Raw genomic sequence first — 57671 nt, forward strand, 5'->3', positions numbered from 1 at the left:
TGGCCGCGTGGGCCGACGACCAGGACCGCTCCGGCAAGCCGCGCCTTGATGGCGTCCATGATCGCCCGCGTCTCGGCCTCGCCATGCGCCTTCGACCAGACATGCAGCGTGATCAGCTGGTCGTCATTGTTCTCGGCGCCGGTGTCCCAGTCGAAGGCGGAGGTCTGGCCTGAAGTCACATAGGGAAAGGCGACGTTGCCAGTTGCCCGCTCGAGCAGCCCCGCGCCACCCAGCAGCGCCGACAGCGACGCATCGCCTTTCAACCTGAGGAACAGGGCCTGCTGCAAATCATCGGGCGCGGTCATCGTCCATTTCCTCAAGCCGTTGCGCCACCGACAGTGCTTTCCAAAGCTTGTCCATGTCCGCATCCCTCCCCAGATATAGCGGTTCGCCACGCGAAGGCGATGGCGATTCGTCATCGGAATGATGAATGCCGATGATCTCGAAAATACGACTTGCCGACAATCTCGTCGGCAGGCGCGGTAGAGCCTGGCAAATGGACCATGGGCGCGGCCTCCGATTGCCTGGTCACGTGATCCTGCCCCATATAGGCAGGTCCATACGATGGAATGTTCCTTGCCGGCTTGGCCGGACAGCGGCATGTTGCCGATTTTCGGAGCTGATCATGCTCGATCCAGAAAAGGCCCAAGCCGCGTCGCGTCTGCTGGTAGGTCATTGGGATGATGGCACCCATCTCGACGCCATACCCGAGGCGTTGCGGCCGAAGACACGGACCGAAGGCTATGCCATCCAGGCCCATGTCATGGATCGTTCGGCGGCGCCACTCTTCGGCTGGAAGATCGCGGCAACCAGCGTGGCTGGACAAAGACATATCAATGTCGACGGCCCGATGGCCGGGCGTCTGCTCGCCGAGAAGGCAGTCGGGGTCGGCGGGACCGTTTCACTCGCCACGAGCAAGATGCGTGTCGCCGAGATCGAATTCGCTTTCCGGTTCGGCAGCCAGCTCCCGCCTCGCCCGGCACCTTATGAAATCGCCGAGGTGAGGGACGCCGTGGCGACCTTGCACCCGGCGATCGAAATACCGGACTCTCGCTATGATGATTTCTGTGCTGTCGGGGCGCCGCAGCTCATCGCCGACAATGCCTGCGCCAATCTGTTTGTCATCGGCGAGCCCGTGGCGGAAGACTGGCGCGGCGTGAACCTCGCCGAACACAAGGTAACCGGTTTCGTTTCCGGCAAGTCGCGACACGAGGGCACCGGCGCGGCTGTATTGGGTGATCCTCGGATCGCGCTGACTTGGCTCGTCAATGAGCTGTCGGGCCTAGGCATAGCCGCCCAGCCAGGACAGGTGGTGATCACAGGTACTTGCGTGACGCCGATACGCGTCGAGGCTGGTGATGAAGTGATCGGCGATTTGGGCAAGTTTGGCCGCGTCTCGGTGCGGTTTGTTTAGAGCGGCTCACTCCCCCGGCGTAGCCGGACCACGAAGCTCCTCACCGCCAGAACCAGCACGGTGATGATGATCAGGATAACCGACAGGGCCGCGATGGCCGGGTCGATGTTGTCGCGCAGGCCCATCCACATCAGGCGCGGCAAAGTGATGGCGTTGACCGAGGTGATGAACAGGGTGACGCCGATCTCTTCCCAGGAGAGCACGAACGACAGCAGTGCCGCGGTGACGATGCCGAACTTGATGTTGGGCATGATGACGCGCGTGGCCCGCTCCCACACGCTTGCGCCGAGCCCGCGCGCGGCAAGGTCGATGCGCCGGTCGAGCTGGCTGAGCGAGACCAGGATCAGCACGGTCGCGAATGGCACCGTCATCACCGAATGCGCCATGGCGACGCCGAGCCAAGTGTCGTAGCCAAAGAAGGAACTGACGCGCGAGATCGAGGTGAGCAGGAAGTAGAGCGTCACCGCCGAGACCACGGGAGGCACCACCATCGGCAACAGCACGAAGCCGACAAGGGCTGCCGTGAAGCGTGGCTGAAACATCCAGACGCCGAGGCTGAAGCAGAGCGCCAGCACGGTGGAAATGGCGCTGCTGACGAGGCCGATCCGGACCGAAAGCAGGATCGACTGGAGCCAGCGCGGATCCTCGATCAGCGAACGATAGTGGCGCAGCGACAATTCACCCGTCGGCATTGCCAGCATGCGGCTGGGCGTCAGCGAGACCGGAATGACGGCCAGCAGCGGCAGCAGCAAGAACAGCGCCACCAGCACGGCGAGGATCAGCGAGACGGGACCGGGGCGATAGGTCGGCATCGCGCTACACCAGTTGCTTCGGTTTGACGTATCGGAAGAGCAGCGCCATCAGGGCGCCGACGAAGACCACCAGCACGACGCTGATCGCGGCCCCCAGCCCCCAGTCCGGGCTCTGGAATATCCGGAGATAGATCAATTCGGCGATCATCACGCTGCGGCCGCCGCCGAGAATCGCCGGCGTGACGAAGAAGCCGAGCGAGAAGACGAAGACGATCATCGCCGAACCGATGATGCCGGAGCGCGTCATCGGCACGAACACCGTCCAGAATGTGCGCATGCGGCTGGAGCCCAGGCCGCGCGCGGCGAGCAGCACGCGCTCGTCCAGGCTGCGCATGGCCGACGCCAGCGGAAAGACGGCGAAAGGAATGAGGAAATGCGTCATGCCGACGATGACGCCGAATTCGTTGCGCACCAAAGTCAGCGGTTCGGAGATGAAACCGATGGACTGCAGCCAGGTGTTGATCAGGCCGCGGTTGGACAAAAGCGCCACCCAGCCGAAGGCGCGCGTCAGCACCGAGATCCAGAACGGCACCAGGATGCAGAATTCGGCGATGAGGCGCTGTGCGGGGCTGCCGCGCACCCAGACGACGGTGATGGCATAGGCGGCGGCGACCGACACGACAGTGACGATGGCCGCTATGCGCAGGGTACGGATGAACACCGACTGCACCAGATCGTCGGTGAGCAGCGCCTGGTATTGGCCAAGCCCGGGCGTCGGCAAGGTGAAGCTCCACTTCACCACGCCGAGAAACGGCCAGGCATAGGCCAGGACGAGGAACAGGAGCAGCGGCGCCATCAACAGCGCCGCGCCCATCCTGTCGGAGAGGGTGCCTCTCATATCGGTCCGACTGTCCCGACCTGATCAGGCCGAGATGATCTTGGTGTATTCGTCGAGCGCCGGCCCGTAGTTCTTGGCGTACCAGTCCATGTCGAGCGCGATCTGCTTCTTCATGTTCTCGGGATCGACGGGGTTGATGCGCTTCTTGTCGGCGGGGATCAGCGCATCGGCCGCCGGATTGGCCGGACCCTGGCCGAGCTTGTCGAACATCACGAGCTGCTTTTCCGGATCTTGGGCGCTGGCGATGAACTTCATCGCCGCATCCTTGCCGCCCGGGTTGTTCTTGAGCACGGCCAGCGCGCCGGGCGAGATCAGGCCCTGATCCCAAATGAACTTGATCTTGCCGCCGGAATCCTGCTCGATCAGCGAGGCCCGCGTCGACCAGACGATCGCCATCGAGGCTTCGCCGTTGAGCAACACGCTCTGGCTCTCGGCACCGCCGCCCCAATAGGCAACGACGTTTTCCTTGAACGCGGCGATCTTGTCATGCGCGCGCTTGAGATCCAGCGGGTAGAGCGAGGCCGGCGCGATGCCGTCGGCCAGAAGGGCCGCCTCCCAGCTCGACACGCCCCATTTGTAGAGCGAGCGCTTGCCGGGGAACTTCTTCACGTCGAAGAAATCGGCCATGCCGGTCGGCGCGTCCTTGCCGTATTTCTCGGAATCATAGGCGATGACATAGGAGAAGAAATAGGTCGAGGCGGCATAATCCCAGCCAAAACCCGGCCGCATCTTCTTCTTGTCGACTATTGTGTAGTCGATCGGCTCGAGCATGCCTTGCGCGCCGAGCGTGATGGCCGAGAACGGGTCGACGTCGACCAGGTCCCAGGTCGGAGCGCCGCTCTTGGACTGCGCGGCGATGGCGCCTTCGGTCGGACCCGAGCCATCCATCTTGACGGTGATGCCGGTGTCCTTGGTGAAAGCCTGTCCATAGGCTGCGTCGTAAGCCGTGATGGCATCGCCGCCCCAGTTGACCAGCACCAGTTCCTTGGCTTGCGCGAAGGCGCCGGTCGAGCGCAGCAGCATCGGCGCGCCGGCGAGCACGAGTGCCGCGAGTTGCGTGAACTGGCGGCGCGAGATCTCGCCGCGCCTCGTCCTTTCGGACAGCGTTTCGATGGCCTGTTTCTTGGTGTCGTTCATGTCAGTTCCCCTTTGTTTTCGTTGATTTCAATCCGGAAGCCGGTGCGGCGGCTCAGGCCGCACCGGTGCTCATTGTCCTCCTTCCGGAAGGAGGAAACCCTTTTCAGCCGGCCATGTCAGCCAGACGGAATTGCCCTTGCTCAGCGCCGCGGCCGCGACCTCGTTGGGCACCGAGACGGTCACCTTGGCACCCTGGCGGGTGGTGAGGTCGAGCTTGGTCGCGGGACCCAGATAGGTCGAGGCGATTGCCGTCGCGGCAATGCCGTTCTCTCCGGCGGCGGCCTCGCGCGCGATCGACATGTGTTCGGGCCGGATCGCCAGGATGGCGTCACCACGGACTTTCTCGGCCTTGCAGTGCATGCTGACCGCACGGTCCTCACACAGGCCGGTCGAGCCGTGACCGGCGGGCTTGACCCCCTTCAGCGGCAGCATGTTGATTTCACCGAGGAATTCGGCGACGAAGCGATTGTCCGGCCGGTCGTAGACGTCGTCCGGCGCCCCGACTTGCAGCAATTTGCCATGATTGAAGATGGCGACGCGCGACGACAGCGCCAGCGCCTCGCTCTGGTCGTGGGTCACGAAGACGAAGGTGGTGCCGGTCTCCTGGTGCAGGCGCTTCATCTCGGCCTGCATCTGGCCACGCAGGCTCTTGTCCAGCGCTGAAAACGGCTCGTCGAGCAAAAGCACGCCCGGCTCGAACACCAGCGCGCGGGCAAGCGCGACGCGCTGCTGCTGGCCGCCGGAAAGCTGCGAGGGCGATTTCTTCTCGTGGCCGACCAGGCCGACGCGCTCGATCATCTCGCCGACGCGCTTCCTGATCTCGGTGGCCGATTTCTTGCGGACCTTGAGCGGGAAAGCGATGTTGGCCTCGACGCTCATATGCGGGAACAGCGCATAGCCCTGGAACACCATGCCGGCGGCGCGCTGTTCGGCCGGGCGGTCGGTGATATCGGTGCCGTCGCTGAAAAGCCTGCCCTCGGTCGGCTGCACGAAGCCGGCCAGGATCATCAGGAAGGTGGTCTTGCCCGAGCCGGAGGGGCCGAGCAGCGTCAGGAACTCGCCGCGACCTATGTCGAGCGTCAGATTGTCTAGCGCACGGAACGAGCCGAAGCTCTTGCCGATCCCGATTGCCTTGATCTCTGCGGCCCGGCCGGGTTGCTGCATCCTGCCTCTATCCTTACCGTTGAGCCAAATCGTAGGCAGGGCCGAAGCTCACCGCAACCGAATAGTTTTCGCCTGATCGGCAAATTTGATTCATCTATGGCGGGCTGACGCCACCCTGCCTCTCAATAAGGCTGAATGCGGTTCTCGGAGAGAGTCGACCTCAGCCATCCCGCGAACGCTTCCAGGACCGGGTGCGAGGCCTTGGCGTGTTCGGAGACCAGAAAATAGGAGCGCGGCGATTTGATCGCGATGTCGAACGGCCTGACTAGACGGCCTTCGCTCAGCGCACGGCGGCTGGTCAGTTCATCACCCATGGCGATTCCCTGCCCGGCAATCGCCGCCGAGAAGACGAGGTTCATGTCGGAAAAGAAGATGCCACCTTCGGTGTCCGGGTTTTCGACCTTGGACAGCGCCAGCCAGCGTGCCCAATCCTCGGTGTCGTCGAGATGGAGCAGATTGGCGCGCAACACGTCCGCCGGCCGGGAAAAGCCGCCGACCTTGTTGAGCAGTGTCGGGCTGCAGAGCGGGGTGAACGAGATTTCGCACAACAACTCGGCCATGCGGTTCGGCCAATTGCCGACGCCGAAGGCGATGAAGGCGTCGGCATCGGCATTGCTGACATCGTCGAGCCGTCGGGGCGTCAGGATGCGCAGCGCCACATCGGGATACATCTGCCGGAACTCGCCTATATGGGTGCACAGGAACAGCGAGGCGAAGCCCGGTGTACAAGAGACGGCGAACGAGCCGCCGACGCCGGTGCCGGCATCACGCGTCACCGCGTCACCCAGCACGGTCAGCGCCTTGCGCACGTCGCTGGCATAGCGCTGGCCACGCGGGGTGAGCGCCACCCCCTTGCCGATGCGCTCCAGCAGATCGAAGCCGAGATCGCGCTCAAGCAGCCGCAATTGGTGGCTCACCGCGCTGCGGGTCAGGTGCAGTTCGTCGGCCGCGCGCCAGACGCTGCCATGCCTGGCGAAACTGTCGAGAGCGCGCAGCGCCTGTGTCGAAGGAATTCTCAAGGGGTGAACCGAATTTGCACGAACCGGGAAAACATATCACTTTTTGGCGAGCCGCTTCACTGCTTTCTTCTAGAGCATGGACAAACCGGTGACGACATCGGCGCAAGAGACGGCGCTCGCCTGCCTCGACGGCATCCAGCCACTGCTGTCGGCCTGGACACGCACCATCTTCGATTTCGGCGAGACCGCGTGGCGCGAATACCAATCGGCCGCCTGGTATGTCGATCGGCTCAAGCGCGAGGGATTTTCGGTCGAGGAAGGCTCGGGCGGCATGCCGACCGCCTTCTGCGCCCACTGGACGAATGGTGCCGGACCAACCGTCGGCATGTATGCCGAATATGATGCCGTGCCCGGCAATTGCCAGGACGCCGTGACGGTAAAGCAGCCTCGGCCTGGCCTTGGCGCAGAGGCCGGCGGCCATACCGACCCGCATTCGGGGCTTGGCATGGCAAGCCTCGGTGGCCTGCTCGCGACCAAGGCCGCCATGCAGCGCCACGACATTCAAGGCACGCTGCGCTTTACCGGCGAGCCGGCCGAAAAGGTGCGCGGCTCGAAGCCTATCCACGCCGCCAAGGGCTATTATGACGGCCTTGCCGGCATGATCTCCTTCCATCCGTTCTACATGCTGCCGCTCTGCAATACGGCGCGCTGGGATACGCATTGCGGCGCGGCCTATGCGATGATCTATCGCTTCGTCTGCGACGAGCCTGAAAACTGGGTTCGCGCAGGCGACGGCGCACCGATCCCGCAGGCGCATTCGGCGGTCAGGGCACCGGGTGCCAACGATGCGCTGATGACCATGTACATGGCCTCCAAGGCACTGCGCGATTCCATGCTGCCGCATCAGGGAGGCTGGTCGATCAGCGAGGCGATCCTGACGGCCGGCCAGGCCACGGCCGACAATCTGCCGGCCGGCCTCGCCGAGATCCAGTACATGATCCGCGTGCCGACCATTGGGATGGCCGAACAGGTGACGGCGGTGCTCGACCGCAACGCCGCGGCCGCCGCCGCGATCAGCGGCTGCCGCCATGAGCGGCACTGGGTGTCGAAGTCGCGGCCGGGGCTGGCCAACCACGCCATGGCCGGGATTACCTACGAAGCCCTGTCGACGGTCGGGCCGCCACGCTGGGACGAGGCCGCCAGGACGATCGCGCGCGAGATTCAGGTCAATGCCGGAGGCACCGCGACCGAAAACCCGTTCATCGATGAACTGGAGCGGCTGATTGCCCCGCAAGAGGCCGAGGCGATCCTGCGCCGCGACCTGCCGCCTTCGCAGGTGAATTCGACCTCCGACGACTACACCGACATGAGTTGGCACGCGCCGACCGCGCGCTTCTATGTTGCCCGCCCAGCGCTGCGCTCGGCAAACGCCCACGCTTTTCCGGCATGGGTGATGAATGCACTGGGCGGCATTCCCGCGACGATCGATCCGATGGTTGTCTGCGCGGCCAAGACGGTCGCGCTGGCGGCGCTGCGCCTGCTCGAGGACAAGACCGCCCGCGACGAGGCGATGAGCGAGTTCACCACCCGGACCGGCGGCGGCGTCGGCGGCTCTGAGTGGATCGCGCCGCTCTGCGACTACGAGCCGCCAATCAACTTCCGCTGGCCGGAATATGTTACCACGCCACGCGGGCGTGACTGGTGGATACCAAGCAATGCGCGACCGACCAACTCTTGAGAACAAGCCACGAGGAGAACCGCATGACCGTTCATGACCGCATCATCGCCGAGCCGTTTTCGCTGCAACGCCGCAACCCGGCCGGCGGCACCAAGCCGCTGACATCATGGGGCTTCGCCAACGAGACCGACGTCTTGACCGACGTGCTGCTCGGATCGCCGAATTTCCTGCGTCACCTCTCGACCAGCTCGCTGTCGCGAAAACATCTGCGCGAAGCGCCCTGCAACGTCCAGATCGCGCAGGCGCAGCACAAGGACCTGGTCGCCGCCTACGAGCATTTCGGCGTCAACATCCATTGGCACGAGCCGACGCCGGAACTGCCGATGCAGGTCTATTCCCGTGATTCCAGCGTCATGACGCCTTATGGCGCCATCATCACCGCCATGGCCAACTGGTGGCGACGCGGCGAGAATTACGCCGCCATCCGCACCTATGAAAAGCTCGGCATCCCGATCTACGACATGGTGACGGCAGGCACTTTCGAGGGCGGCGACTTCAACGTCATCGAGGATGGCGTGGTGTTGATCGGCTGCGGCGGCGCCCGCACGCAGGAGGAAGGCGCACGCCAGGTGCAGGCCTGGTTCGAGAAGGAGGGTTGGGAGACGCGCATCGCCTTCATCGACGAATATTATGTCCATATCGACCTGATGGTGGTGCCGATCGCCGAAAAGCTCACCGCCGTCTGCCTCGCCTGCACCGAACCCGGCATCGTCGACTGGCTGAAGGGCAAGGGCCACGAGATCATCGACGTGCCCTTCCAGGATACGATGGCGCTCGGCTGCAACTTCATGTCGCTCGGCAAGGACCGGGTGATCGCGCCGACCTCCAGCCAAGCGTTGATCGGCCAGCTCAAGGCGCGCGGTTTCGAGGTCGCGGCCGTCGACATGAGCGAGATCTCCAAGACCGGCGGCGGCATCCACTGCATGGCGCAGGCGCTGAAGCGCGAAGCGGCCTGATAGCCCGGGAGACTGCAAAACCACCCTCGTCCGGCGGATCGACAATCCGGCGGACGGGGAGACCGGCCCCCGCTCGCTCTCCCCTTCCATCGAGAAACCGTGCGGCTGTGTCCTCGCCCCCTTGTGAGCGTCCACAAAATGGATGAATAGTCGGAACAGGGCGCCGCCCTGAAATTGCCGGCTTGCGGTTTTCAGGTCACGCCACAGCCGAGCCGGGTTTTTCGAATGGTCAGCCCTGAACCGCGCAAGAGAAGAGGTCCGATCGCGTCGCGCCTTCTGGCGCTGGACGCGTGGCTCGATTCCTCGCTCTACGAGATCGGTTTCAAGGCGCGCGAGTTCTGGGAAGCCGCGACGATCTTTTCGCGGCGCTTCCGCCTCAAGGGCTGGCGCCGTGGCCTCATTGAACTTTTGAGCGAAGGTTTCACGCTTGGCGCCGGCGGCATGGTGGTGATGCTGGCGCTGGCCATTCCGGCCTTCCAGGATACGGCCGGCGACTGGCGCGCCCAGGGCGACTTCGCCGTCACCTTCCTCGACCGCTACGGCAACGAGATCGGCCAGCGCGGCATCATCCAGCGCGATTCCGTGCCGGTCGACGAGATGCCGGACCACGTCATCAAGGCGGTGCTCGCCACCGAGGACCGTCGCTTCTTCGACCATTACGGCATCGACGTACTCGGCCTTTCCAGGGCGATCTTCGAGAATGTGCGCGCCAACTCCGTCGTCCAGGGCGGCTCCAGCATCACGCAGCAGCTGGCCAAGAACCTGTTCCTGACCAATGAGCGCACCTTCGAGCGCAAGATCAAGGAAGCCTTCCTGTCACTATGGCTGGAGGCCAATCTTTCAAAGAAGGAAATCCTGCAGCTCTATCTCGACCGCGCCTATATGGGGGGCGGCACGTTCGGCATCGAGGCGGCGGCGGACTTCTATTTCGGCAAGAGCGTCAAAGACCTGAACCTTGCCGAGGCGGCGATGCTGGCCGGCCTGTTCAAGGCCCCGACCAAATACGCCCCCCACATCAACCTGCCGGCGGCGCGCGCACGCGCCAATGTGGTTTTGTCCAATCTCGTGGATTCCGGATTCATGACCGAAGGCCAGGTGCTGCAGGCCAGGCTGCACCCGGCCGACGTCGTCGACCGCGGCGAACAGAAGAGCCCCGACTACTACCTCGACTGGGCCTTCGACGAGGTCAAGAAGATCGCCAAGCCCGGCCAGCACTCGCTGGTTGCCCACACCACCTTCGACGCCAACATCCAGAAGGCGGCGGAGGAGTCCGTCGAGTTCCACCTGCGCCAGTTCGGCAAGGAGTACAACGTCACCGAGGGCGCGGTGGTGGTCATCGAGACCAACGGCGCGGTCAGGGCGATCGTCGGTGGCCGCGACTACGGCGCCAGCCAGTTCAACCGCGCCACCAAGGCGTTGCGCCAGACCGGCTCGTCGTTCAAGCCCTATGTCTACGCCACGGCGATGGAGCACGGCTTCACGCCGAACTCGATCATCTCGGGCGGGCCGATCAGCTGGGGCAACTGGTCGCCGCATAATTACGGCGGCGAGTCGGCGGGCAACATCACCCTGCTCATGGCGATGGCCAAATCGATCAACACCGTGCCGGTGCGGTTGGCCAAGGACCATCTCGGCATCGGCCCGATCAAGGCGATGGCGGAATCATTCGGGGTGGAATCGCCGCTCGAGGGACACAAGACGATGGTGCTCGGCACCTCTGGCATGACCGTGATGGACCAGGCGACCGGCTTCAGCGTGTTCGCGCAGAACGGCTTCGTCGGGTCCCGGCATGGCATCACCCAGCTCGTCACCCGCACCGGCGACGTGGTGTATGACTGGACCAAGGATGCGCCGCCGCCGCACCGCGTGCTGTCCGAGCAGGCCCTGAAATCCATGAACACCATGCTGACGGCCGTGCCGGTGGTGGGCACGGCACGGCGGGCGCAAATTCCCAACATCGTCGTCGCCGGCAAGACCGGCACGACGCAATCCTACCGGGATGCCTGGTTCGTCGGCTTCACCGGCAACTACACGGCGGCCGTTTGGCTGGGCAATGATGATTTCACGCCGACCAAGAACATGACCGGCGGCTCGCTGCCGGCGATGGTGTGGCAGCGGCTGATGGTCTACGCGCACCAGAACATCGACCTGAAGCCGATCCCCGGCATCGACAAGCCGTTTGTCGACGAGGAGATCGCGGCCAAGGCGGCCGAGGCGCAGAAGAAGAGCGATGAGCAGGCAGCGGCCGATGCCGCCGCAGAGCGGCCGCCGGTGTTATCCAGCCGAACCACGCAGACGCTGCGGGACATGAGCCAGTTGTTCCAGACAGCCCCCAAACTCGACGCGCCCGCTTCGCCCGAAACGCTTTCGGCCCTGTAACACCGCCCGGCAAAGACAAGACCGACAGGCAAATCCATCACGCCGGCTTGCCACGGGACCCCGCGCCGCGATATCCCCGAACGGCAATCCTTCGTGCACCCGGCCATTCATGCTTAAGAACGCCTTCCTGATGCTGCTTTCGCTTGCCATAGCCGTTGGCGGCGGCGGCGCCAGCGTCTGGTATGCGCTAAAGATCCAGGACGGCGTCGGCGCGATCCGGATCGGTCAGTGGACCGCCTTTCCCGACATCGGCACACCGGCCGCGGACCCCTATTCCAAGGCGCGCGTGGCACGCGAGGGCGTTCTGGCGCTCGGCCGCGCCGAAGGCCTGTCATTCGTCGCCGAAAATGATGCCGCCGGCGACCAGCTCAAACGGGAATGCACCTACAGGATCGAGGGTAGTTTTCCGACGGCCCGCTTCTGGACGCTCTACGCCGCCGATCAATCGCTCGGTGTCGTCGAAACCGGCAAATCGCGGCTTGCGGCACTCCAGTCCTACCAGGTGCTGCGCCAGTCCGACAATTCAGTGATCATTTCCGTCGGGCATCAGCCGATGCCGGGCAACTGGCTCCTGACCGACGGCTCCGGAAGGATGTATTTCGTCCTGACCTTCTACGACACGCCCATCGCCAGCAGCACCGGCCTGTCGGACGTTTCGCTGCCCAGGATCGTCAAGGCGGGCTGCGATGCGTAGTTTGCGTGCCGCACTGCGCAGGCTTCTGCATGCCGTCCTGCTCGGCCTCGTCGGCGCCGGCATCGTCCACATCATCGTCCTGCTTCTGGTGCCGGAGTTTTCGGAACGCGACGCCTGGTCGCGATTGTCCATGGCCTCGGATCTCTACAGGATGAACCGGCTCGATGCCGAAGCGGGCGGCGCGCCGGTGGTGAAATCGGTCGACCCGCTGTTTTACGCCACGGCCTGCCGCTTCGACCTCGAGGAAGGAATGGTCCGCATCAAGGCGCCGGGAAACGTGCCGTTCTGGTCGGTCTCGGTCTATGACCGCAGCGGCCACAATATCTATTCCTTCAACGACCATACGGCGACGGGCGGCAAGCTTGATGCCGTCGTGCTGACACCGGCGCAGATGATCGACGTGCGCAAGGACCTGCCCGAGGATCTTCAGGGTGCGATCTTCGTCGAGGCGCCCATCGGCGAGGGCATCTTCGTCATCCGCAGCTTCGTGCCGGACGAGAGCTGGAAGCCGATCGTGTCGCGCTTCCTCGATCAGAGTTCCTGCGAGCTGCAGGATTTCTAGATCGCCGATCTAGTGGTGCGGCACCGGCGTTCGTGGCGATCCCGGCTTGTCCGGGCCCGCTGGCCGCGCTTCGCCGGTATTGGACCGCTCATAGCGGATGCCGGGAAATATGATCACGGCCGCCGGTATTTCGGTGGTTTGTTTGGCTCGATTGGTCGGTGCCGCACGCGGCACGAAAGACAGTACCATGCCCATGGTTCGCGCATTCCTCTCGGTTTCCCCGGAGCACAACGCAACGCCTCCAAATATCATTAAGGCAGGCAGAGGGTTAACGGAGCGCTAACGGATCGCCGCTAACTTGATCTTTGTCTGGAGGTCGGGACGTTCTGACCCGAGACAATCGCAAACCGGCACGGTCCCGGTGGAACGTGTTCAAGTTCGTGTATCTGGTGTCAGGCGTATCCTTCGTGTCATCTTCGGATTTCAGGCAAATCGCGATAAGGACGGAATCGGGAAAAGCCGAAAGGTTGTTCCGCGCCGCGGTGTCGGCGTTCTGCTCGCTGACCCGCCCGTCGCGCCGCGAGATCGGCCAGCTCGAGGACCTGACGCTGCCGCTGTTCGACAATGTGTCCGTCGAATCGCGACGCTACGTGGCAGCCGCCCTTTCCGAATGCGAATATGCACCCGCGGCCCTGGTGCGTCGCCTCTGCGAGGAACCGGTCGACATCGCCGCGCCGCTGCTCATCCGCTCGCGCGCCGTCAGCGATATCGACCTGATCGCGCTGATCGGCCGGCATGGGCTGCCGCATGCGCGCGCCATAGCGCGGCGCAAGGACCTGAACCCGACCATCGCCGATCTGATCAGGGTGCTCGAAAGACCAACGCTGGTGCGAGTGCGGAAACCGGAGACGGAATCCTACCCGGCGCGAAGCCTTGCCGCGAAAACCCCGCAGGCGCCCGGCCAGCAGACGCCCGGCGTCGCCGCGGAAAACGCGCGGCGCAGGCTGCGCTCCATGATGCGCACCGGCGACGAGGCCTCGGCGGCGAAGGTCGATGCGTTCCCGGGTGCGGATACCTACGTCAAACTGCGCGAGACGGCTCTGACGGGAAACGCCGCGTTCTTCCAGACCGCGTTGGCGGACGCCCTCGACATTGATTTCTCGATCGCGCAATCACTGACCGCCAACCAGAACTATGCGCCGCTGCTTGCGGCGCTGCGTTCACTCGACTTCAGCGAGGACCGGGCATTCCTGATCACGGTCGCCGTCTATCCCGGCCTGTTCCCTCATCCGCAAGCCATCCGCGCCTATCTCGACCGCTACCGGCTCCTGCATCGCGACGTGGCCCTGGACAGGGTGCGGGGATGGAAGGCCGAAACCCTGTCGAAGGCGGTTCGCAACGCGACGCCGGCAAACGGCGACAGCCGCCAGGCTTCGAACAGCGACGAAGCCGAGGCGCCTGGCCTCAGGGCGTCTTCACGGAAATAAGCTCTTCGAGCGGAACGGTCCCGGCCTCGATCTCGACCACCCAGATATCGGGATCGAATTTCTTCTCCCGCTCGAGTCTGGCGTCTAGCACGGCTGCATCATCCTCGGTGGCAAGAAGGCTGAAGAACCGGTCTTCCGGCTTGTCCGAATCGTAGCTCGTCTGCGGCGCCGGCCCGTAGAGAGCGGTTTCGCCCAGCCTGCCTCGTGCCAGGATGAACACAGCCCCGGCCTCGGTCGCACCGCGCTTGACCACGGCGGCAAATCCGCCAGCGCCGAAAACCCGGCGCAACAGGGCCGACACCCACAGATCAGCGGTTACGCGCATGGCAGACTCCCGACGGCACTCGGGCTCTCTATCGAAATTTTACATCCGGGGCGAGCCGTCGTTTTGGCCGTCAGTTGGTCAGGCCGATCTCGCGCATCTTGACGTAGACGATCTCGTCGGGCTCGCCGGTCTGTGGCAAGCCGAACAGCGACTGGAATTCCTTGATCGCGGCCTTTGTGCGCGCACCGACGACGCCATCCAGTTGCATGTCGTCATTGCCGAAGGCCTTGAGCCCGGCCTGGATCTTGATGATGCGGGGATCTGGTCCTTCGGTCGAGGTCGAGGCGGTACTCGCCTGCCCGGAACTCGCTTGCCCGGAATTCGTCTGCCCGGAATTCGTCTGCAACGACACGGGAACGGCGGCCGGCGCGACGTCGGGACGAGGCTGCGGCCTGGGCACGGCGGCGGTCTTCGGCGTTGCACCCAGTTGGTCCAGCAGCAGCGCGTCGATCTCGCCCGAGGCGTTCAGCCCGACCTTCTGCTGATAGGCCTGTATGGCCTTGCGCGTGTTGGGCCCGGAGATGCCGTCGACCGTGCCGGAATAGAAATCGAGGTCCTTCAATATGCCTTGCACCTGCTCGACCACCGGATCGCCCTTGATCGGGGCGGGCGCGGCGTTGGACCGCACGATGTTGATTGTCGTCTCCGGCTCGTCGGCGGCGTGCGGAACACCCTGGAAATTGCGTGTGGCGAAAAACGCCCCGGCATGCGGGAAAGGCTGATACCACAGCGCATTCGCCGAGACGTAGAACAGCGTCACCAGGAATGCGGTCGAGCCTCCCACCAGGACGGGATTGCGCGAAATCATGCCGCCGACGGCGATGGCGCCATCCTGAAAGGCATTGCCGCGGCGTTTGACCGCCTTAAGCTGTTTTGCGGAGCGAGCCATTTCCGTCCCCTTTCGCCCTCGGCACCGGCATCGTCAGCACTCCGCTCGGGTTGGCGGGGCGGCCCTTCGGCCCGCTGACCGGCAGGCTGATGGTCACAGTGGTGCCCTCGCCCGGCATGCTTTCGATCGACATGGTCCCTTGGTGCAAGGCCACCAGCCCCTTCACCAGCGAAAGGCCAAGACCCGTCCCCTCGAAACGGCGTGTATAGTCGTTCTGGATCTGCATGAAGGGTTTGCCGAGATTGGCGAAATCCTCCTCGGCAATACCGATGCCGGTGTCCCTGACCCAGAAATGCAGGCGCGACCCGATCCGCTTGGCGCCGACGACGACATCGCCGCCGTCGGGCGTGAACTTGATGGCGTTGGAAACGAGGTTGATGAGCATCTGCTGCACGGCGCGGCGATCGGCATTGATGTCGCCTGTGTCCGGGGCGATCTGCGTCTGCAGGTCGATGTTCTTGGCCTGCGCCTGCAACCGCATCATCGACTGGCACATGTCCACGGCTTCCATGAACCGGAACGGCTCCGGCTCGGTGGCGTAGACGCCCGATTCGATCCTCGACACGTCGAGTATGGATGTCACGACCGCCAGCAAATGCTGGCCCGAATCCCGCACGAGGCCGACATATTCCTTCTGGCGCGGATCCTTGAAGGCGCCGAACATCTCATGCAGCAGCATGTCGGAGAAGCCGATAATGGCGTTCAACGGCGTGCGCAGTTCATGGCTCACCACCGCCAGGAAGCGGCCCTTGGCCACTTCGGCGGCGGCAGCGGTCTCATTGGCTTGCGCCAGTTCGTCGCGCAGCCGCGCGGTCTCGTCGTTCTGGCGCAGGACGAGCGTGAAGACGTCGCTCTGTTGCTCGCCGCGCACCAGTTCGAGCGCGAATGGCTGGTAATTGTCGGCCACCAAACCATTGCCGTTGTGGGCGCCACCGCCATTCTGCGGCAGCCTGATGCGCAATTCGAGGCGGCGCGACAGGGCGCCATCGCGCATGTCGGCCAGGGCGCTGAGATAGGAGACGCGGTCCGACAGATGGACGCGGTCGAAGAGGCCCGTTCCGGACAAAAGCTCGGGCGGCAATTTCAGCAGCGTGCGCGCCCTGGCGGACGCATCCACGACTTCTCCGTGGCGCGCGACCCGCAAGACCACCGCGTCGATAATCTCTTCCAACCGGTCGCCCGCATCGACCGTGTCGGCAGCGCCGGCGGTGCCGCGAAAGGCCGATATGCGTGGGACGAGGGTCAGCGCCCAGGCCAATGGCACCAGCCAATGCCAGGCGGCGACGTGCGCGCCCACGAATGGAAGGAAGGCGGCGGACAAGGACTGAAGGGCGATGGCGATGACGGCCGAAGCGGCGCCCCACAATGCCGCACGCCGCGAAGCGCCGATCCACCAGGCTTCGAATGGCAGCGCCAGGGCAAGCATGGCGACAGGAGAACTCAATCCGCCGGCGGCACCGATGAGACCGCCAAGCGCAAGCGCCGCCATCGCCAGGGCGATCGGCCCCGCACCGGCCATCTTGCCGGTAGCGGCCACCAGCAGGGCGACGAACCAGCACAGGCCGAAGGCCGCGAAAATGGCGGCCATGGTCACGGCGGCGCCCATCCCCGACGTCACAAGCGTGACCGCCGCGCCCGCGGCAAAGAACGGCGCGGCCAGCATGACGCCAATGAAACGGCGTTGGCGCTCGCGGTCGCTCCGTTCGTGAACGCTGGGGTGAACCATGCGCTCACAACCGGCCGCCATTGCGCCAGGCAATTCAGCGTATCTGGCCTCGATCGGCATCAACTCAACGCACTCGCACTCGTCGTGAACAGCTCTGCTTTTGCAGATTGTCTTGGTTGGCTTTGAAACTCGCATCCAGCGTTTAAGGAATGGATAAGGCAGGGCCGACCAAGGCCCGCCTCGCGGCAAATATCGGGATAGCGGCGGCCGAAAACCCGGGCAAATGCAGCCATAGTAAACGGACGGTTATTCGCGAACGCCCGTCGCCAGCCAGCCGGTCAAGCCGTCGAAATCGCTTGATTTCGTCGGAAGTACAATGAAACCAGTGGGATGGATGGTTATCACACAGTAAGGAAAATTGTCCCGATCTGAGACAAATCGGCGGCAAGAACGCCTGGTTTCGAATTTGCCTAAAATTTGAAGAGAATTTTCGCTTTGCCTGCAAGCCGTCCTTCGTGCCTGTGTGCCAACATGCTGGCCATAAAAGAGGTCATGCCCTTTGATGCATGATCCGGTCACGACGAGAGGCAAGGCATGTTTTTCCTGATAAGAATGGCTTTCTGGTTTTCCCTGGTACTGCTGGCGCTGCCGCTGGGTGTCGGGTCTGACGAAACGAGCCAGGAAAGCGTCGGGCCGATCCAGGCCCTGTTCGCGGCGCGCGACGCCGTCGGCGACATCGCCGGAATCTGCGAACGCAAGCCCGATGTCTGCGCAACCGGCAAGTCGGCGATGCACACCATCACCGCGCGCGCCAAGGAGACCGCCAAGATCGCGGCCGCCATGCTGGATGACAAGTCCGCCGGCACCGACACCACGACAACGACCGGCAGCGTGCCGGAAGTCGTCCTGCCCGAAACGGTCGACCTGCCCATCAAGAATTAAGCCGTCTCGACGGCGCACCGCGGGCTGTCTGCCCTCTCGACGCCCGCGGTGTTCTTGTTTTTCTCGTGACGCGGCGCCGCCGCGTGATTATATCCGGCTCATGACGACGACGATCCAGACGATCCGCGACGATTTTTCCTTCCTCGATGAATGGGAAGACCGCTATCGCTACGTCATCGAGCTCGGCGAAGCCCTGCCGCCGTTCCCAGATGAGCAGCGCAACCCCGCCAACAAGGTGCCAGGTTGCGTGAGCCAGGTCTGGCTGACCACCGAACGGGGACCGGGCGCCGACCCCGTCATCACCTTCACAGGCGATTCGGATGCCCATATCGTGCGCGGACTGGTCGCGATCATGCTGGCGCTGTTTTCCGGAAAGACGGCCAGCGAAATCCAGAGAACCGACGCCGAAGCGACGCTGAAGGCTCTCGGCCTCGACGAGCACCTGTCACCCCAGCGCGCCAACGGGCTTCGTTCGATGGTCAAGCGCATCAAACGCGATGCGGAGATGGCGCTCGCCCATACTGCGTGACAGATTGCTGCCCGCGCGACAGGTTTCCAACTTCCATTTTCCTCCCCAGCAAAAGCAAAACGGCGCCCGAAGGCGCCGTTCGATTTCAGTTCGCTTCTGAAAAAGCGACTACCGCGCCTTGCGCTTGCGGCCAAGGCCCATCTTCTTGGCAAGCTGCGAGCGAGCCGCCGCATAGTTCGGCGCCACCATCGGATAGCTCGGGTCCAGGTTCCACTTTTCGCGGTACTGATCGGGCGTCAGATCGTAGTGGGTCATCAGGTGACGCTTGAGCGACTTGAACTTCTTGCCGTCTTCAAGACAGACGATGTAGTCGTCATGAACCGAGCGCTTCGGGTTGACAGCCGGCTTCTGCTTGTCGGCAGGCGGCTGTTCAACGGTTCCGCCCACGCGACCGAGGGCGGCGTGGACATCAGATATCAGGTTCGGCAGTTCGCCGACCGGCACGGGATTGTTGCTGACATAGGCAGCCACCACATCGGCGGTGAGCTCGATCAGCGCATCATTGTTTCTGGAAGGTGTTTCGACAATATCCATGGTCTTCAGGCCCCAACAAGAGTTACGTCGGTCTGTGCCCCTTTTTACAGGCAGGGCATCGCACGAATTTATGCAGATAGAGCTTCTGCGATTCGCGTCACAGGGACATCAATGCGACCGCACGTCAAGTAAGTCAATTCGCCGCCTGCATTATATTTAGGGATTTTGATCAACTATTCCGGGATCAGCTTCAATCTTTCGTGCACCATGTAATTTTTCGATATTTCGTTCGCCAAACGGATAAAGCCTGACGTTAGGTCAGCTAATCATTACATTCGCGATAACTCACAAAATAGGTTTCAATGTTCGGGTTTGCTTGGCGGCCACACCGACAAGCTTGGTTGTTCACACCTGTCCACAAAACCACAGGTTGCCGACCATTCGTTGGTCAAAACGGCGTAATGTATTTGCCATAGGCCCAGCCGGTGACGAAGACGCCGTTCTTGGCGGGGTCATGCCAGACCTCGCACCAGCGATAGCGGACTGTCTGTTGCTGTTTCCATGCCGGTTGGCCGGCAATGTCGAGCAGGTTCATGCCGCCGGTGCATCGTCCCGTCATCTGCAGGACGGTCCCGTTCGGGTAGGCGGCCTGCTTCTGGGATGTCCCCGACGGATATTTGCGCACATTGAGCGTGTCGCCGAACGGCACATTGGCCACTTGCCAAGCCGCGAATACGGTCGCATGAGACTGGCCGGAAAAGACCAGAGTTAGCGAAGCAACGGCGAAGGCCGTGGCAATACGAGACCGAATAGTCATCTTCTCTCCTCCCGGCCACCTCAATGGGCCCACATCACCTCTACGCAACGGCTCTTGAACCCGCCCTGATCGGCGTGTTCATTCGTCATTCAAGATATTTCCAGAGCGAGACGCAATGACCAGGACTTCCCGATTTCCAATCGTCAGCGCCCCTGCCCCCGAGAAAAGGCCCGTCTCGGACACGCATCACGGCATCACGCGAACCGACGAATATGCCTGGCTGCGGGCGGATAACTGGCAGGAGATGTTCCGGGATCCTTCCTTGCTCGATCCCGGGATCCGCGCCGAACTCGAAGCCGAGAATGCCTACCAGTCGAAACTGATGGCCGACACATCGGATCTGCAAAAGCAGCTTTTCAAGGAAATGAAGGGCCGCATCAAGGAAGACGATTCTTCGGTTCCGATGAAGGACGGGTCTTATGCCTATGGGTCCTCCTTCAAGCTGGGCGGCGAGCAGCCGCGCTATTTCCGCACGCCGCGCGATGGCGGACCCGAGCAGATCCTGCTCGACGGCGATGCCGAGGCCGCGGGGAAGGCCTATTTCCGGCTTGGCGGGGTCGATCATTCGGCCGACCATCGCAAGCTTCTATGGGCCTTCGACGACAAGGGCTCCGAATTCTACACGCTGCGCGTGCGCGACCTGGCCGATGGCATGGAACTGGCGGACCAGATTCCCGCGACAGGCGGTTCGGGCGTCTGGGACGCGGGCAATGACGGGTTCTTCTACACGCGTCTCGATCCAAACCACCGGCCGTCGAAAGTGCTGTTCCACGCCCTGGGCCAAAACACTGAAAACGACCGGCTGATCTACGAGGAAACCGACCCCGGCTTCTTCATGAACGTCGATGGGACCCGCAACAATCAATGGATCATGATCGGCATCAACGACCATGAGACCTCGGAATACCGCCTGCTGAGTGCTAGCGATCCATTTGCCGAACCGAAGCTGGTTTCGGCCCGCGAGACCGGCCTTCAGTATGAGTTGGAGGAAGGCGGCGACATCTTCTTCGTCCTGACCAATGCGGATGGCGCCAAGGACTTCAAGATCATGACGGCGCCGGTGAGCGATCCTGTCCGCGCCAACTGGCAGGAACTGGTGCCGCATGAGCCGGGCCGGCTGATCCTGTCGGTGATCGGCTTCAAGGACCACATGGTCCGGCTCGAGCGCAAGGAAGGCCTGCCACGCATCGTCGTGCGTGACCGTGCCAGCGGCGAAGAGCATTTGATTTCCTTCGACGAGGAGGCCTTCTCGCTCGGCCTTTCAGGGTCTCTGGAATACGACACCGAGATGATGCGCTTTTCCTACTCGTCGATGACGACGCCGTCGCAGATGTTCGACTACAACATGCGGACCCGTGAGCGTGTGCTGCTCAAGACCCAGGAAGTGCCGTCCGGTCATGACCCACACCAGTATGTCACGAGGCGGCTGATGGCGCCCGCGGCCGATGGCGAACTGGTGCCGATCTCGCTTCTGCATCACCGCGACACGCCGCTGGACGGTTCCGCGCCTTGCCTGCTCTACGGTTACGGCTCCTACGGCATCACCGTGCCGGCCGCCTTCAATCCCAACTGGTTCTCGCTGGTCGACCGAGGCCTGGTCTTTGCCATCGCCCATGTCCGCGGCGGCAAGGACAAGGGGTATGGCTGGTACGATGACGGCAAGCGTGCGCAGAAGATGAACACCTTCACCGATTTCATCGCCTGCGCGCGTCACCTCGTCGCCGAGCGCTATACCGCGCATGACCGTATGGTCGCGCAAGGCGGCTCGGCCGGCGGCATGCTGATGGGCGCCATAGCCAACATGGCGCCGGAGTGCTTCGGCGGCATCGTGGCCGAGGTTCCGTTCGTCGATGTGCTCACCACCATGCTGGATGCGAGCCTGCCGCTGACCCCGCCGGAATGGCCGGAATGGGGTAATCCGATCGCGTCGGCGGACGACTACCGGACGATCGCCGCTTATTCGCCCTACGACAATGTCGCCGCGCTCGACTATCCGCCGATCCTGGCGCTAGCCGGCCTTACCGATCCGCGCGTGACCTATTGGGAGCCGGCCAAATGGGTGGCGCGGCTGCGCGACCGCAAGAGCGGCGACAATCCGGTGCTGTTCAAGATCAACATGGATTCCGGCCATGCCGGTGCCTCCGGGCGGTTTTCACGCCTCGAGGAGATCGCCTATACTTATGCCTTCGCCCTGAAGGTGACGGACAAGGCATAGCTTTACGGAGGAAAGCCGCGATGATCGATCTGTCCACAGCGATAGCCTACATCGCGGTTGTGTTCGGTTTTGTCTTCATTCCGGGTCCTGCCACGCTGTTGACGATCGCCCGCGCGACGAGTTCGGGAACGAGGGTCGGGATCGCCACCGGCGCCGGGATCGCGGCCGGCGATGTGTTCCACACCGTGATGGCGATGGTCGGCATCTCGGCGATCATCGCCACGTCGGCGACGCTGTTCGGCATCGTGAAATATATCGGCGCGGCCTACCTCGTTTACCTCGGCATTCGCGCCATCATCGAGAAAGCACCGACCGATCCGACCGCTGGCGCGCTTGCGATATCGGCCGGCACGGCGTTTCGACAGGCTGTCCTGACCGAGGTGCTCAACCCCAAGACCGCGCTTTTCTTCCTGGCTTTCCTGCCTCAGTTCGTGCGTCCCGAAAACGGATCGGCGATGGTTCAGCTGGCCGTATTGGGGATCATCTTCGTCATGCTGGGGCTTTTCAGCACGGTCGTGTTTGCCGTCAGCGCAGGGCGGCTCGGCGGTTTCCTGCGCCGAAATCCGACAGTGCTGAAATGGCAAGGCAAGGTTGTCGGCGGTATCTACTGCGCCCTGGGTGTCCGCCTCGCCTTGCAACAGCGCTGACGCCAGACAGCAAACATCCGCCGACAGGCATGATGATCATGACTTTTTGACTTCCGCGCGGCTCATTTCCGCTCGCAATCGCGCCGCTCGCGCGCTACCCAAGGCACGATTTTCCTGGGCACGAGCCCGCACTTGCACAAGGGTCCATTATGCTGCTCGTCGACGTCTATCTCGACAAATCGCCGATCCAGGGCATTGGTGTGTTTGCCAAGAACCACATCCCCAAGGGGACGCTGGTCTGGAAGCTCGACCCCCGGTTCGACCGCATCATCGACGTCGAGACCTATGAGGGCGAGACCGGGCCGGTGAAGAACTATCTCGACCGCTATTCCTACCCCGACCGGCGCGATCCGGCCTATATCGTCTTCGAAGCCGATGACGCTCGCTACATGAACCATGACGACGAGCCGAATTGCGATGTCTCATCGCCCGAGGAAACCTATGCCTTGCGCGACATCGCCCCAGGCGAAGAGTTGACCTGCAATTACAATCATTTCTTCGAAACAGGCTTCGATTTCCTCGGCGATCGCCACCTGTAGTGCGAAGATTGACTCTTTGTTTTGGCGCAATTCCGGACGGAAAACCGTTTCGCACTTTTCCTTGAATTGCCCTATTTCGTGCTTTTCTGGCGTGCCGGATAGCCGTTGGGATGCGGCGGTATCGCCTTGAGGTAGGCGGCGATCGCCGCGCGGTCGTCCGCCGTCAGCTCGGCCATGTTGCGCTGAACGTCGACCATGGCGCCGCCGACGGAATCGAAATCCGGCGTGAAGCCGGTTTCGAGGTAGTTGGCGATATCGGATGCCGACCAAGTGCCGATCCCCCCCTCGCCCGAAGTGATGTTCGGCACGACGCCAGAGCCCTCGGCGGCCACGGCGCCGGCAAGCCATTCGCCTTTCCTGGTGCCGCCCGCGAAATCGCGCGGCGTGTGGCATTCGCCGCAATGGCCCGGTCCTTCGACCAGGTAGCGGCCGGCCATTACCGGTTCAGGCGTGCCGTCAGGCAGGGGAATGACAGGCTGGTCGCGGAGATAGAGCCGCTTCCATAGGCCAATGCCGCGCCGGATGTTGAACGGGAACGCCAGCGAATTGCCCGGCGGTTTGCCAGCGACGGCGGGCAATGTCTTGAGGAAGGCATATAGGTCGGCAATGTCGGACGGTTTCATGCGCGTGTAGGACGCGTAGGGAAACGCCGGATAGAAATGACGGCCCGACGGCGATACGCCCTTCAGCATCGCGTTGGCGAGATCCTCGACCGACCACGCCCCGATGCCATCCTTGGGATCTTGCGAAATGTTGGGCGGAACGAAGGTGCCGAACGGCGTCTTGAGTTCGAGGCCACCCACCAGTTCAAGCCGTGCGTCGCCCTGCGACCCGGGCTTCGCGTGGCAGGAGGTGCAGCCGCCTGCGTAGAAAATGCGCTTGCCCCGGCTGGCGTCGCCGGGGCCGAGTTGCGCCAGGGCCGTCGCATCGAGCCTGACCGGCGCCGACAGCAGCCAACCGGCGGCCGCGCCGGCGACGCCCACAACGAGGGCGGCGCCGACGAGCTTCCTCAGCCAGGCCATTTCTGGCGATCAGCCCTTCTTGACCCTGTAGCCCTGGTGGCAGGTGCCGCAATCCGAGCCGATGGTGCCGATCTGCGTCTTCAGCGCGTCTGCATCGGCGGGAGCGGCGGCGACCGCGGCCTTGACGTCGGCGAGGTACTTGTCCTCGGCCGCCTTGAAGCCGGCCATGTCTTCCCAGATCTTCGGCGCCGCCGTGGTGTCGCCCGTATCGCTGCCCTTCGGGAACAAGGCCTCGACGTCGAATTTCTCGGCATTCGCCTGCAGCGCCTGCAGTTGCGTCAGCACCGCGGCGGCATCAAAGGGCTCCTCGCCCTTGGCCACTTTCGACAGGCCGCCGACGATCTTTCCACGTTCCTTCATCAGAGCCTGCCGGTCGAGGATCGGATCAGCAAAGGCCGCCGACGCCGCGAGTGCGAGCATGGAGATGGCGATGACAAGCTTTCTCATTCATTTGGCTCCGTGATGAAGGCATTTCAGGACAGTACGTTAACGGATGCGACGGAAGGAATATTCCCTTCTCCCCGCGTGAATTTCGTATGACCTTTGGTTGTTCGGTGCCGAAAAAGAAAAGCCCCGCATGCGGGGCTTTTCTGGAGGCAATCAGGCATTTTCGTAGAGTTCGAGCACATGATCCCAGTTGATCAGGCTGTCGACGAAGGCCTCGAGATATTTCGGCCGGGCGTTGCGGTAGTCGATGTAGTAGGAGTGTTCCCAGACGTCGACGCCGAGGATCGGCGAGGCGCCATGGACGAGCGGGTTTTCGCCGTTCGGGGTCTTGGAGATGGCCAGTTTGCCATCCTTGACCGAAACCCAGGCCCAGCCCGAACCGAACTGCGTCGTGCCGGCGGCGATGAAATCAGCCTTGAACTTGTCGTAGCCGCCGAGATCGCTGTCGAATGCCTTCTGCAGCGCGCCGGGGAGCTTGTTGCCGCCGCCGCCCTTTTTCATCCACTTCCAGAAATGGATATGGTTGTAGTGCTGGGCGGCATTGTTGAAGAGGCCGGCATTCTTGCCGAACGACTGCTTGACCACCTCTTCGACCGAAAGATCGCCAAGGCCGGCTTCGGCGGCGAGCTTGTTGCCGTTATCGACATAAGCCTTGTGATGCTTGTCGTGATGATACTCCAGCGTCTCTTTCGACATATAGGGCTGCAGGGCCTCATAGTCGTAGGGCAGAGCGGGCAATTCGAAAGCCATGGGTAGTACTCCCTCGTGGAAAGTCCGGTGTGGATACCGGAGTAAGATAGGTCGGGATTGAGCTGGAACAACTCCGGAAGTGAAGCGCCGGCCCCTTTCTAAGCGGGTTCCCTAGAACTGTCACACGCTTTTCCTGCGACCAACTGCCCGGTGGCCGAAAGGCCGGACCGGCATGTCAGCCGGCCGAGGTCGAATGGGCCCAATCCCAATAGAGTTCGCGTGCCTTCTTGGCCACCGGACCGGGTTGCAGGTCGCGGTCCTCGATGCGGGTGACCGGCACGACCTTGGAGTGGTTGCCGGTCGAGAAGATCTCGTCGGCTTCGAGGAAATCCCGCACCGACAGCGTCTTTTCGGTCGTCCTGAACCCATAGTCGCCAAGCAGCGTCATGGTGCGCGAGCGGGTGATGCCGGACAGGAAGGTTCCATTGGGGGCCGGCGTCAGCACATGGCCGTCCTTGACCAGGAAGATGTTGGAGGTTCCGGTCTCCGCGACATTGCCCAGCATGTCCAGCACAAGCGCATTGTCGAAGCCGCGCATTTTGGCTTCGACAATGGCGCGGCCATTGTTGGGATAGAGGCAGCCGGCCTTGGCGTTGGTCGGCATGGTCTCGATGGTCGGGCGCCGGAACGGCGACACCGTCACCGAAAAGCCGGTCGGCGAGATCATTGGCGATTCATAGAGGCACAGGCAAAAGCGCGTCGAGGCCGGATCTGCCGGCACGCCCATGTAGCCGCCATGCTCGGCCCAGTACATCGGCCTGATATAGACCGCCGTCTTGCCGTCGAATTTCTTCAATCCGTCCCAGGTCAGCCCGACGATCTGCTCGGGCGTCATGTTCGGCGCGAGACCGAGCGCGATCGCCGAGGCATTGACGCGTGCGGCATGAAGTTCGAGATCCGGCGCCACGCCCTCGAACCAGCGCGCCCCGTCGAATACGCTGGTGCCGAGCCACATGGCGTGGCTGCGCGGCCCCAGAATGGCGACATTGCCTTCGTACCAATCGCCATCGACGAAAGTCCATGTCGCGGATTGCGCCGCTGCCGCCAGTGTCATCGCGTTTTCCTGTTCCGTTCAAATCTAGTGTGACAACATTGGATGACGCTTTGGCCGCTGCCGTCAACCAGCATCGGGGAGTTTTGTTGAGGCCAGCGCCGGTGCGATGCAATCAAGACTTGCACCTTGTCCCGGCTCGCCTCAAAACTGTTGCCATGCAATACGCCGCCTATGTTTTCGACGCCTATGGCACGCTGTTCGACGTGCACGCGGCCGTGCGCCGCCACGCGGACGCGATCGGCCCGGACGGCCAGCTCCTGTCCGAAATCTGGCGCGCCAAGCAGCTCGAATATTCCTGGGTGCGCACGCTCATGGGCGCCTATGCCGATTTCTGGCAGTTGACGGAACAGGCGCTGGACTTCGCCTTGCGCAAGGTCCCTTCGGCCGACCCGAGCCTGAAGGCAAAGCTGCTGGAAGCCTATTGGAGGCTGGATTGTTACCCCGAAGTGCCGGCCGTGCTGAAGGCGCTGAAGGCTTCGGGCGCGAGACTGGCGATCCTCTCCAACGGATCGCCTAAAATGCTGGAGGCAGCCGTCAAGTCCGCGGCGCTCGACCATGTTCTGGACGACATCTATTCGGTCGATGCGGTGCGGCGCTTCAAGACCGACCCTGTTGTGTACGACATGGTCGCCACCGGCTGGCGGCTCTATCCCGGCGCGGTTTCCTTCCAGTCCTCCAATCGCTGGGACATAGCCGGCGCCACGAAATTCGGCTTCCGCACGGTTTGGATCAACCGCTCCAACCAGCCGGAGGAGTACCGGGACCTGCCACCTCACCTGATCCTGCCGTCGCTGGACGCCTTGGTATCCGGTGGCTAGCGGACCTGTGGCCCAAGGGCCACAGTGGCGGCGCAGTCACAGCTTCGCCTTTGTTTGTCCACGTTCGGGCCAGAATCGGAACCGCCTATCGCGCCAGGTGTTGTTCGACACCCGCGACAGCGGTCGGTGTATTCACGCTTTGTTGCGATTTGAGTCCTAAAGAAGGCAGCCATGTCCATAACCGAAATCGAATCCCATCGCCTGAGCCGTCGCGGCTTCCTCAATGCCGCAGCCCTGGGCGCCGCCTCGATCGCGGTTTCCGCATGCACCACCACCGGACCTGGGCCAGCCGAGCCGCCGCCACCAACCTATGTCGAGCCGCCACTCTCCGACTATGCGTCGATGTACGCGGCGGTCAACGATGGCGGCTTCGATCTGCCTGCCATCCCGGTCGACAGGATCGATCCGCAGTTCCTGCGCCAGATCGTGCCTGACCCGACAGGGCAGAAGCCCGGAACCATCGTCGTCGATACGACCGGCCACTTCCTCTATCTGGTTCGCCCGGGCGGCCAGGCCATTCGTTATGGTGTCGGCCTCGGCCGCGCCGGCTTCGAATGGTCGGGCGATGCCGTCGTCCAGTGGAAGCAGAAATGGCCGAAATGGACGCCGCCGGATGAGATGATCGCCCGCCAGCCCGAACTGAAGCAGTACAGCGCCGACAATGGGGGCATGCCCGGCGGCTTGAAGAACCCGCTCGGCGCGCGTGCGCTCTACCTGTTCCAGGGCAATGTCGACACGCTCTACCGCCTGCACGGCTCGCCGGAATGGCGTTCGATCGGCAAGTCGGTGTCGTCGGGCTGCGTGCGGCTGATGAACCAGGACATCATCGATCTCTACGACCGGGTGCCGTCGAAAAGCCCGGTCATCGTGACCAGCGATGCCAGCCAGCCAATGGTGGCGGCCGCGACGGCGAACCACAAGGCCATTCCGATCGACTCGGGCGTGCCGGACGGATCGGTCCTGCTCGGTCCGGTCAAAGCGATCACGAACGCGATCTTCTGAATGGATCGAGATCCAGGGCGGCGAACCACGCCGCCTTGGGATTTGAGCCATTGGCGTCTGTTCTCAGCCTGGCAAATAGGCTCTGCTCCAGGAGACACTGGCGGCACCCGACTTCAGCATTCTGTCGATGTCAGCATCGTCATAGCCGACGGCGGCGAGAACGGCGCGTGTCGAGGCGCCGTATTTCTCGGCCGACGCAAGAGCATGGACCTTTCCCTCACTGGGCCGGACGGCGAAAGGATCAAGTTGGGTCACCATGTGACCGCTCGGGTGATCTGGGAAGACGGAGAACGAGTAACTGCCATATTGGGTGCCAGGCCAACCGTCCGCCATCCTTGCGTTCCGGCTCCGGATCGTCTCGATGTTCTCGCAAGGCGATGCACCGATATCAGCGTCGACAAGGCGCTGTTGCCAAATCTCGGCCGGTTCGGTCATGAATATCTTGGCCAGATGGGTCACCCGGTCGGGCTTCGGTATCGAAGCCAGCCCCGCCAATCCCTCTACCGTCTCGAAGCGCGGCAAGTCGGCGTCCGACGCACATAGCAGGATCGAACCACCGGACGCAGTTTCGTAAAGCCGGGACAACGCGTCAAAACCTTTTGTTTCGCGGCCCGCCGGTTCATCGAATGGTCGACGGCCCTCATAGTCGTAGCAGAAGGGGATTTGCGCCAGCCCTGTCAGCGCCGACAGCGACGTGCGTGGCCGGCCGACGACGCCAGTCGCGGATTTCTGGAAAAGCGCGGCAGCCACGCCGAGAGCGGCGCCAAAGCCGCACATGACATCGATGGTGCCGACATGGGCATGTTCTTCCGGCGTCCGCATCGATCCTCCAAACCGAAGCATGATGCCTGTCGCCGCCTGGACCAGGTCGTCATAGCCAAGATAGTTGGTGCGCGGTCCGACGCGGACGCCGCCGAAGCAATCGAGCTGACAGAAAATTGCGTCGGGGTTGAGCTCTGTCATCCCTTTTAGGTCGAGCCCCATGACTTCGACCTGACGGTCGGTGGCGTTCCAGACGACGACATCCACGGACTTGACCAACCTCTCGAATGCGTCGCGCCCGTCAACGGTTGCGATATCCAGCAGCGCGGATTTTTTGCCGCGCATGTGGGACATGCCAAAAATTACCGTGTTCCAGCAGTCGTAGAACGGTTTTGCCGGGTCGATCTTGATCACCTCCGCGCCGAAGCGGGCGAGATAAGCGACCGAGTGCGGACCCGCGATGACGTTGCAGAGGTCGAGGATCTTGATCCCGTCGAGCCAGCCGACGGAGGCATTGGCGGCAGGAACAGGCGGAGGCGGACTTTTCACTTCAGCCAGCCTTGCCTGGGCCTCGGCCACGGTTACCCAGCTGCGCGGCACCGGGCTCAACATGGCGTGCGCACTTTCCTGCAGCCACACCATCGGCCCAGGCTGGATCATGCGGCCCAGTATGGGATCGTCGACCTCGATCATCAGGCCAGCCGCCCTAGCATGATCGTCGGTAATCCATTCCTGAAGCCAGCGCTGCGGTGCTCCCGGGAATAACCCTTCGCCGAAAATATGCTCCCATTGCGCCGCGGTGCGGGTCAGGAAAACCGCCTTCATCCTTGCGGCAATCTTGTCGGCCCAGAATTTCGGCAAGGGATAGACGCCGAGCGACACGTCGGATGACCATTCCGAGACGGGAAGATAGGTGTCGTCTTCCTCGCGGAGCCCTTCACTCACGAGTTCATCGTAAAGGCCGAGCGTCTGCAGGCAGCGTTTGGCGTGGTTCTTGTGGCTTGGGCAGACGACGTAGAACATCCGCCCGTCGCCGCACATGTAGCTTCGATAGAAGGGATCAAGAAATTCCTGCAAGTCGCCGTAGGACATGTCCATCGGCAGGCCTTCCTCGCGGCGGCGTTCGATCTCCCGTTCGCGCTGCGTCTGGTAGCGAAGCGGATAGTCTTCGATCCTGATGGAATTGTAGGATAGGCCCTCCATCACCGCGCTGGCAAGGGGCACTTCGATATGGTCGCCATGCCCGGTCCGCTGGCGGCTTTGAAGGGCCAGAACGGTTGCGGAAGCCGCGAGCATGGTGCCATAGGCGGAGGCCAGGGGCAGCGGCGAAAAGGACGGATTGATCCCCATCAGCACCCGGTTGAGGCCCATGTCCGTGAAGACGCCGGACGAGGCGGCGATAACGGTCTCGAAGGCGCGCCAGTCGCTGCGCAGTTGATCGTTCGAGGCGAAGCCGGGGATCGATACCGTGATCAACTCGGGACGGACTTTTCGCAGCGCTTCGAAGTCGATGCCGAGCCGGGCCAGGACCTTAGGCCTGAAATTCTCGATGACGATGTCGGCTTCGGCAACCAGCGCGTTCGCCTCGTTCAGGCCCGCGGCGGTTTTCAAGTCGATCGTGACGCTCAACTTGTTGCGGTTGAGAATTGCATTGGCCGGATTGTCCCAGAGCGGACCCGAGGGGGGATCGACATGAACGACACTCGCGCCGAGATCGCCGAGGATCATCGCCACCGCGGGGCCGGCGATATACTGCCCGAAGTCGATGATCTTGATGCCGGACAGCGGCAGTGCGCAACGCGAAGTCGAGGTCATGGCGGTGATCTCTTGGTTGGTGTCTGTGTCATCGCGCGTCGTTGATGATCCAGCGCGCCGCCTTTTCGGCGATCATCATCGTCGGGGCGCTGGTGTTGCCGCTGGTGATCGTCGGCATCACGCTGGCGTCGACGACGCGCAAGCCCTCGATGCCGCGGACGCGCAACCGGCTGTCGAGCACGGCCATCGCGTCATCGTCGCGGCCCATCCTGGCGGTCCCCACGGGATGGAAGATGGTGTTCGCGATGTCGCCCGCGAGCTTGGCGAGATCTTCATCGCTCTGGAATTCGACGCCGGGCTTCCATTCGACGGGATTGTATCTTGCAAGCGCCGGCTGGCCGACGATCGACCGGATCTGCCTGATGCTGTCGGCGGCAATCTTGCGATCTTTCTCGGTGCTCAAATAATTGGGCGCGATGGCCGGCGCTTGCCCGCGTTGCGCGGAGCGGACCCGCACGCTGCCGCGACTGGTTGGGTTGAGGTTGCAGACGCTGGCGGTGAAGGCCGGTATGGTGTGCAGAGGTTCGCCGAACGCGTCGAGACTGAGCGGCTGAACATGATATTCGAGATTGGCATGCGCCTGGCCGGGATCGGAGCGCGTGAACGCGCCGAGTTGCGATGGCGACATGCTCATCGGTCCGGTACGCTTCAAGGCGTATTCCAGCCCGATCATCGCCTTGCCGGCAATGCTGTTGGCGAGCGTGTTGAGTGTTCTGGCATTGGTGACCTTGAAGACGGCGCGGATCTGCAGGTGATCCTGCAGATTTTCTCCAACGCCTGGGAGATCAAGCTCGACATCGATACCGGCACCTCCGAGAACTGCCGCCGGGCCGATGCCCGAGAGTTGCAATATCCGTGGAGAGCCAATCGCCCCCGCCGACAGAATGACCTCACATTTCGCTTGGACCGATATCTGCTGGTCGCGGCGGCGGAGGAACAAGCCGGTGCAGCGCTTGCGACCATCCGGCCCGGTTTCGATGCACAGCCTGTCAACTTCGGCTTGCGTCCAGATCACCAGGTTGCGGCGATGGCGGACCGGTCGCAAAAAGGCTTTCGACGTGTTCCACCGCCAGCCGGATTTCTGATTGACCTCGAAGTAGCCGACACCTTCGTTGTCGCCGCTGTTGAAATCCAAGGATCGGGGGATGCCCGCCTGGACAGCGGCATCGGTGAAGGATTCGAGAATGTCCCATTTGAGACGCTGCTTTTCGATGCGCCACTCGCCGCCATGGCCATGCATGTCGGAAAACCGGCTGTTGTCGCCGGTGACTGGGTCGGCGCCGTTGTCGAGGCGATAGTGATCCTCATGCGCCATGAAGTCCGGCAGGGCGTTTTGCCATGACCACTCCCCGTCGCCGGTGATTGCCGCCCACTGATCGTAGTCGCGAGACTGGCCGCGCATGTAGATCATGCCATTGATCGAGGAGCAGCCGCCCAGAACCTTGCCCCGGGGATAGCGCAAGGAGCGACCGTTGAGACCCGCCTCGGGCTCGGTGTTGTAAAGCCAATCGGTACGCGGATTGCCAATGCAGTAGAGATAACCCACCGGTATGTGAATCCAGGGGTAAGTGTCATTCCGGCCAGCCTCGATCAACAGAACCCGCCTGGCGGGATCGCTGCTGAGACGGCTGGCAAGCAGGCATCCCGCCGATCCGGCTCCGACCACTACGTAGTCGAAATCTTCAGTATCCGAGCGAGCGCCCCGCGCCTTCATTCCAGTCAATCCTCCGCGAGATGCAATGCCAGAAGCGGACAAATTCTTATAATTCTCGTCATCGTCGCCGGCTTGAAACTCTACCTGTTGTCAAAATGCGTCTGTAAATTCATCGAATCCAATGATAAATGGCAGAGACCATCATAACGAGAATTTATATGGATCATCTGGATATCAGGTTGGTCAAAGCGTTTGTCACCGTGGCTCAGGAAGGCAACGTTACCAAGGCGGCCGAATTGCTGCATCTCACCCAGCCTGCCGTCAGCCTTCAACTTAAACGGCTTTCCCAGCAAGTCGGCGTGGCATTGTTCCATCGGACCGCGAGCGGACTTGAATTGACGCGCGATGGTGCGTTGCTCGCGGCGAAGGGCCAGCAGGTGCTGGCCCAGGCAGCCGAGTTCAGGCAGACCGCTAGGCATCTCGGCACGAAGCTACGCGGCAGACTCAGGATCGGCACGATCATCGACCCCGAATTCACCCGCCTGGGCGCGTTTTTGCAGGCTCTCGCCGAAAGCGGCCCGGGCATCGACACGGAACTTCGGCAAGGCATGAGTGGCGAGGTCGCCATCCGGCTGAAGCGAAACGAACTGGATGTCGGCTTCTTTCTCGGCGATCTCGACGACTTCGGCACAAGCACCGATGCCGCGGATACGGAACCCGAGGCCCAGTTCTTCATCAAGCGCTTGTCCAGCATGACGTATCGCGTCGTGGCGCCGCCCGGCTTTGCCGGCATGGTGGCGGGACGGGACTGGAAGGAGCTTGCCGAGCTTCCATGGATCGGCACTCCGCCGGCATCGGTCCACAACAGGCTGCTTGCGAGGCAATTGGGCGGCATCAAGCAGAATATCGTCGCCCTCGTCGATCAGGAAACCTCGATGCTGGCGATGGTTCGGACCGGGCTTGGGCTGAGCCTCTGCCGCGAATCGATCGCGCTCAACGAACGACAGGCGAACGGCCTGGTTATCGCGGACAGGGTCAAGCTGGAAACCAGCCTGGGTTTTGCCTGCTTGTTCGCGCGGCGATCCGATCCCAATGTCGCCCTGGCCTTCGACGTCATTGACCGGATCTGGCGCGGTGAACATTAAAGCCTTTGATTTTATGCATGTCGTCTTCCCAAGACCGAGGTCACTTTTGAGCGACATGCATTTGACGCTCCGCGCATCCATTGGTGAGAAGAAGCGGCCTTCGATCGGCAGCGTGTCGACGCCGGCCGCATCGGCCGCCACTAAGTTTTTTCCGCACGCTTTCATCGCGTGGCTGTCGGCAACGATAGCCGGATGGCGTTCCTGGGGACTGTTGCTGTTTCCTCAGGTGGTGAAAGCATCGCGGAAGGCCTGAAGCGCTGCTTCGGGATCGCCGGAGGCGAACGCCTCCATGGCGACCGGTCCCCGGTAGCCCATATCCTTCAACGCACGGGCAATGCCGCTATAGTTGATCTCGCCGGTGCCGGGCTCCAGGCGTCCGGGCACGTCCGCCACCTGCACCTCGCCGATCCAGGGCAGGCAGGCGCGGCAGAGCTCGATCAGGTTCCCCTCGCCGATCTGCGCATGGTACAGGTCGAGATTGAGGCGCAGGCCCGGCCGGTTCACGCTCGATACCAGTGCCAGCGTATCCTCGGCGCGCCCGAACGGCACGCCGGGATGATCGACCGGCAGATTCAAATTCTCCAGCGTGAAAGTCACGCCCTCCGCCTCGGCGAGGTCGGCGACGCGGTTCAGCGTGTCGCGTGCCTTGAGCCACATCGCGCCGGTAACGGTCTCGCACGGCGTGACCGGCAGACCGCCCTCGCCCAGGCCCGTTCCGTGCAGATTAAGCCGGGCGACGCCGAGGCGCTTGCCGACGGCCGCCGTCTCCTTCGCCGTCCTCAAGAGTTCGGCGGCACCCTCGTCATCGGCGAGCCGGCCGCGGAGATAGCCATTCATGATCGAGAAGGTGGCGCCGGATCTTTCCAGCATCGCAAGATCGTGATCTGGCCAGTTCCAGAGGCCGACCTGAAAACCCATTTCGGTCAGGCGCTTGACGCGGAACTCCATCGGCCTGTCGCGCCACAGCATCTCGGCGCAGGCCGCAAGGGTAAAAGTGTCGGGCATATCAGACCTCGATGTAGGCACAGCCATTCGACTTTGGTTTTGCGAGTTTGAGATTGACAGGGCTGTGCTTCACCGATCCGGCCGTCGAAGACGCGATTATGCTTCGGAGCAGTCCCCGCGTCCGGCCGCTGCTCAACGTCCGCGCGAGAGGCTGCCCAGGATGCCGCGCACGATCGCGCGCCCGACCGACGAGCCGACCGAGCGCACCACCGATTTGATCGCGGCTTCCGCCACCGTCTGGCGATTGGAGGGGCGTGGCGCCGGAGCCCGGCGGCCACCGGACTGCGGTGCTGGATCGTCATTGCCGAAGCCGGGAATGGTCCAGCGCGAGCCGCCGCTGCCGGCCTGCTGTGCCTGCGCTTCGGCGTCCTGCGCCTCCTTGGCCTTCTTCTGCAACATCTCGAAAGCCGATTCGCGATCGATGACCTGGTCGTACTGGCCGATAACAGGGCTTTCCCCGATCAGCTTCTGCCGTTCGGCGGGGGTTATGGGCCCGAGCCGCGAAGACGGCGGGCGGATCAGCGTGCGCTGGACCATGGACGGAATGCCCTTGGCCTCCAGCGTCGAGACCAGCGCTTCGCCGGTGGCGAGCTGGGTGATGGCGGTGGCGCAGTCGAAATCCGGATTGGGCCGGAAGGTTTCGGCCGCCGTCCTCACCGCCTGCTGCTCGCGCGGCGTATAGGCGCGCAACGCGTGCTGCACGCGGTTGCCGAGTTGGGCCAGGACCTTCTCGGGAATATCCAAGGGGTTCTGCGTGACGAAATAGACGCCAACGCCCTTGGACCGGATCAGGCGGACCACCTGCTCGACCCTGTCGATCAGCACCTTCGGCGCTTCGTCGAACAAGAGGTGGGCCTCGTCGAAGAAGAAGACCAGCTTCGGTTTGTCGGGATCGCCGACCTCGGGCAGTTCCTCGAACAGCTCCGACATCAACCAGAGCAGGAACGTCGCGTAGAGGCGCGGATTCATCATCAGCTTGTCTGCGGCCAATACGCTGATGGCGCCGCGGCCGTCGCGGGTCGTGCGCATGATGTCGGCAATGCGCAATGCCGGCTCGCCGAAGAAGTTTGTCGCCCCCTGCTGTTCCAGCACCAGCAAGGTGCGCTGAATGGCCCCCACCGATGGCTTGGTGACGTTGCCGTAACGGGCGCTGATCTCTTCGGCACGCTCGGCGATGTTGGCGAGCAGCGCCTGCAGGTCTTTCATGTCGAGCAGCAGCAGCCCTTCCTCGTCGGCGATGCGGAAGGCAATGTTCATGATGCCTTCCTGCGCGTCGGTCAGGTTCATCAGCCGCGACAAGAGCAGCGGCCCCATTTCCGAAATGGTCGCGCGGATGGGGTGGCCCTGCTCGCCGAACAGATCCCAGAAGATGACCGGGAACTCCTGGAAGTCGTAAGGGTCGAGCTTCACCTGTTCTGCCCGCTTGACCAGGAAATCCTGCGCGGTGCCCATCATGGCGATGCCGGAAAGGTCGCCCTTGATGTCGGCGCAGAAGACCGGCACGCCGGCGTTGGAAAATCCCTCCGCCAGGATCTGCAAGCTGACGGTCTTGCCGGTACCGGTGGCGCCGGTCACCAGACCGTGGCGATTGCCGTATTGCAGCAGCAGGTTTTCGGCCCGCTGATAGCTGTCGTCGGGCTTGCGGCTGGCGCCGATGAAAATACTGGTGTCGTCAGCCATATGTCGGGTCTCCGCAAACTGATGTGTCCAAAGCCAGCCTTTGTCCGAAGGTATAGTGAGGCTGTCGCACAGCGACAATGACAATTGTCCAAAGCGGGGCCAATCATCCAATCGGCGCCGATCGCCGAAATCGGATTTTTGGAACTTGCGAATTTCGATGGTGTTTGGCAATCGTTCATGGTCGTCCACGCAAGCCGACCTATATCAGGAGGGTCGAATATCAGGTGGATCGAATTCAGACCCGGGACGTGCATTGCGATAACCGAACCGGGACCGTAGACTGAACTGCCCCGGGCTGGTGCGGTTGCATAAACGAGGAAGATGAATGGGCGCCGGAGCCTTGACCAGGGATGTTGAGCCAACCAATGCCGAGCGCCAGCGATGGCTGGCCCTGGCGGAGAAGGCGTTGGCCGGCGCATCCTTCGAGGAAAAGCTGGTCTCGCACACCGACGACAACATCCGCGTCGAGCCGCTCTACGACCGCGCGACGGGAGCCGAACCGATCGTGCGCGCCAATGCCCAATCGCCATGGATCGTCAGCCAGCGCGTTGACGACCCCGATGTCGACCGCGCCAAGAGCCAGGTCCTGGAAGACATCGCGCAAGGCGCGACAGGGCTGTCGCTTGTCTTCGAAGGTGCTCCGAACGCCTTCGGCTACGGCCTGCCGAGGACGGCGCAAGCATTGGAGACGGTGCTGGATGGTGTGCCGCTCAACCGGGTCCAGATCCGCATCGATACCCACCCCTGGAGCCGGCCCATGGCGGACTGGCTGGTGGCGTTCCTGAGCAAGCGCCGGTCCGATCCGGCGAAGCTCAACCTCTCCTTCGGCATCGATCCGGCGGCGATTCTGGCCGGCACTGGCCGGCTGCGCATGTCGATCGAGGCGCTGCAGGAATCGATGCCGCAATCGCTGGCACATTTCTTCTCGATGGGCGTGCCCGGCGTGCTTCTGGAGGCGGACGGTCGCGTCTTTCACAATGCCGGCGCCACCGAAGCGCAGGAACTCGGCATCATGCTGGCTTCGGCGGTCTCGTATCTGAGAATGTTCGAGAAGGCGCGGCAACCGCTGGTCTATGCCGCGCCGCATATCGGCTTCGCGCTCAGCGTCGACCAGGACCAGTTCCTGTCGATGGCCAAGGTACGGGCCCTCCGCAGGCTCTGGGCGCGTGTGCAGGAGACCTGCTCGATCCCCAATTCCACGGCCAACATCCATGCCGAGACATCATTTCGCATGATGACGGCCGCGGACCCCGAAACCAACATCCTGCGCACGACGATCGGCTGCTTCGCCGCGGCGGCGGGAGGCGCCGATTCGATCTCAATCCTGCCGCATACGATCGCGCACGGCCTGCCGGCGGCTTTTGCCCGCCGCGTCGCGCGCAACGCGCAACTGATCATGGCCAATGAAAGCCATGTCGATCATGTCGTCGATCCCGCCTATGGCTCCGGCGCCGTCGAAGCGCTGACCTCGGACCTTTGCGAAGCCGCGTGGGCGGAATTGCAGGCGATCGAGGCGGAAGGCGGCGTGCTTTCCAGCCTCCGGGGCGGACATATCCAGCAGCGCGTCCGCACTGCCGCCGCCCAGCGCGGCATTGCCTTCAAGTCAGGCGAGCGGGCCATTGTCGGCGCCACGCTTTACTCCTTGGAAAGCGAGCGTCCGGTCGAGACGCTGGACGCGGAGAAGCGGCCTGCCTTCACCGAGGGCGTCGTCCTGTGCGAGCCGCTGTCGCCGGTCCGCATCGATCAATCCATCGGGGCCGCTTCTTGATTCCGGATTTCAGTCAGATCGGCTGGGTGCCACCGCGCCGCGCACCGGTCGAAGTCAAGGGACAGCGGACGACGCCGGAAGGCCTCGTCGTCAAGCATCTCTACAATCAAGGCGACCTCAAGGGATTGCCGCATCTCGACACCTATCCGGGCCTGCCGCCCTTCGTGCGCGGCCCCTACCCGACCATGTATGTCCAGCAACCCTGGACGATCCGGCAATATGCCGGCTTTTCGACCGCCGAAGAGTCCAATGCGTTCTACCGGCGCAACCTTGCCGCCGGCCAGAAGGGCCTGTCGGTCGCCTTCGATCTCGCCACCCATCGCGGCTATGACTCGGACCATCCACGCGTCGCCGGCGATGTCGGCATGGCGGGCGTGGCCATCGATTCCATTCTCGACATGCGGCAGTTGTTCGACGGCATTCCGCTCGGCGAGATGACGGTGTCGATGACGATGAACGGCGCGGTGTTGCCGATCATGGCGCTCTACATCGTCGCGGCCGAAGAGCAAGGCGTCGCGCAGAAGGATCTGGCGGGGACCATCCAGAACGACATTCTGAAGGAGTTCATGGTCCGCAACACCTACATCTATCCGCCGAAGCCCTCGATGCGGATCGTTTCGGACATCTTTTCCTACACCTCGAAGAACATGCCGAAGTTCAACTCGATCTCGATCTCCGGCTATCACATGCAGGAAGCCGGCGCGACCGCCGATCTGGAGCTCGCCTATACGATCGCCGATGGTATCGAATATGCCCGGGCCGGCGTCGCGGCGGGGCTCGACATCGACCGTTTCGCACCGCGCCTGTCCTTCTTCTGGGCGGTCGGCATGAACTTCTTCATGGAGGTGGCCAAGCTCAGGGCCGCGCGCCTGTTGTGGGCGACGCTGATGAAAAAGAATTTCGCGCCGAAGGACGAGCGCTCGCTGTCGCTGCGCACCCATTGCCAGACGTCCGGCTGGTCGCTGACGGCGCAGGACCCCTACAACAACATCATCCGCACCATGATCGAGGCGATGGCGGCGACCCAAGGCCATACGCAGTCGCTGCACACCAACTCCTTCGATGAAGCCATGGCGCTGCCGACCGACCATTCGGCGCGCATCGCCCGCAACACGCAGCTCATCCTGCAAAAAGAGTCCGGCACCACGCGCATCATCGATCCGTGGGGCGGTTCGGCCTATCTCGAGCGGCTGACACATGACCTGGCGGCGCGTGCGCTTGCCCATATCGAGGAGGTCGAGGCGCTCGGCGGCATGGCGGCGGCGATCGAAAAGGGCATACCCAAACTGCGCATCGAGGAAGCAGCGGCCCGCACGCAGGCGCGCATCGATTCCGGCGAGCAGATGCTGGTCGGCGTCAATGCGCATCGCCCCGAGAACGACATCGAGGTCGACGTGCTGAAGATCGACAATGCAGAGGTCAGGGCCCGGCAACTGTCGAAGCTGCAACGGCTGAAAGGCACGCGCGACGTCGCCGCCGTCGAAAGCGCCCTCGACGCGCTGACCCAAGCCGCGCAGGGCGAGGACAATCTGCTGGAGTTCGCCATCCGCGCCGCGCGCGCCAATGCCACTGTCGGCGAAATCTCGTTCGCCTTGGAAAAAGCCTATGGCCGCCATGTGGCCACGGTGCAGACCATTTCCGGTGTCTACCGCAAGGCGCTCGGCGACAATCCGGTGGTCGACCGGCTGCGGGACAAGCTCGATGCCTTCGAAAAGAGAAACGGCGGCAAGCCGCGTATTCTCGTGGCCAAGATGGGACAGGACGGCCACGACCGCGGGCAGAAGGTGATCGCGACGGCCTTCGCCGATCTCGGCTTCGACGTCACCGTCGGCGCCATGTTCCAGACACCGGAAGAGATCGCCAGGTTGGCGATCCAGCACGACGTCCACATCATCGGCGCCTCATCGCTGGCAGCGGGCCACCTGACGCTGATCCCCGAATTGCGCGACGCGCTGAAGAAGCTCGGCCGCGGCGACATGCTGATCGTGGCCGGCGGCGTCATCCCGCCGCAGGACTATGATGCGGTGCTGAAGGCTGGAGCGGTGGAGATTTTCCCGCCGGGGACGGTCATCCCTGAAGCGGCGGAGCGGCTGCTGGATCGGCTGCTGGCGCGTTGAGCGAAACATTGTAGCGCCAGCAAGGTTGTGTCACAGTGACGAACGCAACCAAGGGTAACGGCGGTGAAGACTATTGTCCGTAAGCTCAACGACGGATCAGGTGTAGTGACCTTGCCTCAGGAAATGCTGGACAACCTGAACATGCGAGTAGGCGATCAATTCCAGATCATCGAAACCGATGACGGCGTCATTCTAGACCGGTGAGAAGTGACGACGTCGAACGGCAGATGCGCGCTGCTCGTGATGTCATGGACCAGTATGAGGCCGCTTTGCGAAGGATGGCCAAGTAGACGGGACGTAGCTTGCGTCAGCCATCAGAGAGCTTGACGATTTCCCATTCCTTGCCGTTGACGCTGGCCACGTCGCCAACCTTCTTGCCGAACAGCGCGACCGCCATCGGCGAGACATGCGAGATACTGCCCTTGGCCGGATCGGCTTCGTCCTCGCCGACGATCTTCCAGTGCACCTTCCTGCCGTCGTCACTTTCCAGCGTGACACCCATGCCGAAGCGGACGACATCGCTGCCGGGTTCCGGCACGGAAAGCTCGGCGTTCTCGCGCCGTGCCGTCCAGTAGCGCAGGTCGCGCGACACGACCGCGATGCGCTCGCGGTCGGCCTTCCGCTCCGCCTTCGCCAGGATATCGCGCAAATCGGCCAGATTGTCCTCGATCTGCGCCAGACCGTGCTCGGTCACCAGATTGCGGTGCGTGCTGATCGGCCGCTCGCCAACGCCGGCGATGGCGTTTTCGCTGTCTTCCTCGCGGGTGAAAGCTCTGCTCATTCCTTGAACTTAGGCGCCGAGTGCCTGCTCGGCAAGCCGTCGCCTCCGAGCTGCCCGAGGTCTGGCATGATTCCTGCGATGCCAGGGCTGAACACTGGGATTGTGTGCCGATGCTGAACAGACGAACGCTGCTGACGCAAACCGCCGGCTTTGCCGTCATGGGCCTCGCGCTCGGCAAGGCGGCGGCCGCCAGCCTGACCGGCATCGAGAAAGCCTCGATGCGCGGCTCGATCAATGCCGCGGAACTCGGCGTGCAGCCCGGTACGTTTGACGACCAGAGCAAGGCCTTCGCCAAGCTGCTGCGCGACGCGAACGGCCGCGACATGCCGGTCTTCCTGCCGCCCGGAACCTATGTGGTGTCCAATCTCGCGCTGCCCGGCCGCGTGCGTCTTTCCGGCGTGCCGGGCGCCACACGGATCGTCTATGGCGGCGACGGCCATCTGTTCATGGCCGAACAGGCCGACCATATCGAGCTCAGCGGGCTGGTGTTCGACGGCGCGAACCGCCCGATGGGCGACTACGCGCAAGGGCTGCTCGATCTGCGCCGGGTCGCGCATCTCGTGGTGGATAACTGCCAGATCACAGGCAGCGGCAAGAACGGGCTGGCGCTGGAACACGCGGCGGGCCGGATCGAGCGTTCGGACATATCCGGGGCGGCGGACGCCGGTATTTATTCGGTCGAAGCCGGAGGGCTGGCGATATCAGGCAATACTGTCTCCGATTGCGCGAATGGCGGCATCCTCGTGCACCGCTGGCAAGCAGCGGAAGACGGCACCATGGTCAGCGGCAACCGCGTCGAACGCATTGGCGCGCGCAGCGGCGGTACAGGCCAGAATGGCAACGGCATCAATGCCTTCCGCGCCGGCAATGTCGTCATCTCGGGCAACGTGGTTTCGGACTGCGCCTTCTCGGCGATCCGCGCCAACAGTTCCAGCAATCTGCAGATATCGAGCAATACCTGCTCACGCTCGGGCGAAACGGCGGTCTATTCCGAATTCTCCTTCGAGGGCGCCGTCATCGCCAACAACATCGTGGACGGCGCGGCCAACGGCATCTCGATCGTCAACTTCAACGAAGGCGGGCGCATGGGTGTCTGCTCGGGCAATATCGTGCGCAATCTGTCGACATCAGGCCCCTACACTGCGGACCCGCCCGGTTTCGGCGTCGGCATCGCCGTCGAAGCCGATACCGTCGCGTCCAACAATGTCATCGAGAACGCGCCACTCTACGGCATGTCGATCGGCTGGGGGCCATATCTGCGCAATGTCGTGGCCACGGGAAACATCATTCGCAAGGCAGGCACCGGCATCGTCGTAAGCGTGGTCGAGGGTGCCGGCACCGCCGTCATCTCCGACAATGTCATCGACGGCGCGTTGAACGGGGCGGTCGTCGGCCAGCGCTGGGCCGAGCCGGTCACAGCGGATCTCACCCAGACCAGCAGCAGCGGTTACGCGCACCTGACCGTCGAGCGCAACCGCGTCAGCTGATTGCCACCTTCAATTCAAGGCCGGCGTCGGCCTCAGCGCCCCGACCTTGGCGCCATTCCGGCTTTCGATGGGCGCGTTCGCCAGTTCAAGCAGTTTCGCGGCCAGGGTTTCGTCCGTCCGCAACAGCCTGGCGAGGACGGCGGCGGCGATTGCATCGCCGGCGCGCCCGGCACCATCATCGCATTTGACCGCTATACCAAGGCCGAGTTCGGGAATTGCGGCACAATGGACACCCTCGGCTCCGCCTTTGGCAAAAATCCGTCCGGGAGCGGCTTCCATCAGCAACAGGTCCGCACGGCCGGTGCCCGCGACGAAGAACGGCTCCGCCATGCAGGCCGAAAGCAGCCGCTTCGCGGCCTTCGCCCGCTCCGGGCCAAACCCGTTTGTCGTCGCCATGCGGGCAAAGCCGAGGGCAAAGCTCCTGAGCGGCACCGCATAGGTCGGGATCGAGCAGCCATCGGTCGCGCGTTCGTCGGCGCCGTGGACAGCGCCGGTGACTGACTGCATGGCGTCGCGCACCATTTCCTGCAAGGCGTGCCCAGGCTTGACGTAGCCGCGATGCCCGATGCCGGAATGGACGCAGGTGCAGAGGAAGCCGGAATGTTTGCCGGAACAATTGTTGTGCAACGCGTTCGGCAAGCCGCCGGCACGCGCTAGCGCGATCTCGGCGTCATGGTCCGAGGGCCAGTGGGTGCCGCATTCGAGCGCCGACCCGTCCAGCCCGGCCCTGGCCAGCATGGACCGCGCCAGGTCGACATGCGCAGGCTCGCCGGAGTGAGAGGCACAGGCCAGCGCCAGTTCGCGGTTGCCGAAGCCATAGGCATCGGCGGCACCCGTTTCGACCAGCGGCAGGGCCTGGATGGCCTTGACCGCCGAGCGCGGAAACACCGGCCTGGAGGTGTCGCCGATCTCCAGGACCGGCTTGCCGTCGGCATCGAAGATGGCGACGGCGCCGCGATGGGCGCTCTCGACAATCGCGCCGCGCAAGACTTCGATCAGAACCGGATTGGCCATCTCACCTCCCGTGAATGCCGGGGCGGTTTACCTGATCCGATCAAGAATGGAAACGTAGTTGGCGACGGCCGCGCCGCCCATGTTGAAGATGCCGCCCAGTTTCGCGCCCGGCACCTGGATGCCGCCGGCTTCACCGACAAGCTGCATGGCGGTCAGGACATGCATGGAGACGCCGGTGGCGCCGATCGGATGGCCCTTGGCCTTCAGACCACCGGAGGGATTGACTGGCAGGCGGCCGTCTTTTGCCGTTGTGCCATCCAACGCCAGCTTGGCGCCCTCACCGGGCTTGGCCAGCCCCATCGCCTCATATTCGATCAATTCGGCGATGGTGAAGCAATCATGCGTCTCGACGAAGGAGAGATCGTCGAGCGTCACGCCGGCATTCTTCAAAGCGCGGGTCCAAGCCTGCTCGCAGCCTTCGAAGGCCAGGATGTCGCGCTTCGACATCGGCAGGAAATCCTGCACATGTTCGTTGGCGCGGAAGGCTACGGCGCGGCGCATCTTCAGGGCTGTGGCCGTGTCGGCAAGGATAAGGGCTGCCGCGCCGTCTGAAACCAGCGAGCAGTCGGTGCGCTTCAGCGGACCGGCGACGAAGGGGTTTTTCTCGCTCTCCTGCCGGCAGAATTCATAGCCGAAATCCTTGCGCATCTGCGCATAGGGATTGTCGACGCCGTTCTTGTGGTTCTTGGCGGCGATCATGGCGAGCGCGTCCGACTGGTCGCCATAGCGTTGGAAATAGGCCTGCGCGATCTTGCCGAAGACGCCTGCAAAGCCGGCCGGCGTCTCGCCGTCCTCGGGCAGATAGGACGCCTTGAGCAGGTTCTTGCCGATTTCGGGTCCTGGCGTCGTCGTCATCTGCTCGGCACCGACCACCAGCACGATGCGGGCAGCGTTTGCATCGATGGCGCGAATGCCCTGCCGGACGGCCGCCGAACCGGTGGCGCAAGCGTTCTCGACGCGCGTCGCCGGCTTGAAGCGCAGCCGGTCATCGGCCTGGAGCACCAGGCTCGCGGTGAAATCCTGCGCCGAAAAACCGGCGTTGAAATGGCCAAGCACGATCTCGTCGACTTCGTCCGGGCCGATGCCGGCATGATCGAGCGCGTCCGTCGCCACCTTGACGATCAGATTTTCGAGCGTCTCGCCCTCGAGCTTGCCGAAGCGCGAATGCGCCCAGCCAACGATGCATGCTGTCATGGCGGTCTCCATCCTTGGCGCCAGCCTTTGCCCGTGGCTCGCAGCGCACTTCGCCTTTATTGTTCAAATATAAACATTCTTGCCCGGACCGTGAAGGGCCGCAACCCAACAATCGCTTGGTGCAGGTCGCGTCGGCATCGATTTTTTATTGATTGACGCGTCAATAAAAAATAATCTCCCGCAAAATCGGGAACAACATGCCTAAAGTCGGAATGGAGCCGTTGCGCCGCAAGGCGCTCATCGACGCGACGATCTCGGCGATCGGCGAGCGCGGCTCGCTCGACGTGACCATGTCCGAGATCGCCGGACGCGCCGGTGTGTCATCGGCGCTTGCCCATCACTATTTCGGCGCCAAGGACGAGCTGCTGTTCGCGACGATGCGGCACATCCTGACCGAACTGACTGTCGACATGCGGCAGGCATTGCGTTCCGCCGGGACCGCGCGCGAACGCGTCTCGGCCGTGGTCGCCGTCAATTTTTCCGACATGCAGTTCCAGGCGGAGACCATCGCCGCATGGCTCGCTTTCTATGTCGAAGCGCAGCAATCGTCCTCGCTGCGGCGGCTGCTCAGAATCTACGCAAGGCGGCTGCATTCGAACCTGATGAGCGGCTTGATCGGTATCCTGCCCAGGACCGAAGCCGACCGCGCCGCGGAAGCGACGGCGGCAATGATCGACGGCCTCTATATCAGGCGCGCGCTGAAGGATGGCGTGCCCGACGCCGCGACCGCGATCGCGTTGGTCGAGGACTATCTCGAAACCAAACTTAAAGCACGGCAATGAGACGCGCTTTAAGTCTCTCTTTTTATGCATGTCGTTGTCCCAAAACCGCGGCGCACTTTTGGGCGACATGCACGAGCGGACGGCACAAACAGTGACAGCGAAGCGACCCAATTTCCTGATCGTCATGGTCGACCAGCTCAACGGGACCTTTTTCCCGGATGGGCCGGCGGAATTTCTGCACACGCCGCATCTGAAAGCGCTGGCCGCGCGTTCGGCGCGCTTCGCCAACAATTACACCGCCTCGCCGCTCTGCGCACCGGGCCGCGCCTCGTTCATGAGCGGCCAGTTGCCGTCGCGCACCGGTGTCTACGACAATGCGGCCGAATTTGCCTCGTCGATCCCGACCTTCGCCCATCATTTGCGTGCCGCCGGCTACTACACCTGCCTATCGGGCAAGATGCATTTCGTCGGACCGGACCAGTTGCACGGTTTCGAGGAGCGGCTGACCACCGACATCTATCCGGCGGATTTCGGCTGGACGCCGGACTACCGCAAACCCGGAGAGCGCATCGAGTGGTGGTATCACAATCTGGGTTCGGTGACCGGAGCCGGTGTCGCCGAGACCACCAACCAGATGGAGTATGACGACGAGGTCGTGTTCCTCGCGTCTCAAAAACTCTATCAGCTTTCGCGCGAACAGGACGATGCCAGCCATCAGCCATGGTGCCTCACCGTCTCGCTGTCGCACCCGCACGATCCCTATGTCGCGCGCAAGCAATATTGGGATCTCTACGAGCATTGCCAGGCGCTGGACCCGGAAACCGGGTTCATCGCGCATGACGATCAGGATCCGCATTCGCAGCGGCTGTACCATGCCAGCGACTATCCCTCCTTCCAGATCACGCCCGAGCAGGTGCGCCGTTCGCGGCGCGGCTATTTCGCCAACATCTCCTATGTCGACGACAAGCTCGGCGAGCTGCTGGATGTTCTGACGCGAACGCGCATGCTCGACGATACGATCATCCTGTTCTGCTCGGATCACGGCGACATGCTGGGCGAGCGGGGCCTGTGGTTCAAGATGAGCTTCTTCGAAGGGTCGGCGCGGGTGCCGTTGATGATTGCCGGCAAGGGTATTCATGCCGGGCTGATCGAGGCGCCGGTCTCCAATCTCGACGTGGCGCCAACGCTTTGCGACCTTGCCGGCATGGACATCGGGGCGATCGCGCCTTGGACCGACGGGCAGTCGCTGCTGCCGCTGACCCATGGCGGGCAGCGCACGGCACCGGTGCTGATCGAGTATGCCGCCGAAGGGTCCTATGCGCCTTTGGTGGCAATCCGCGAGGGCCGCTACAAATTCGTCCATTGCGAACTCGATCCGCCGCAATTGTTCGATCTCGAAGCCGATCCGCTGGAGCGGAAAAATCTGGCCGACGGCCCCGCCAATGCGGCGTTGGTGGCCGCGTTCACGGGTAAGGTCAGGGCGCGTTGGGACATGGCCGGTTTCGACGCCGCCGTGCGCGAGAGCCAGGCACGCCGCTGGGTAATCTACCCGGCGCTGCGCAACGGCGCCTATTACCCCTGGGATTTCCAGCCGCTGCAGAAGGCGTCCGAGCGGTACATGCGCAATCACATGAACCTCGACAATCTCGAAGAGAGCAAAAGGTATCCGCGAGGCGAATGATGACAGACCTTCTCGTTCCCACACTCGACCTTCTCAAACAGGCCTATGCCGTCACCTCCATGGCGACGCAGATCACGCCGCTGCTGGAATCGGCGGCGCTGGCCAGGGAAACCGGCGCGGCCCGGGTCTTCATCAAGCCGGAATCGCTGCAATGGGCCGGATCCTTCAAGGTTCGCGGCGCCTATTGGCGGCTGAAGCGGCTTTCGGCCGACGAGGCACGCAAGGGTGTCGTGGCCTATTCCTCCGGCAATTTCGCGCAAGGGCTGGCGGCCGCCGGCCAGGCGCTCGGCATTCCAGTCACTATCGTCATGCCGATCGACGCACCGGCCGCCAAACGTGATGCGACATCAGGCTACGGCGCCCGCGTCGTGCTGACCGATCATGGCGACCGCGCGCGTGAAGAGGTAGCAGCCGCCAAGGCGCGCGAAATCGCGGAAACCGAAGGGCTGGCCTTGCTGCATCCGTTCGACGATCCCGAGATCGTCGCCGGCCAGGCGGGCGCCGGACTCGAGGCGCTCGATCAGTTGTCGGCAAAGGACGCCAGCGCCGATCTCTTGTTCTGCTCGGTCGGCGGTGGTGGATTGATCGGCGGCGTTTCGCTGGCCTTCCATTATCTGTCGCCCGCCACCGAGATCATCGGCGTCGAGCCCGAAGGGTTCAACGGCATGGGTTCGTCGCTGGCGCATGGCTCGATCGAGACCATGCCGATCGGCCCGAAGTCGATCTGCGACGGGCTGATGTCGCGCCGTCCCGGTGATGCGCCCTTCGCCGCCGTCAAGACCGCCGGCGTGCGCGGCATCACCGTAGACGATCAATCGGTGCGGCGGGCAATGAAGATCGCCTTCGAGCGGATGAAGCTGGTGCTGGAGCCTTCGGGCGCGGCGTCGCTGGCTGCACTGCTCGGCGGCAAGGTGGATGTCAGGGACAAGACCGTCCTTGTGGTGGCAACCGGCGGCAATGTCTCGCTCGCCGATTTTATGGCGCATATGAACGATGCTTGAAGCGGATTTCGTCATCATCGGCTCGGGCTCCGCCGGTTCGGCCATGGCCTATCGGCTGTCCGAGGACGGCAAGCATTCGGTCATCGTCATCGAGTTCGGCGGCACAGACATGGGGCCGCTGATCCAGATGCCGTCGGCGCTGTCGATCCCGCTCAACATGAGCCTCTACGACTGGGGATTCGCCAGCGAGCCGGAGCCGCATCTGGGCGGCCGCGTGCTGGCGACGCCGCGCGGCAAGGTAATCGGCGGCTCGTCCTCGATCAATGGCATGGTCTATGTGCGCGGCCATGCCCGCGACTTCGATCATTGGGCCGAACAGGGCGCGGCCGGCTGGGGCTTCGCCGACGTGCTGCCCTACTTCAAGCGGATGGAGGATTCGGACGGCGGCGAGGACGGCTGGCGCGGGCATGGCGGCCCGCTGCATGTGCAGCGCGGCTCGCGCCGCAATCCGCTCTATGGCGCCTTCGTCGAAGCGGGCCGGCAGGCAGGGTTTGAACTGACCGACGACTACAATGGCGCCAAGCAGGAAGGCTTCGGCCCGATGGAGCAGACCATTCTGGGCGGCCGCCGCTGGTCGGCGGCATCAGCCTATCTGAAGCCGGCGCTCAGGCGCAAAAACGTGAGTCTGGTCAAAGGCTTCGCACGCCGGGTGATCATCGAGAATCAACGCGCCATCGGCGTCGAGATCGAAGCTCACAAGCAGATTCAGGTCGTTAAGGCGCGACGTGAAGTCATCGTCGCGGCATCGTCGATCAATTCGCCCAAGATTTTGATGCTGTCTGGCATCGGCCCGGCCGGGCATTTGCGCGAAAACGGCATTGCCGTCGTGGCCGACCGGCCCGGCGTCGGCGGCAACCTGCAGGACCATCTGGAGCTCTACATCCAGCAGGAATCGACCAAGCCTATCACCCTGAATTCAGTGCTGAACCCGTTCTCCAAGGCGCTGATCGGGGCGCAATGGCTGTTCTTCAAATCGGGCCTGGGCGCCACCAATCATTTCGAGGCGGCCGCCTTCGTGCGCTCGCAGGCAGGCGTCGACTATCCCGATATCCAGTACCACTTCATCCCGGCGGCGGTGCGTTATGACGGCAAGGCGGCGGCCAAGTCGCATGGGTTCCAGGCGCATGTCGGGCCGATGCGCTCGAAGTCGCGCGGCTCGGTGACGCTGCGCTCGCCGGACCCGAAAGCGAAGCCGGTCATCCGCTTCAACTACATGTCGCATCCTGACGACTGGGCGGAGTTCCGCCACTGCATCCGGCTGACCCGCGAAATCTTCGGCCAGTCGGCCTTCGATGCCTATCGTGGAGAGGAGCTCTCGCCGGGCCGCCATGTCCAGTCGGATGACGATCTCGACGTCTTCATCCGCGACCATGCAGAGAGCGCCTACCATCCGTGCGGCACCTGCCGGATGGGCCATGTCGATGATCAATCAAGCGTGGTCGATCCGGAGTGCCGGGTCATCGGCGTCGACGGATTGCGGGTCGCCGACTCCTCGATCTTCCCGCGCGTGACCAACGGCAACCTCAATGCACCATCGATCATGACCGGCGAGAAAGCCTCCGATCACATCCTTGGCCGCACGCCGCTCGCGCCGTCCAACCAGGAACCGTGGATCAATCCGCGCTGGCAGGCGTCTGACAGATAGGCCATGATCCGCCGATAAGCGAGCCGCCCGACAGCCGCGCACCAATAGCTGACGCGCGGGGGCGAAATGATTTGGAGACTTCCCGATGCGCGCCCAGCCCACGGCTTCGCACTATGTCAACGGACGCTATATCGAGGACGAAGGCGGCGCGCCGCTGCCGGTGATCTATCCGGCGACCGGCGAGACTATCGCCATGCTGCGTTCGGCGACGCCGAACGTGCTGGAACTCGCCATCGAGGCCGCACGCGCCGCACAGCCGGCCTGGGCGCGGCTGAAGCCGGTCGAGCGCGGCCGCATCCTGCGCCGAGCCGCCGACATCTTGCGCGCCCGCAACGCCGACCTTGCCCGCATCGAGACGCTGGACACCGGCAAGGCGATCCAGGAGACGCTGGTGGCTGACGCGCCTTCCGCCGCCGATTGCCTCGAATATTTCGCCGGCGCGGTCGCCGTCTTCAATGGCGAAGCGGTCGACCTCGGCGGACCCTTCGCCTATACGCGCCGCGAGGCGCTTGGCGTCTGCGTCGGCATCGGCGCCTGGAACTATCCGATCCAGATCGCCGGCTGGAAATCGGCGCCGGCGCTCGCCATGGGCAACGCCATGGTGTTCAAGCCATCGGAAAACACGCCGCTTTCGGCGCTGGCCCTGGCGGAGATCTACTCGGAGGCCGGCCTGCCCGACGGGCTGTTCAACGTCGTGCAGGGCTATGGCGATGTCGGCGCGGGGCTTGTCGGGCATGATGTCGTCGCCAAGGTCTCGGTGACCGGCTCTGTGCCGACCGGGCGCAAGGTGCTGTCGCTCGCCGGCTCCAGGATGAAGCACGCAACGATGGAACTCGGCGGCAAGTCGCCGCTGATCGTCTTCGACGATGCCGATCTCGAAAATGCCATTGGCGGCGCCATGCTCGGCAATTTCTATTCGAGCGGCCAGATCTGTTCCAACGGCACGCGCGTCTTCGTCCAGAGCGGCATTCACGACCGCTTTGTCGAGCGGCTGATCGAGCGAACCAAGAAAATCCGCATCGGCGATCCGCTCGACCCGGAAACGCAGATGGGCCCACTGGTCAACAAGGCGCAGCAAGACAAGGTCGTCGGCTATATCGAGGCCGGCAAGCAGGATGGAGCCACGCTCGCCTGTGGCGGCAATGTGCCGTCGCTGCAAGGCTTCCAGGGCGGCTTTTTCGTCGAGCCGACGGTGTTCACCGGCGTCACCGATACGATGCGCATCGCTCGCGAGGAGATTTTCGGTCCGGTCATGAGCGTGCTGAAATTCAACGGCGAGGACGAGGTGATAGATCGCGCCAACGACACCGAGTTCGGTCTTGCCGCGGGCGTGTTCACGCGCGACCTGCCTCGCGCCCACCGCGTCATTGCCGAGCTGCAGGCCGGAACCTGCTGGATCAACGCCTACAATCTGACGCCTGTGGAGATCCCCTTCGGCGGCGTCAAGCAGTCCGGCATCGGCCGCGAGAACTCGCTGGCCGCGCTGGCGCTCTATTCGCAGCTGAAGTCGGTCTACGTCGAGACCGGGGACGTCGCCAGTCCGTACTGATCCTGCCTACTTGTCCGCCGTCCCGTCCAGATACTGGGTCAGCGCGCAGACGAGGTGGTAGAAGATGCTCGCCGGCACGTCCGATGCCAGCGAGCGGCCGCGCTCGTCGATGCGGTCGATCCACAGACCCAGTGGCGCCGGGTCGATGTGCCAGCGGAACAGCCGGCCGACGCGGGCCTCGATCTCCGGCTTGAGATCAGGGCCGCCGGAGCCGTCGAGCGCGATCGCCGCCTTGAGCGCTTCGGCCTGAGGCCAGCTGCGCGATATAAGGTCGAGCGGCAGGCCCTGCCGTGACACGGCCCCGTAGGCAAGGCCGGTGGCGCGGTTGAGGCCATTGGCGATGGCCGAGGCATAGAGTTTTCGGGCAAAGACGCTGAGCTCGGCCTGGCCGCTGCGACCGGCGAAATCGACCAGCAGCGAAGCCCATTCGAAATGGTGGCCGGGTTCGGTCCAGTTCCCCTTCTCCCCCAGGACCGGTTTCCATTCGGCATCGAAATACTCGCCGAGCGTCCAGCTGTCAGGGTCGAAGAAATGGCTGCGGAAGAGATCGATGATGCGTGCCGCGCGACGCAGATGCGCCCGCTCGCCGGTCGCCTGGTGCCAGGCCAAAAAAGCTTCTAGCAGATGCATGTGCGGGTTGGAGCGCCGCTCGCCCGCCCCGTCCGACGTTTCGAGGAAGCCGGTCAAGCGGCTGTCCTCCAGATGCGCATCGAGGAAGGCGAAAGTCTCTTCGCCGAGCCGCAAGGCGTCGGGATTGCCCGACATGTGCGCATGCGCCAACGCCAGCAGAATGCAGGAATGATCGTAGGCGTCCTCGACCGGGTCGGCGACGGAACCGTCGACATTCAGCGTGCGCACCCAACCGCCCCGTTCGGTGCGGCCCTGCCCCGCCATGAAGTCGATGCCATGCGCGATCAGTCGGTCGGCCGGGCCGGTCCAGCCGCGCGCCTTGGCCACCGCGAAAGCATAGACCTGCCTGGCCTGGGTGCGCATGCGCTTGGGTTTCACGAGCGGCTTGGTGTCGAAACCCAGCACCTCATGGAAGCCGCCATTGCGCTCATCCACGCCTGATGTCGACCACAGCGGCAAGGTCTCCTGGAATAGCCAGTGATGCACACGCCGCCGCCAGGCGCCGCTTTCGATGACGCGGTCATGCGCCGGCGTGAATCGGGTTTCCAGCCGTCCGGATTTTTCGAGCTGTTCGACGATTTTCTTGACGTGCTGGCTGTGGCTGACCGGGGCAACGAAAGTGGCATCCGCCGTCGAGACGATGGCAACGTCCTTCATGCCGATCGCCGACAGCAGGCGGCCGTCGCTGCGGATATAGGAATTCTCGCAATCGATGGCGACGACATCGCCGACGACGACATTGCCCTGGTCGTCGGCGGGACCGACATCGAGGAGCGATTGCCAGGAGCCGAGATCATTCCAGCGGAAACCGGCCGGCACCATGGCTATGTCTTTTGCCCGTTCCATGATGGCGTAGTCGATCGAGTTCGACGGGATGGCCGTGTAGAGATCCAGCGGCATATAGAGGCCGGAGAGATCCGATGTCGCCGCCTTGTAGGCCGCTTCGGTCGTGCGCCAGATATCGGGCTGGAACGCAGCGAACGCGTCGCGCATGGCGCCGGCCCGAAACAGGAAGATGCCGGTGTTCCAATAGAAATTTCCCGCCTTGAGATAATCATTTGCCGTCTCGAGGTCGGGCTTCTCGACGAAGCGCGAAACGTCTGATACCCCGTCCTTCTCGGCCGAGACCTCGATATAGCCGTAACCGGTTTCGGGCTGGGTCGGCTTGATGCCGAACACCACCAGGCGGCCGGCGCGCGCCGCCTGCGATCCCGCTTCGATACTTTGCCAGAATTGCCCCGCCGTCGCTATTTCATGGTCGGAAGGCACCACCAGCACTAGGCTGTCGCCGAATTCCGACAGGGTGCGCAGCGTCGCCAGTGCGACGGCTGCGGCGGTGTTGCGTCCCGCGGGCTCGAACAGCGGGCCGCCGCCGGCAAGATCGAGACCGGCCAGGTCGGCATGGACACGCTCGGCGTGACGCTCCGAAGCGATCAGGAAGATCGGCGTCTCGCCAGCAGGTCTGGCCGCCAGGCGGCGCAAGGTCTTGGCCAGCATCGAGCCGTCACCCGACAGATCGTGGAACTGCTTGGGATTGTCCTCGCGCGATAGCGGCCACAGCCGCGAGCCGACGCCGCCGCTCATGACAAAACTGACGATCCGCTGGCTCATGGATATCCCGTCAAAAAGTCTGGTTGTAGGCGCCGACCTCCGGGCTGCGGCGCAACACGGCGTCGACGGCCTCGAACATCTGCCGACGCCGGTTGGACGATACCGGGCTCTCCACCACCACGACAAGTTCCGGCTTGTTGGACGAGGCGCGAACCAAACCCCAGGTGCCGTCCTCGGCAACGACGCGGACGCCGTTCACGGTGACGAGCGCGGCGATTTTTTGGCCGGCGAACTCCACGCTTTCGCGCTGCATCGCCTGAAAATCGGCGACCACCCTTTCGACGACGCCGTATTTCAAATCGTCGGGGCAATGCGGCGACATGGTGGGAGTGCCGAAGGTGAGCGGCAGGGCGCGGTAGAGATCGGCCATCGAACGGCCTGGACTGCGGTCCAGCATCTGGCAGATGGCGATTGCCGTGACCAACCCGTCGTCATAACCGCGCCCGATCGGCGGATTGAAGAAGAAGTGCCCGGATTTTTCGAAGCCGGCGACCGCGCCGAGTTCGGCAACGCGGCGCTTGATGTAGGAATGGCCTGTTTTCCAATAGTCGGTAACGGCGCCATTGGCGCGCAGCACCGCATCGGTGTTGAACAGTCCAGTCGACTTGACGTCGACGACGAAGGTCGACCCCGGATGCAGCCGAGAAATATCCCGCGCGAGCATGACGCCGACCTTGTCGGCAAAGATCTCGTTGCCTTCATTGTCGACGACGCCGCAGCGGTCGCCGTCGCCATCGAAGCCCAGGCCGACATTGGCCCCTGTCTCCAGAACCTTGTCCCTGATGGCGTGCAGCATCCGCATGTCTTCCGGGTTGGGATTGTAGCGCGGGAAGGTGTGGTCGAGTTCGACATCGAGCGGGACCACGTCGCAGCCGATGCGCCGCAAGGCTTCCGGGGCAAAAGCACCAGCAGTGCCATTGCCGCAGGCGACGACCACTTTGAGCTTTCGCATGACGCGTTTGCCCTCGGTCAGGTCATCGAGATAGGTGGCGCGAAAATCGCGGACGAATTCATAGGATCCGCCGCCTGTAAGATCGAAATCGCCGGCGAGCACGATCGCCTTCAGCGCGCTCATCTCCTCGGGCCCGAAGGTCAGCGGCCGCGCCGCGCCCATCTTGACCCCGGTCCAGCCATTCTCGTTGTGCGAGGCGGTGACCATGGCGACCGACTGCGTCTCCAGCGCGAACTGGGCGAAATAGGCCATCGGGGACAGCGCCAAGCCGATGTCCTTCACCCGTGCGCCGGCCGCCATCAGTCCGGACACCAGCGCCAGCTTGATGCCAAGCGAATAGGACCGGAAATCATGCCCGGTAACGATGTCGGGTCCGGCGCCGAGACGCCGGATCAGCGTGCCGAGGCCCATGCCAAGCGCCTGGACGCCGATCAGGTTGAGTTCCGGCGGCACCGCCGACCCGGGATGGCCGAACCACCAGCGCGCATCATATTCGCGAAAACCGGATGCCTTGATCAGCGCCGCGGTTTCGAACTCGAAGCTGTTGGGCAAGGCTTCGCCAACGATTTTTGGGGGCAAGATTTGAGAGCTCCAGGCGGCGCAAATACGATCTATCGAGGCAGCGGCTTAGCACACAAGGCTTTAGGCCGCGTTTATCCCAGGTTGGAAAACCAAGCTTTGCGGCAATGCCCGACGAAAGCGGGCGAAATGCGACAGAAGTGCTGCCATTGCCGCTTGCAGGAATGAGGTGTGGCGGCTATAAGCCCGCCGTCTGGTCACGGAGTGTAGCGCAGCCTGGTAGCGCACCTCGTTCGGGACGAGGGGGTCGCAGGTTCAAATCCTGCCACTCCGACCAGCCAAGTCAAATACTTAGGTATTTGCTTCTCCCGATACCCCTCGGATTTCCCCACAGTACCTAATGAGGCGAGCTTGATCCTGGTCTCCAAGATCCCTTCTTGTCTCAGCGTAATGCGGGGCTAGATGCTCTCGCCGATCGAAGCTGACCGCCATAGCTCTGCCAGTGGCCAATTTCACGATAGCCGCCGTAAGGGCCTCGTCGGTATCGGGGCAACTGGGCGCGCGTGCGCGAAGCTCCTCAATAGTCTGACCAATGGAAATAATGTCGCCGTCGCGCCAGTCAGGAAGAACAGCGCAAATCAGCTCTTGCGTAGTGAGGCCAGGCGGAAGGACGCGCTTCATACTGCCCATGGGAACCCTCCCTGACGAATAAGCCGACGCCAAGGATAATACGATTAATTCAGGCCAGGCGAGTCGGACTGAAGTCTTGCCGCGAGAATGATGCCACAAGGTTGGTGGCTATCGATTCTCCAGCCGCCGGAGGGCGGCCTGCGCGGATTTCAGATGTTCGATTAAGCTCTCGAGCAAGCGCTCGTCTTGTTCCGTCGGGCGCCCTTTTTTGCCAAACGTCCTATTGCCGGTAAATCTCACGGGCGACCAAGCAATGTACGCCCTGCGTGGCGAGAGAGTGAATCTACCGAGCCATCGCGTTGACGGCCGCCCTCATCTGCCTTGTGGCGGGCCTGTGGGTCGCCTGGCCGGCGCGGTAGCTCTCAGGCACTGCGTCGGCCTCCTTCACTCCGCTTTTGATCGTGGCCGGATCGTGTTTGGAGAGCCGCCTGCAATCGTGCGGCGGCCAGGAGAATGCTGTCCGGTATCGGTTCGGGAGGAGCGACCTTTTCCATAGGTTGTATAACAAATGTTAGTCCCAATTGTTCCGGATCGGACGATGTGAAAAGCCCGCTGGCCAGGGCCAGCGGCTCACGGTTGCTCACAGCCTGCGAACCGCCGTATGATTGGCAAGGGTTGGGAAATGAGATGGCGCCAAGGTTCATAGCAAAACAGCTTTCTTGGCCGGCCGGTGTCGCCGGCTGGCTCATCCGCGCTGGCATGAACCGGGGCAACGCCCGGCTGAACAGCTACGCTCTCGATCAATTGCAGCTGGTTCCTGAGGATCGAGTGCTGGAAGTCGGTTTCGGCGGCGGTCCGGCAGTGCCGCGCCTTGTCGGTGGCGCCGCATTCGTCTGCGGTGTTGATCGCTCCCCCGACGTGGTGAGCGCCGCCACTCGGCGGTTTGCCGTTGCGGTGCGCGCCCGACGCGCCGAGTTTCACGTCGGGACGGTTGAAAAGCTGCCCTTGCCGGATGCGACATTCGACAAAGCCCTCAGCGTCCACACAGTTTACTTCTGGCAAAGCCTGAAAGCCGGATCCGCTGAGTTGGCACGCGTTCTCAGGCCTGGCGGGCGGATCGTTTTGGGCTTCCTTCCCAAGGCGCACATGGACCGGATGAACATGCCAGCAGATATCTTCACCCCACGTGAACCGGACGAGATCATAGCTGCTCTGGAAGGTGTGGGGTTCAGCGGGACGGAGGTTCGAAAACCGAGCTCGGAGACGGCATGGGCCGTTGCGACAGGTATACGAAACTGAGCTGTGGCGTGCGGAACAAGTGGCGGCACAAAAGCCCGCGGGCACGCGCCAGCGGGCTTTGATGGTATTATGCTGAACCCTTAGCCGGTGGGGCCTGAAGGCGGAGAAAGTGTTAGGGCGACAACGCTTGACAGCTTCTCGCGCTTGGTGAGTTCCGGCTTCTGATAGATCTTCTTCATCGCTCAGCTCACTCTTTGATTGAATTCGATATAGGGGCCAGCTGGGCTGCGATGCTGCCTAAACATTCGCGCTTCAGCAGTTCTGGCTTCACATATGTCTTCTTCATGGGAATCCCCCGGTTGCCCCTCAAGGGCAGAAACTGCCGTGCAGGCCCGACCATTGTCAAGCCAACGAAAAGCCCGCCACTGAGGGGACGGTGGCGGGCTTTCTTTGAAAGCTGTTCGAACAACTCTCCCGCGCCTCTATCCGGGGCGCTGGAGAATGAACTTGAGCGGACGGAATGGGTTCCCGACGGAAGCAAAAAAACCGCCGGGATGAGCCAGCTGGCTTCGTCCGTCACACCAAGATCAGTCGATCTCTGGGAGAGATGGCGGCGGCGGTAGCGATGCACCGGGCCCGGCCGTCACAAATGAAAGTCGTTCGCGCTTGATCAGCGCTGGCTTCTCATAGATCTTCTTCACAGTGTGCTCCTCGCTTTACCCTGGCGGAAATTGCTTGCACTTTCGGAGCTTGTCAACCGCCTCCGACCACAAGTTCGGGCGCTAGCCAAAAACGGACGCCAAGAATAGCAGGACCACCATCCGGTCGGGATGAGGGGTCGCAGGTTCAAATCC

General features: G+C 63.1%; 51 protein-coding genes and 1 tRNA gene (1 of these 52 only partly in view). 27 read left to right on the top strand and 25 right to left on the bottom strand.

The genetic code is table 11. The features are described from left to right. Nucleotides 1–305, bottom strand: partial view of a DUF3168 domain-containing protein gene (locus LB569_RS19850; protein WP_224693773.1) — the 5' portion only. The gene continues 103 nt to the left of window position 1, outside the view; 305 of the gene's 408 nt are visible here — the first part of the coding sequence; its start codon is at nucleotides 303–305; its stop codon lies off the left edge, out of view. A gap of 320 nt (nucleotides 306–625) precedes the next feature. Between LB569_RS19850 and LB569_RS19855 the strand changes: the two genes are divergently transcribed. Then, nucleotides 626–1414, top strand: a complete 789-nt coding sequence (locus LB569_RS19855) for a 2-keto-4-pentenoate hydratase (protein ID WP_224693774.1) — start codon at nucleotides 626–628, stop codon at nucleotides 1412–1414. Here LB569_RS19855 and LB569_RS19860 read toward each other — a convergent pair. The 5 genes from LB569_RS19860 to LB569_RS19880 all read right to left on the bottom strand — a co-directional run bounded on the left by LB569_RS19860 (nucleotide 1411) and on the right by LB569_RS19880 (nucleotide 6384). After that, entirely contained in the window at nucleotides 1411–2226 is an 816-nt protein-coding gene (locus LB569_RS19860) for an ABC transporter permease (protein WP_224540721.1), read from the bottom strand. The genes LB569_RS19855 and LB569_RS19860 overlap by 4 nt on opposite strands. Before the next feature lie 4 nt (nucleotides 2227–2230). Beyond that, entirely contained in the window at nucleotides 2231–3064 is an 834-nt protein-coding gene (locus tag LB569_RS19865; RefSeq protein ID WP_224693775.1) for an ABC transporter permease, read from the bottom strand. A gap of 24 nt (nucleotides 3065–3088) precedes the next feature. Beyond that, nucleotides 3089–4201, bottom strand: coding sequence for an ABC transporter substrate-binding protein (locus LB569_RS19870; RefSeq protein ID WP_140709824.1), 1113 nt, complete (start codon nucleotides 4199–4201; stop codon nucleotides 3089–3091). A gap of 69 nt (nucleotides 4202–4270) precedes the next feature. Beyond that, entirely contained in the window at nucleotides 4271–5365 is a 1095-nt protein-coding gene (locus LB569_RS19875; protein WP_224693776.1) for an ABC transporter ATP-binding protein, read from the bottom strand. A 122-nt stretch (nucleotides 5366–5487) separates the two neighbouring features. Continuing rightward, nucleotides 5488–6384, bottom strand: coding sequence for a LysR substrate-binding domain-containing protein (locus tag LB569_RS19880; RefSeq protein WP_224683625.1), 897 nt, complete (start codon nucleotides 6382–6384; stop codon nucleotides 5488–5490). Between the two features lie 76 nt (nucleotides 6385–6460). Between LB569_RS19880 and LB569_RS19885 the strand changes: the two genes are divergently transcribed. The 6 genes from LB569_RS19885 to LB569_RS19910 all read left to right on the top strand — a co-directional run bounded on the left by LB569_RS19885 (nucleotide 6461) and on the right by LB569_RS19910 (nucleotide 14080). Then, nucleotides 6461–8062, top strand: a complete 1602-nt coding sequence (locus tag LB569_RS19885; protein WP_224693777.1) for an amidohydrolase — start codon at nucleotides 6461–6463, stop codon at nucleotides 8060–8062. 23 nt (nucleotides 8063–8085) lie between these two features. Further along, nucleotides 8086–9018, top strand: coding sequence for a dimethylarginine dimethylaminohydrolase family protein (locus LB569_RS19890; protein WP_140709820.1), 933 nt, complete (start codon nucleotides 8086–8088; stop codon nucleotides 9016–9018). 225 nt (nucleotides 9019–9243) lie between these two features. After that, nucleotides 9244–11397 carry a transglycosylase domain-containing protein gene (locus tag LB569_RS19895; protein ID WP_224693778.1) on the top strand — a complete coding sequence of 718 codons (2154 nt, stop codon included), beginning with the start codon at nucleotides 9244–9246 and terminating at the stop codon, nucleotides 11395–11397. A 109-nt stretch (nucleotides 11398–11506) separates the two neighbouring features. Beyond that, nucleotides 11507–12091, top strand: coding sequence for a DUF1214 domain-containing protein (locus LB569_RS19900; protein ID WP_224693779.1), 585 nt, complete (start codon nucleotides 11507–11509; stop codon nucleotides 12089–12091). After that, nucleotides 12084–12653 carry a DUF1254 domain-containing protein gene (locus LB569_RS19905; RefSeq protein WP_224693780.1) on the top strand — a complete coding sequence of 190 codons (570 nt, stop codon included), beginning with the start codon at nucleotides 12084–12086 and terminating at the stop codon, nucleotides 12651–12653. The genes LB569_RS19900 and LB569_RS19905 overlap by 8 nt, the downstream gene beginning before the upstream one ends. A gap of 407 nt (nucleotides 12654–13060) precedes the next feature. Then, entirely contained in the window at nucleotides 13061–14080 is a 1020-nt protein-coding gene (locus LB569_RS19910) for a hypothetical protein (protein WP_224693781.1), read from the top strand. Here the strand turns inward: LB569_RS19910 and LB569_RS19915 are convergent. The 3 genes from LB569_RS19915 to LB569_RS19925 all read right to left on the bottom strand — a co-directional run bounded on the left by LB569_RS19915 (nucleotide 14058) and on the right by LB569_RS19925 (nucleotide 17020). Beyond that, complete coding sequence (locus LB569_RS19915) at nucleotides 14058–14405, bottom strand: DUF1491 family protein (RefSeq protein ID WP_224540737.1); 348 nt, start codon at nucleotides 14403–14405, stop codon at nucleotides 14058–14060. The two genes, LB569_RS19910 and LB569_RS19915, sit on opposite strands and share 23 nt — an antisense overlap. Before the next feature lie 70 nt (nucleotides 14406–14475). After that, complete coding sequence (locus tag LB569_RS19920; protein WP_224693782.1) at nucleotides 14476–15294, bottom strand: peptidoglycan-binding protein; 819 nt, start codon at nucleotides 15292–15294, stop codon at nucleotides 14476–14478. Then, nucleotides 15269–17020: a sensor histidine kinase gene (locus tag LB569_RS19925; protein WP_224693783.1), complete on the bottom strand. Its 1752-nt coding sequence runs from the start codon at nucleotides 17018–17020 to the stop codon at nucleotides 15269–15271. The genes LB569_RS19920 and LB569_RS19925 overlap by 26 nt, the downstream gene beginning before the upstream one ends. Nucleotides 17021–17554: 534 nt before the next feature. On the opposite strand from LB569_RS19925, the gene LB569_RS19930 reads away from it, so the two are divergent. Both LB569_RS19930 and LB569_RS19935 read left to right on the top strand, forming a co-directional pair. Continuing rightward, nucleotides 17555–17902, top strand: coding sequence for a DUF5330 domain-containing protein (locus tag LB569_RS19930; RefSeq protein WP_224693784.1), 348 nt, complete (start codon nucleotides 17555–17557; stop codon nucleotides 17900–17902). Between the two features lie 100 nt (nucleotides 17903–18002). After that, a complete protein-coding gene (locus LB569_RS19935; RefSeq protein WP_224540745.1) occupies nucleotides 18003–18431 on the top strand; it encodes a SufE family protein in 429 nt (142 codons plus the stop codon). A 108-nt stretch (nucleotides 18432–18539) separates the two neighbouring features. Here LB569_RS19935 and LB569_RS19940 read toward each other — a convergent pair whose 3' ends face one another. Beyond that, nucleotides 18540–18965 (bottom strand): MucR family transcriptional regulator, encoded by a 426-nt coding sequence (locus LB569_RS19940; RefSeq protein ID WP_027143963.1) that lies wholly within the window; start codon nucleotides 18963–18965, stop codon nucleotides 18540–18542. Between the two features lie 388 nt (nucleotides 18966–19353). Further along, nucleotides 19354–19722 (bottom strand): SH3 domain-containing protein, encoded by a 369-nt coding sequence (locus LB569_RS19945; RefSeq protein ID WP_224540747.1) that lies wholly within the window; start codon nucleotides 19720–19722, stop codon nucleotides 19354–19356. Nucleotides 19723–19837: 115 nt separating this feature from the next. Between LB569_RS19945 and LB569_RS19950 the strand changes: the two genes are divergently transcribed. The 3 genes from LB569_RS19950 (at nucleotide 19838) to LB569_RS19960 (ending at nucleotide 23123) form a co-directional block, all read left to right on the top strand. Continuing rightward, nucleotides 19838–21937, top strand: a complete 2100-nt coding sequence (locus LB569_RS19950) for a S9 family peptidase (RefSeq protein ID WP_224693785.1) — start codon at nucleotides 19838–19840, stop codon at nucleotides 21935–21937. Between the two features lie 20 nt (nucleotides 21938–21957). Then, complete coding sequence (locus LB569_RS19955; RefSeq protein ID WP_224540750.1) at nucleotides 21958–22584, top strand: LysE family translocator; 627 nt, start codon at nucleotides 21958–21960, stop codon at nucleotides 22582–22584. A 149-nt stretch (nucleotides 22585–22733) separates the two neighbouring features. Continuing rightward, on the top strand, nucleotides 22734–23123 hold the full coding sequence (locus LB569_RS19960) for an SET domain-containing protein (RefSeq protein ID WP_140709801.1): 390 nt from the start codon (nucleotides 22734–22736) through the stop codon (nucleotides 23121–23123). 71 nt (nucleotides 23124–23194) lie between these two features. Here the strand turns inward: LB569_RS19960 and LB569_RS19965 are convergent, their stop codons facing one another. The 4 genes from LB569_RS19965 to LB569_RS19980 all read right to left on the bottom strand — a co-directional run bounded on the left by LB569_RS19965 (nucleotide 23195) and on the right by LB569_RS19980 (nucleotide 26396). After that, the gene (locus LB569_RS19965; RefSeq protein WP_224693786.1) at nucleotides 23195–24145 is read right to left on the bottom strand and encodes a cytochrome c; all 951 of its coding nucleotides are present in this window, start codon (nucleotides 24143–24145) and stop codon (nucleotides 23195–23197) included. A gap of 9 nt (nucleotides 24146–24154) precedes the next feature. Further along, nucleotides 24155–24592 (bottom strand): c-type cytochrome, encoded by a 438-nt coding sequence (locus LB569_RS19970; RefSeq protein ID WP_140709798.1) that lies wholly within the window; start codon nucleotides 24590–24592, stop codon nucleotides 24155–24157. A 153-nt stretch (nucleotides 24593–24745) separates the two neighbouring features. Further along, nucleotides 24746–25342, bottom strand: a complete 597-nt coding sequence (locus LB569_RS19975; RefSeq protein ID WP_224540756.1) for a superoxide dismutase — start codon at nucleotides 25340–25342, stop codon at nucleotides 24746–24748. Between the two features lie 175 nt (nucleotides 25343–25517). Beyond that, nucleotides 25518–26396 (bottom strand): branched-chain amino acid aminotransferase, encoded by an 879-nt coding sequence (locus tag LB569_RS19980; protein WP_224540758.1) that lies wholly within the window; start codon nucleotides 26394–26396, stop codon nucleotides 25518–25520. 155 nt (nucleotides 26397–26551) lie between these two features. Here LB569_RS19980 and LB569_RS19985 point away from each other — a divergent pair, with 155 nt between their 5' ends. Together LB569_RS19985 and LB569_RS19990 are read left to right on the top strand one after the other, a co-directional pair. Next, nucleotides 26552–27214 carry a haloacid dehalogenase type II gene (locus LB569_RS19985; RefSeq protein WP_224693787.1) on the top strand — a complete coding sequence of 221 codons (663 nt, stop codon included), beginning with the start codon at nucleotides 26552–26554 and terminating at the stop codon, nucleotides 27212–27214. 171 nt (nucleotides 27215–27385) lie between these two features. Then, nucleotides 27386–28216 (top strand): L,D-transpeptidase, encoded by an 831-nt coding sequence (locus tag LB569_RS19990; RefSeq protein WP_140709794.1) that lies wholly within the window; start codon nucleotides 27386–27388, stop codon nucleotides 28214–28216. Nucleotides 28217–28279: 63 nt separating this feature from the next. On the opposite strand, the gene LB569_RS19995 is transcribed toward LB569_RS19990, so the two are convergent. Further along, entirely contained in the window at nucleotides 28280–30793 is a 2514-nt protein-coding gene (locus LB569_RS19995) for a CoA transferase (RefSeq protein ID WP_224693788.1), read from the bottom strand. Between the two features lie 28 nt (nucleotides 30794–30821). After that, nucleotides 30822–32507 carry a GMC family oxidoreductase gene (locus LB569_RS20000; protein ID WP_224693789.1) on the bottom strand — a complete coding sequence of 562 codons (1686 nt, stop codon included), beginning with the start codon at nucleotides 32505–32507 and terminating at the stop codon, nucleotides 30822–30824. Between the two features lie 158 nt (nucleotides 32508–32665). Between LB569_RS20000 and LB569_RS20005 the strand changes: the two genes are divergently transcribed. Further along, entirely contained in the window at nucleotides 32666–33592 is a 927-nt protein-coding gene (locus LB569_RS20005; protein WP_224693790.1) for a LysR family transcriptional regulator, read from the top strand. Further along, complete coding sequence (locus LB569_RS20010) at nucleotides 33582–33845, top strand: hypothetical protein (protein ID WP_224693791.1); 264 nt, start codon at nucleotides 33582–33584, stop codon at nucleotides 33843–33845. The genes LB569_RS20005 and LB569_RS20010 overlap by 11 nt, the downstream gene beginning before the upstream one ends. Here the strand turns inward: LB569_RS20010 and LB569_RS20015 are convergent. Next, the gene (locus tag LB569_RS20015; RefSeq protein ID WP_140709789.1) at nucleotides 33815–34597 is read right to left on the bottom strand and encodes a hydroxypyruvate isomerase family protein; all 783 of its coding nucleotides are present in this window, start codon (nucleotides 34595–34597) and stop codon (nucleotides 33815–33817) included. The genes LB569_RS20010 and LB569_RS20015 overlap by 31 nt on opposite strands. Before the next feature lie 132 nt (nucleotides 34598–34729). Beyond that, the gene (locus LB569_RS20020) at nucleotides 34730–36277 is read right to left on the bottom strand and encodes a helicase HerA-like C-terminal domain-containing protein (protein ID WP_224693792.1); all 1548 of its coding nucleotides are present in this window, start codon (nucleotides 36275–36277) and stop codon (nucleotides 34730–34732) included. 325 nt (nucleotides 36278–36602) lie between these two features. Here LB569_RS20020 and LB569_RS20025 point away from each other — a divergent pair, with 325 nt between their 5' ends. The 3 genes from LB569_RS20025 (at nucleotide 36603) to LB569_RS20035 (ending at nucleotide 40366) form a co-directional block, all read left to right on the top strand. Beyond that, nucleotides 36603–38045 (top strand): methylmalonyl-CoA mutase subunit beta, encoded by a 1443-nt coding sequence (locus LB569_RS20025; RefSeq protein ID WP_224693793.1) that lies wholly within the window; start codon nucleotides 36603–36605, stop codon nucleotides 38043–38045. Next, nucleotides 38042–40162, top strand: a complete 2121-nt coding sequence (gene scpA / locus LB569_RS20030) for a methylmalonyl-CoA mutase (RefSeq protein WP_224693794.1) — start codon at nucleotides 38042–38044, stop codon at nucleotides 40160–40162. The genes LB569_RS20025 and scpA overlap by 4 nt, the downstream gene beginning before the upstream one ends. Before the next feature lie 63 nt (nucleotides 40163–40225). After that, complete coding sequence (locus LB569_RS20035; RefSeq protein WP_224693795.1) at nucleotides 40226–40366, top strand: AbrB/MazE/SpoVT family DNA-binding domain-containing protein; 141 nt, start codon at nucleotides 40226–40228, stop codon at nucleotides 40364–40366. 103 nt (nucleotides 40367–40469) lie between these two features. Here LB569_RS20035 and greA read toward each other — a convergent pair whose 3' ends face one another. After that, entirely contained in the window at nucleotides 40470–40943 is a 474-nt protein-coding gene (greA, locus tag LB569_RS20040; RefSeq protein WP_224693796.1) for a transcription elongation factor GreA, read from the bottom strand. 110 nt (nucleotides 40944–41053) lie between these two features. Between greA and LB569_RS20045 the strand changes: the two genes are divergently transcribed. Continuing rightward, nucleotides 41054–42430, top strand: coding sequence for a TIGR03808 family TAT-translocated repetitive protein (locus tag LB569_RS20045; protein ID WP_224693797.1), 1377 nt, complete (start codon nucleotides 41054–41056; stop codon nucleotides 42428–42430). A gap of 9 nt (nucleotides 42431–42439) precedes the next feature. Here LB569_RS20045 and LB569_RS20050 read toward each other — a convergent pair whose 3' ends face one another. Together LB569_RS20050 and LB569_RS20055 are read right to left on the bottom strand one after the other, a co-directional pair. Next, complete coding sequence (locus LB569_RS20050) at nucleotides 42440–43444, bottom strand: asparaginase (protein ID WP_224693798.1); 1005 nt, start codon at nucleotides 43442–43444, stop codon at nucleotides 42440–42442. Nucleotides 43445–43471: 27 nt separating this feature from the next. Further along, nucleotides 43472–44638: an acetyl-CoA acetyltransferase gene (locus tag LB569_RS20055; protein ID WP_095791453.1), complete on the bottom strand. Its 1167-nt coding sequence runs from the start codon at nucleotides 44636–44638 to the stop codon at nucleotides 43472–43474. 197 nt (nucleotides 44639–44835) lie between these two features. On the opposite strand from LB569_RS20055, the gene betI reads away from it, so the two are divergent. From betI to betB, 5 genes are all read left to right on the top strand, one after another. Then, nucleotides 44836–45420 carry a choline-responsive transcriptional repressor BetI gene (betI, locus tag LB569_RS20060; protein WP_224693799.1) on the top strand — a complete coding sequence of 195 codons (585 nt, stop codon included), beginning with the start codon at nucleotides 44836–44838 and terminating at the stop codon, nucleotides 45418–45420. Nucleotides 45421–45511: 91 nt separating this feature from the next. Beyond that, a complete protein-coding gene (gene betC / locus LB569_RS20065) occupies nucleotides 45512–47041 on the top strand; it encodes a choline-sulfatase (protein ID WP_224693800.1) in 1530 nt (509 codons plus the stop codon). Beyond that, nucleotides 47041–48042 (top strand): threonine/serine dehydratase, encoded by a 1002-nt coding sequence (locus LB569_RS20070; RefSeq protein WP_411970240.1) that lies wholly within the window; start codon nucleotides 47041–47043, stop codon nucleotides 48040–48042. Before betC ends, LB569_RS20070 begins: the two co-directional genes overlap by 1 nt. Next, nucleotides 48035–49687, top strand: coding sequence for a choline dehydrogenase (gene betA, locus LB569_RS20075; RefSeq protein ID WP_224693802.1), 1653 nt, complete (start codon nucleotides 48035–48037; stop codon nucleotides 49685–49687). The genes LB569_RS20070 and betA overlap by 8 nt, the downstream gene beginning before the upstream one ends. 85 nt (nucleotides 49688–49772) lie before the next feature. Further along, nucleotides 49773–51236 (top strand): betaine-aldehyde dehydrogenase, encoded by a 1464-nt coding sequence (gene betB, locus LB569_RS20080; protein ID WP_224693803.1) that lies wholly within the window; start codon nucleotides 49773–49775, stop codon nucleotides 51234–51236. A gap of 6 nt (nucleotides 51237–51242) precedes the next feature. On the opposite strand, the gene LB569_RS20085 is transcribed toward betB, so the two are convergent. Both LB569_RS20085 and LB569_RS20090 read right to left on the bottom strand, forming a co-directional pair. Further along, nucleotides 51243–53477 (bottom strand): mannose-1-phosphate guanylyltransferase/mannose-6-phosphate isomerase, encoded by a 2235-nt coding sequence (locus tag LB569_RS20085; protein ID WP_224693804.1) that lies wholly within the window; start codon nucleotides 53475–53477, stop codon nucleotides 51243–51245. 10 nt (nucleotides 53478–53487) lie between these two features. Next, nucleotides 53488–55008: a phosphomannomutase/phosphoglucomutase gene (locus LB569_RS20090; protein ID WP_224693805.1), complete on the bottom strand. Its 1521-nt coding sequence runs from the start codon at nucleotides 55006–55008 to the stop codon at nucleotides 53488–53490. Nucleotides 55009–55208: 200 nt separating this feature from the next. On the opposite strand from LB569_RS20090, the gene LB569_RS20095 reads away from it, so the two are divergent. After that, nucleotides 55209–55285, top strand: a tRNA-Pro gene (locus LB569_RS20095). A 980-nt stretch (nucleotides 55286–56265) separates the two neighbouring features. Then, nucleotides 56266–56877: a class I SAM-dependent methyltransferase gene (locus tag LB569_RS20100; protein WP_224693806.1), complete on the top strand. Its 612-nt coding sequence runs from the start codon at nucleotides 56266–56268 to the stop codon at nucleotides 56875–56877. Nucleotides 56878–57404: 527 nt separating this feature from the next. On the opposite strand, the gene LB569_RS20105 is transcribed toward LB569_RS20100, so the two are convergent. Further along, nucleotides 57405–57518: a putative RiPP precursor gene (locus LB569_RS20105; RefSeq protein WP_224693807.1), complete on the bottom strand. Its 114-nt coding sequence runs from the start codon at nucleotides 57516–57518 to the stop codon at nucleotides 57405–57407. Nucleotides 57519–57671: the final 153 nt, after the last annotated feature.

This window comes from Mesorhizobium sp. BH1-1-4, from assembly GCF_020165665.1.
Classification (GTDB): domain Bacteria; phylum Pseudomonadota; class Alphaproteobacteria; order Rhizobiales; family Rhizobiaceae; genus Mesorhizobium.

Bases quoted from the DNA above. Each gene is read 5' to 3' on its own strand.
- LB569_RS19855 (WP_224693774.1), top strand. From the start codon at position 626: ATGCTCGATCCAGAAAAGGCCCAAGCCGCGTCGCGTCTGCTGGTAGGT.
- LB569_RS19860 (WP_224540721.1), bottom strand. From the start codon at position 2,226: ATGCCGACCTATCGCCCCGGTCCCGTCTCGCTGATCCTCGCCGTGCTG.
- LB569_RS19865 (WP_224693775.1), bottom strand. From the start codon at position 3,064: ATGAGAGGCACCCTCTCCGACAGGATGGGCGCGGCGCTGTTGATGGCG.
- LB569_RS19870 (WP_140709824.1), bottom strand. From the start codon at position 4,201: ATGAACGACACCAAGAAACAGGCCATCGAAACGCTGTCCGAAAGGACG.
- LB569_RS19875 (WP_224693776.1), bottom strand. From the start codon at position 5,365: ATGCAGCAACCCGGCCGGGCCGCAGAGATCAAGGCAATCGGGATCGGC.
- LB569_RS19885 (WP_224693777.1), top strand. From the start codon at position 6,461: ATGGACAAACCGGTGACGACATCGGCGCAAGAGACGGCGCTCGCCTGC.
- LB569_RS19890 (WP_140709820.1), top strand. From the start codon at position 8,086: ATGACCGTTCATGACCGCATCATCGCCGAGCCGTTTTCGCTGCAACGC.
- LB569_RS19895 (WP_224693778.1), top strand. From the start codon at position 9,244: ATGGTCAGCCCTGAACCGCGCAAGAGAAGAGGTCCGATCGCGTCGCGC.
- LB569_RS19900 (WP_224693779.1), top strand. From the start codon at position 11,507: ATGCTTAAGAACGCCTTCCTGATGCTGCTTTCGCTTGCCATAGCCGTT.
- LB569_RS19905 (WP_224693780.1), top strand. From the start codon at position 12,084: ATGCGTAGTTTGCGTGCCGCACTGCGCAGGCTTCTGCATGCCGTCCTG.
- LB569_RS19915 (WP_224540737.1), bottom strand. From the start codon at position 14,405: ATGCGCGTAACCGCTGATCTGTGGGTGTCGGCCCTGTTGCGCCGGGTT.
- LB569_RS19920 (WP_224693782.1), bottom strand. From the start codon at position 15,294: ATGGCTCGCTCCGCAAAACAGCTTAAGGCGGTCAAACGCCGCGGCAAT.
- LB569_RS19925 (WP_224693783.1), bottom strand. From the start codon at position 17,020: ATGGTTCACCCCAGCGTTCACGAACGGAGCGACCGCGAGCGCCAACGC.
- LB569_RS19930 (WP_224693784.1), top strand. From the start codon at position 17,555: ATGTTTTTCCTGATAAGAATGGCTTTCTGGTTTTCCCTGGTACTGCTG.
- LB569_RS19935 (WP_224540745.1), top strand. From the start codon at position 18,003: ATGACGACGACGATCCAGACGATCCGCGACGATTTTTCCTTCCTCGAT.
- LB569_RS19940 (WP_027143963.1), bottom strand. From the start codon at position 18,965: ATGGATATTGTCGAAACACCTTCCAGAAACAATGATGCGCTGATCGAG.
- LB569_RS19945 (WP_224540747.1), bottom strand. From the start codon at position 19,722: ATGACTATTCGGTCTCGTATTGCCACGGCCTTCGCCGTTGCTTCGCTA.
- LB569_RS19950 (WP_224693785.1), top strand. From the start codon at position 19,838: ATGACCAGGACTTCCCGATTTCCAATCGTCAGCGCCCCTGCCCCCGAG.
- LB569_RS19955 (WP_224540750.1), top strand. From the start codon at position 21,958: ATGATCGATCTGTCCACAGCGATAGCCTACATCGCGGTTGTGTTCGGT.
- LB569_RS19960 (WP_140709801.1), top strand. From the start codon at position 22,734: ATGCTGCTCGTCGACGTCTATCTCGACAAATCGCCGATCCAGGGCATT.
- LB569_RS19965 (WP_224693786.1), bottom strand. From the start codon at position 24,145: ATGGCCTGGCTGAGGAAGCTCGTCGGCGCCGCCCTCGTTGTGGGCGTC.
- LB569_RS19970 (WP_140709798.1), bottom strand. From the start codon at position 24,592: ATGAGAAAGCTTGTCATCGCCATCTCCATGCTCGCACTCGCGGCGTCG.
- LB569_RS19975 (WP_224540756.1), bottom strand. From the start codon at position 25,342: ATGGCTTTCGAATTGCCCGCTCTGCCCTACGACTATGAGGCCCTGCAG.
- LB569_RS19980 (WP_224540758.1), bottom strand. From the start codon at position 26,396: ATGACACTGGCGGCAGCGGCGCAATCCGCGACATGGACTTTCGTCGAT.
- LB569_RS19985 (WP_224693787.1), top strand. From the start codon at position 26,552: ATGCAATACGCCGCCTATGTTTTCGACGCCTATGGCACGCTGTTCGAC.
- LB569_RS19990 (WP_140709794.1), top strand. From the start codon at position 27,386: ATGTCCATAACCGAAATCGAATCCCATCGCCTGAGCCGTCGCGGCTTC.
- LB569_RS19995 (WP_224693788.1), bottom strand. From the start codon at position 30,793: ATGACCTCGACTTCGCGTTGCGCACTGCCGCTGTCCGGCATCAAGATC.
- LB569_RS20000 (WP_224693789.1), bottom strand. From the start codon at position 32,507: ATGAAGGCGCGGGGCGCTCGCTCGGATACTGAAGATTTCGACTACGTA.
- LB569_RS20005 (WP_224693790.1), top strand. From the start codon at position 32,666: ATGGATCATCTGGATATCAGGTTGGTCAAAGCGTTTGTCACCGTGGCT.
- LB569_RS20015 (WP_140709789.1), bottom strand. From the start codon at position 34,597: ATGCCCGACACTTTTACCCTTGCGGCCTGCGCCGAGATGCTGTGGCGC.
- LB569_RS20020 (WP_224693792.1), bottom strand. From the start codon at position 36,277: ATGGCTGACGACACCAGTATTTTCATCGGCGCCAGCCGCAAGCCCGAC.
- LB569_RS20025 (WP_224693793.1), top strand. From the start codon at position 36,603: ATGGGCGCCGGAGCCTTGACCAGGGATGTTGAGCCAACCAATGCCGAG.
- greA (WP_224693796.1), bottom strand. From the start codon at position 40,943: ATGAGCAGAGCTTTCACCCGCGAGGAAGACAGCGAAAACGCCATCGCC.
- LB569_RS20045 (WP_224693797.1), top strand. From the start codon at position 41,054: ATGCTGAACAGACGAACGCTGCTGACGCAAACCGCCGGCTTTGCCGTC.
- LB569_RS20050 (WP_224693798.1), bottom strand. From the start codon at position 43,444: ATGGCCAATCCGGTTCTGATCGAAGTCTTGCGCGGCGCGATTGTCGAG.
- LB569_RS20055 (WP_095791453.1), bottom strand. From the start codon at position 44,638: ATGACAGCATGCATCGTTGGCTGGGCGCATTCGCGCTTCGGCAAGCTC.
- betI (WP_224693799.1), top strand. From the start codon at position 44,836: ATGCCTAAAGTCGGAATGGAGCCGTTGCGCCGCAAGGCGCTCATCGAC.
- LB569_RS20070 (WP_411970240.1), top strand. From the start codon at position 47,041: ATGACAGACCTTCTCGTTCCCACACTCGACCTTCTCAAACAGGCCTAT.
- betA (WP_224693802.1), top strand. From the start codon at position 48,035: ATGCTTGAAGCGGATTTCGTCATCATCGGCTCGGGCTCCGCCGGTTCG.
- betB (WP_224693803.1), top strand. From the start codon at position 49,773: ATGCGCGCCCAGCCCACGGCTTCGCACTATGTCAACGGACGCTATATC.
- LB569_RS20085 (WP_224693804.1), bottom strand. From the start codon at position 53,477: ATGAGCCAGCGGATCGTCAGTTTTGTCATGAGCGGCGGCGTCGGCTCG.
- LB569_RS20100 (WP_224693806.1), top strand. From the start codon at position 56,266: ATGGCGCCAAGGTTCATAGCAAAACAGCTTTCTTGGCCGGCCGGTGTC.